Here is a 56,893-nt window from a genome sequence, read left to right on the forward strand (position 1 = left end):
GGACGAAGCGCCGCGCCCGCTCATGAGGCGCGGCGCTTCGCACGCTGCATCCGCCGGCGAAAACCCTGAAAACAGAAGGAGACCGACCATGACAGCGATGTCAAAGGAACGTGACCCGAAGGGCGAGCGACGACAGGATCCCTATCCAAGCAGGCTGCCGAAAGAGCATTGGCTGCCGCGCCAGGACAGAACCGTATGGAGCCAGTGGCGACCCGACGCGCCGCTCACCGCACAGCAGGCCGACCAGTTCGACCGTGACGGCTTTCTTGTTCTGAAGGACCTCTTCACGCCGCAGGAAGTGGAGGCGCTGAAAGCCGAATCCGCAGCCCTGCGCGGTGGCGAGCGCGCGCTGATGGATGACAGCGTCATTACCGAACCCGGCTCCAGCGAAGTGCGCACCATCTTCAAGCTTCCGGAGCAGAGCCCTCTTTTTCACCGTCTCGCCAGCGACCGCCGCATTGCCGGCACTGCGCGCTTTCTTCTCGGTGACGAGGTCTATATTCACCAGTCGCGCCTGAACTACAAACCGGGTTTCACCGGCAAGGAATTCTACTGGCATTCGGATTTCGAGACCTGGCACGCGGAAGACGGCATGCCGCGCATGCGCGCCGTGTCCGCCTCGCTTCTCCTGACCGACAACGACGCCCTCAACGGCCCGCTCATGCTGATGCCGGGCTCGCACAGACATTTCATCGCCTGCGCCGGCGAAACGCCCGAAGACAACCACAAATCCTCGCTGAAAAAGCAGGAAGTGGGCGTCCCTTCGCATGAGGCGCTGACCAGCCTCGCCAGGGAACATGGCGTAACCGCAGCCACCGGCAAGGCCGGCACGCTGGTTCTGTTCGATTGCAACACGATGCATGGCTCCAACGGCAACATCACGCCGTTTGCCCGCTCCAACGCGTTCTTCGTGTTCAACGCCATGTCGAACCGGCTGCAACGGCCCTTCGGAGCCGGCAAGGCGCGACCAGACTTCCTCGCCGACCGTGGCGAACCCAACCCCGTGGCCATTCAGACCGGGAAACTGGCGTAAGCCAAAGAAACATTGGACATCATGACTGACCGACAAAACGAGGGTGCGGCCGATAACGGCCGTACCAACCAGCAACCGCTTGGCGACCACACCGTAGAGAAGATCGGCGGCACCTCCATGAGCCGTGCCCGCGAACTGCTCGACACGATCCTTATCGGCAAACGCCGCGAGGACGCGCTCTACAACCGCGTGTTCGTGGTGTCCGCCTTCGGCGGCATCACCGACAAGCTGCTGGAGCACAAGAAGTCGGGCGAGCCCGGCGTCTACGCGCTGTTCTCCCACGCCGACAATGAGCATGGCTGGATGGAGGCGCTTAGCGCGGTGAGCCGCGCCATGTACGCCATCAACGAGAAGATGTTCGACGAGGCCGCCGACCGCCACGCATCCGACGACTTCGTGCGCGAGCGCATCGAGGGCGCACGCGGCTGCCTGATCGACCTGCAGCGCCTCTGCTCCTACGGGCACTTCCAGCTCGGCGAGCACATGCAGACGATCCGCGAGCTTCTGTCCGCCCTTGGCGAGGCGCACTCGGCCAACAATCTGGCCCTGCTTCTGCGCCGCGAAGGCGTCAATGCGCGCTTCATCGACCTGACCGGCTGGCGCGACGAAACACAGCCAAGCCTCAATGAGCGCATCGAGCAGGCTTTCGACGAAATCGACCTGACGCGCGAACTGCCCATCGTCACCGGCTACGCCCAGTGCCGCGAGGGCCTGATGCGCGAGTTCGACCGGGGCTATTCGGAAGTGACATTCGCCACAATCGCCGCGCTGACCAGCGCGCGTGAGGCGATCATTCACAAGGAATTCCACCTTTCGAGCGCCGACCCGCGCCTTGTCGGCACGGAGAATGTGCGCAAGATCGGCCGCACCAATTATGACGTCGCCGACCAGCTCTCCAATATGGGCATGGAAGCGATCCACCCGAAGGCCGCGAAGAAGCTGCGCCAGGCCGGCGTGCCGCTGCGCGTCGCAAACGCCTTCGAGCCGGAGGATCCCGGCACGCTGATCGACGCGGAACCGGCCACCGCCGCCGGCGTCGAGATGGTCACCGGCCTGCCCGTCACCTCGCTCGAACTGTTCGAGCAGGACATGGTGGGCGTGAAGGGATACGACGCGGCGATCCTCGAATCGCTGACGCGCCACAAGGTGCGCATCGTGTCGAAAAGCTCGAACGCCAATTCCATCGTGCACCATCTGGAAGCGACGCTGAAATCGGTTCGTCGCGTCGAGCGCGATCTTGCCGAGCGTTATCCGGCCGCCCGCATCACGGCGCGCCGCGCTGGCATGGTGTCCGTGATCGGCCGCGACCTGACCGGGCTTGGCGTTATGCTGGAGGGCCTCAAGGCGCTGGATGAAACGGGCGTCGAACCACTCGCCTCGCAGGAGACGGGACGCGGTGTGGATGTGCAGTTCCTCGTGCGCAGTGAAGACCTGGAAAAAGCCGTCAAGACGCTGCACCGGGCCTTCATCGAAGAGGGGGAGGAGACGTTGAAGGCAGCGGCCTGAGCGTCGCTTCCTTCAACGTCACCCAAGCCCGCCTGCCCCAACCACTTCAGCGGGCCAGAACGTCGCTCCATTCGGGATGCCGGCGAAACTGGGCCGCGGCAAAGGGGCAGAGCGGTCTCACCTTCACGCCATTGCGGCGCGCGTCCTCAACGGCGCGCGTCACCAGCGCGAGCCCCACACCCTGCCCGCGAAAAGCGTCGGGAACGCCGGTGTGATCGATGATGATCTGGCTCGTTCCGACCTTCGAAAAGGTCATCTCGGCCTCATGGCCTTCCGCACGATAGACATAGCGTCCCTTGCTGCCTTCTTCCTCCAGCATGATCGGCCCGATGTCGCTCATGCCTCATCCTTTCCACGCGCGAGGAACGGCGCAAGAAACCGACCTGCCGCCGTGACTTCGCCGGGCCGCAACTCGTGCCCGCCCGTGTGCCATTCGATCTGCGTGTCAGCGCCAGCCGCCTCCAGATAGCTCAACAGGCGCGCCGTGAGCTTTTCCGGGCAGATGGGATCATGCCGCCCGGCGGTAACGAGAAAACGCGTCATCACCGCGCCCTCGCCCCAGTCGGGCTCGAAGGGGATGAGCGGATGCATGAGCACCGCCGCATCGAAAAGCTGCGGTGCAGCGAAAGCGACCGACGCCAGAATGTTTGCGCCATTGGAATAACCGAGCCCCAGAACGGCGCTCGGCTTTTCGCGCTCCACATGGGCCGCCACGAAATCCCGCATGCGTCCGGTGGCGCGGGCGAGGTCGTCCATGTCGTAGACGCCCTCGCCGGTGCGGCGAAAGAAGCGCGCCGCGCCCTGTTCGTTCACATCGCCACGCGGCGACACCAGACCGGCGCCGGGCGCCAGCTCCGCACCCAGCTGCAGGAGCTGACGCTCGTCACCGCCTGTTCCATGAAACAGGAACAGGAGCGGCTTGCCCGGCCCCACAGAGGCCAGGTGATGCACGTAATTGTCGACTGCCATCGATCAGCCTCCGATTTCCGGCAATGCCTTTTCGAGCTGTGCGCGCAGATGCGCATGCTGTTTCGGCAGTTTCAGCGCCTCGCCCAGATGCGCCATGTCCTCATCATTGTCGAAGCCCGGCACATTGGTCGCGATCTCGAACAGGACGCCGCCCGGCGCACGGAAATAGATCGAATGAAAATAGTCGCGGTCGATCACCGGCGTGACCCGGAAGCCCTCGGCCTCCAGCGCCGCGCGCACGGCAAGCTCGGCCGGATCGTCTGCGACGGCAAAGGCAATGTGATGCACGGAGCCCGCGCCCTGTCGCGCCACCGGCGCATCGGGGCTGGTTTCCAGATCGATCAGATCCGCACCATTGCCGCCCTCGCGCTTCATGCGCAGGATGCCGCCATCTTCGGCAACCGGCGTGTAGCCCATCAGCGACAGAAGCGCCTTCGAGCCGCCGTTATCGCGCAGGACGAGCGATGCCGAGTGAAAACCGCGGATCGCGACATCCGCGTCAATGCCCGCACCGTCCCATGGCGCGCGCGCATCATCCTTCGTCTCCACCAGGGCGAAGCCATCGCCATCGATGCCGTCGAAGCGCAGGCGCGTTTCGCCGAAGCGGGTTTCGCGCGCAACGCCGGTGACATTGTGCTCATCGAAACGTTTCGTCCAGTAATCGAGACTGCCCTCGGGCACGGCGTAGACGGTTGTTCCCACCTCGCCAGCGCCGCGGCTGCCCGCCACGATGTTGGGGAACGGGAAATAGGTCATCACGGTGCCCGGCGCGCCAACGCCATTGGCGTAATAGAGATGATAGACATCCGGCGCGTCGAAATTGACCGTCTTCTTGACGCGGCGCAGGCCGAGCGTTCCGGTGATGAAGCGGTCGGTTTCTTGCGCAACCCGCGCCATGGATGTGATGTGGTGAATGCCTTCGATCTGGGTAAGCATGACAAATCCCTTTTTGAGTTTGCCGCAACGTCTCCACGGCTGAGTGTAGCACCAAGATGGCGATGCGTGAGTGTCCATGAAAGCGATGACGGGAAGACGCATTGTCAACGCTGCATAAACAAAGAGCCCCGCGCTTGGCGCGGGGCTCCTTTATCGATGCGGTACGCGCAGATTACTGAACCTGCATCCGCATATCGTCACGCTGCTCGCCATAGACCGCCTCGTCATAGGCCGGCTGCTGCTCGAGCTCTTCCTGCGTGAACTCGGTGTAGAGATAGAACGAGCCGCTGCCGTCGGTCATGAAGGCGAGATTGTCCATGCCAATGGCAACCTCTTTCTCGCCAATGCCCAGGAAGCCGCCGACATCGACGATGATGGCGTCGACCTGACCGTCCTGCGTGACGATCACGTCACCGATCTCGCCAATGTTCTCCTCATTCGCGCCGTAGACCGTGGTGCCGGTCAGCTGCTCCGTGCTGATCTGGTCGGTCGGCATCTCGTCAAGGCTCGAACGGTCGATGGCCGAGGTCATCGTGTCGTCGGTCATCGGCGCTTCAGCGTCCGGAGCCTGTGCGGTCTCGTCCATACCGGCGGCCGGGGCTTCCGTGCCTGCCATCTGGTCGTCAGAGCCGGAAGCATCCGGGGCGGGGGCAGCGGCCATGCCGTCGCCGCTCGCCGCATCGCCCATGGCATCTGTAGTCGTGTCGGACGCCGGAGCCATGGCGGTTTCGCCAGCGCCTTCCTCGCTCTCGACCGGCGCATTGGCCAGATCATCCTTGGAGGCAGGCTTGGTCATCGACACATCGGCGTCTGCCGGCATCGGACGATAGGCCGAACGGTCAAACTCTTCCTGCGCCTTCAGAGCGTCGGCGCTGGTTTCGATCACCAGCCAGCGGTCGCCATCCTGCTCGGCCCACTCGGCCATCTCATATTCGAGCGCAACTTCCTTCTGGCCAATGCCCAGGAAGCCGCCAACGCCGACAACCAGCGTAGTGACGTCGCCATTCTCATCGAGAACCAGATCGGTCACCTTGCCGATGTTCTCGGCATCTTCGCCGGCGCCGTTATAGACCGACTTGCCGATCAGATCGGTGGCCAGATGGCCATCGGCGCGCACCACCATTTCAGTGGGCTGCTCGGTGGGGGCCGCAGCCGGTGCGCCGGTTGCGGGGGCCGTGGATGTCTGAGCGACCGCACCGGTCGCGACAAGCGTTGCAATTGCAGTGGTCGCCAAAAGGTTGCGGAACATGATAAGCTCTCCGTGTGCAGTGTTTCTGTACAGGCCGCGCTCCGAACCGAACTTGCCAGGGAGGATCGGTGCGTGGCCGTTTGCACCCTTAAAACGCGCCGCCCTCATTCTTGTTCCGCGTTTTTCCGAACGCATTGCCAAACTTTGCCCGGGAACCTTTCGACCAGCCGCTCCTTAACGGTCGAGCACAACACAATCGCGCAGCAAAACCTCAGGGAACCCTCCAATGCATGTTCTGGCTGTCCTAAACTGCAATGGGGGAACCCTCCGCAGCCTTGATACCGAAGCGCTGGCGCGCGAGATGAAGGGCATCTTCGAGGCGGCTGGCCATACCATGGACATCAGCCTTTGCAGGGGCGACGAACTCGTCGCAACCATGGAAGATGCCGCGCGCGACGAGACGGCGGACATCATTCTGGCCGGCGGCGGTGATGGCACCATCTCGCTGGCGGCGGGCCTGCTTGCCCATTCCGACAAGGCGCTCGCCATTCTTCCCGCAGGCACGATGAACCTCTTTGCGCGCAGCCTCGCCATACCGCAGGATCTGCGCATGGCGATGGAAGCGCTCGCCCATGGCGACATCAAAAATGTCGACATCGCCGATGCCGACGGACACTATTTCGTGCATCAACTTTCCATCGGCATGCATCCGAAACTGATCCGGCTGCGCGAACGGATGACCTTTCGCTCGCGGATCGGCAAGATATTTGCCTCGGTGCGCGCCGCGATGGCGACGATGATCCGCCCGCCCAAACTGGACGTGGAGCTGGAGCTCTCGGAAACGAAAGTCCGCACCACCACGTCAAACCTGGCGATCACCAACAATCTCTATGCAGAAGGCCAGCGCCTTCCCTTCACCGACCAGCCCGATGGCGGGCAGCTGGGCGTCTACATCACCCATGCCCGCACCCGCAGCGAACTGATCCTCTGGCTTCTGAACATGGGGATCGGTCGCTGGCGGCAGAACGAACAGATGGAAATTCACGAGGCGACGGAAGTGACCGTGCGCATCTGCTCGCGAAGGCGACGCTTCAAATGCGCCATCGATGGCGAGTTGCGGCCTTTGCAGCGCGAGACCCGCATCAGGCTGCATCCGGGCGCGCTCCGCGTGGTGATGCCCCGGCCGGCCGACCAGAGCCTTTGGCCCTTCTAGGCGCAATTCCAGAAACATACAGGCGCAGAACGACAAAAGCCCCGGCTAATCTGGCCGGGGCTTTTTTTGATGCCGCGCGTTTCTCACACGTTAGTCGGCGATGATCGAGCGCAGCATCCACAGCGCCTTCTCGTGGAAGGTCAGGCGCTCGGTCAGCATGTCGGCGGTGACCATGTCACCCTTTTCATCTGCGGCAGCGCCGATGTCGCGCATCTTGCGAACGGCTTCCTCATGGTCCTCAACCAGATCCTGCACCATCTCAAGGGCCGAGCGGCCCGAGGCGCGAAGCTCGATGGACGTGTCGACACCCTTGCCCGCCAGAATGGGCGCGTGATGGCCCAGCGCACGAACCCGCTCGGCGATGATGTCCGTTGCTTCAAACAGGGCGTTGTACTGCTCCTCGGTCAGAACATGGATCGAATGGAACAGCGGGCCGACGACATTCCAGTGATAGATGTGGGTCTTGATCAGGAGCCTGTAGGTGTCGACGAGGATCTCCGAAAGCCCTGCGGCAATTTCCCTGCGGTCCGCATCGGAAATGCCAATGTCCATCTTGTCGGCATGGGTCTTGGGTTTGAGAACTTCAGCTGCATCGCTCATTGGTCTCTCCTTTGATTGAGTATCTTGAATACGGGAATCTCATGAAGCCGGTGAAACAAGCTGGTGAAACAATTGCGCGGTAAGCCGCTTCATCCAGTCGGCCCGTCTTCGGCGGCGGGCAACTCTATGGCCTGTTCTTCATCGAGCATCAGGCCATAGACCTCGACACCCCACCAGACGACAGCTGCCAGCAGAAGACCGAACACCAGAACCATGAGAACCGGGAAGCCGCGCCGTCCCTGGCGCGCCTCCTGAGAAGTCGTCTTGTTTTCAGGCATGATCACTGCTCCTGTCTTCTTCCCTCGACCAATGCCGTGGCCGAGGGAGAGTTCCATTGCAGTGCAAAAAAGTGAGCCGGATTGGCCGGCTCAAACCTGGCTGGAGCGGCTTATCGTTTCGTGGAAACGCTGCCCCACGCCAACCGCCTTTGGTCCGCATTCCTGCGGACGTCAGGTGTTCCCACCCGACTAACCGGCGTCGCCATCCGGATCGCCACCGCTGTTCTCGCGGTAGATTGCGTAGCCAACGGCCACGAGCACGGGAAGGGCGAGCGCACCGAACTTGCCGGTGCGCGAGAGGAGCGAGGGAAGCAGCGTCAGTGCCGCCGTTCCAGCCAGAACGCCCGCATCGGAAACGCGGCGCTCACGCGCGCGGCGCTGTTCGGCACGGGTCCAGATCCTGAGGCTGACAAGGACGACAAGCGCCATGGCCACGAAACCAAGGCCGAAGCCAAGCGCGGCCTCGAGCGTACCCCATTCGTCCGCAGCGGCAATGAACCCCGCCAGAACGAGAAAGCCAATGCCGAACAGACCCAGAAACGCGGCGAGCGCATAGAACATGGATGCGACCCGCGCGCGCTTGAGCGAGGCCGACACTTCTCCGGTCGCAACGGAGGCAAGCAGTCTTGCCAGCATCACAGCGGCCTAGCGGCGCGTGGCGAGAGCCAGCAGGAAGCCGGCTCCAACGGCCAGCGCCAGCGAGGTGAACGGGCGCTCGCGAACGGTGCGGGCCAGCTCTTTCTCCAGTTCCTGCGAGCTGTCCTTCACGCTGTTGAAGGCTGCCTCGCCCTGGCCGCGCAGCTGCTCGAAGCGCTCGCCGGCCGCCTTGCGCGCCGCTTCGCCCGACTGGCCACCCATGTCCTTGAGATGGCTAATCAGTTGAGCCATGTCGGAGCGCAGCTGCTGGATGTCCTTTTCCAGATCGCCGGTGGTCACTTCGTCGTTTTTCTCGGTGCGTGCGGATTTCGCTGCCGTGGTTGCCATCTCAGCATTCTCCAATGTTTCAGTTCCAAGCCAACGCCAAACAATATGTGAAGTTCCATTTAGCACGGAACCAATTACCCGGCGGTCTATTTTCTAATGAAACATTTCTGGAAAAGTTGCATGGATCAATCACAAAGCAGCCCGGGGGGCAAACGCTCCCACATTATGACACTGGAAACCGCACTCACCGCGAGCGCGCAGACTTCGGTCATCCTTCTGGGGCTCATCGCCTTTGTCGTGATGCTGCATTACGGGCGCTTTCTGCTTGCTCCCATGACCCTTGCCATCTTCATCGGCCTGATGCTCGGCCCCATCGCAACGCGGCTTGAGCGCATGGGCGTCTGGCCTTCGATTTCTGCTGTCGCGGTGGTGCTGATCTTCATTGCGCTGGTGGGGGGCTTTCTCGTCGCCATCGCCACCCCCCTGACCGCATGGGCCGACCGGCTGCCGCAGATCTGGAGCCAGTTGCAGCTTCAGCTCTCCAGCCTCCGGCAGCCGCTCGACACGATCAAGGGGCTGCAGGAGCAGATCCGTTCAGTGACCGGCGGTTCCAGCGTGACGGTGTCGGTGGAAGAAGGCTCCACGGTCGAAAGCGTTGCCGTGCTTGCGCCATCGCTTCTGGCGCAGCTGCTCATCTTCTTCGCCAGCCTCTATTTTTTCGTGGCGACGCGCCATGAAACCCGCGCGACGATCCTGCGCCTGTGCTTTGGCCGGCGTCTGCGCTGGCGCGTGGCGCACATCTTCCGCGACGTGGAGAATGCGGTGTCCGACTATCTCCTGTCGATCACCATCATCAATATCGGGCTGGGCGTCGCCGTCACCGTGGCGATGTGGCTTCTGGGCGTTCCCTCCCCCGCGCTCTGGGGCGCAATGGCGACCCTGCTCAACTTCGTGATCTATATCGGCCCGGCAGTGATGGCCATCATTCTGCTGGGCGTCGGACTTGCGACCTTCGACACGCTGACAGCAAGTTTCCTGCCGCCGCTCATCTATCTGGCCGTCAACGCCACGGAAGCCCAGTTCGTGACGCCGACCGTCATTGGCCGGCGAATGACGCTCAACCCGTTCATCGTGTTTCTGTCGATCGCATTCTGGCTTTGGATGTGGGGGCCGATCGGAGGCTTCATCGCCATTCCCGTACTCCTGACGATTTACGCCATGGCCGGCAACATCATCCCCGGCATCGAACCGCCGACACCCGCCAAGGCCCATCGCCACAGGGCGAAGGCGATACCGCCAACGCCTATAGAAAAGGCCGCTTCCCCCCTGAGCCGGGAGTCCAGCCCGCCAGTTCGGCCAAGGCCTCCTGATTGAGGATCTTGCAGCCGCCATCCTCCCATTTCAGGTGATTGCGGCTGGCAAGGCGGGCGATCGTCTTGTTGGTGTGCACCAGAGAAATGCCCAACGTGTCGGCCACGTGCTGCTGGGTCAGGGCAAGCGTCCCGTTCCTCGAGAGCCCGCTTTGCCGCGCGCGGTCCAGAATGAAGACAAGCAGATAGGCGACTTTCTCCAGCGCCGTTCGCCGGCCAACGGTCAGGAGATGGTCGTCGAGCATGCATTCCTCACGCGAAGCGATCCAGGTGATGTCGTAGGCGAGTTCGGGAAACTTCTTGTAGAGCGAAAACAGCTCGGCCTTCTCGAACACGCATAAGGACATCTGCGAGAGCGCCTCGACCGAGTGCTTCATCTCGCCCATCAGACTGCCCTGCAGCCCGACGAGATCGCCCGGCATCACATAATTGACGATCTGGCGACGTCCGTCTTCCAGGAGCTTGTAGCGAAAGCCCCAGCCGGAAAGTACCGTATAGAGATGCGGATTGTGCGCGCCTTCCACTAAAACGGTCGCCCCCTTCTTCACCGCCAGATCGCCCTTCTTGAAACGACCGACGAACTCCAGTTCATCCCCCTCGAAATCGCGAAAGACCTCGCGCTTTCTCAAGGGACATTGCTGGCAGGGCAGACTCTTGTGGGTGAATTCCTGTTCTTTTGTCACTGACTGGCCCCCGGTTCATTGCTGAATAGGAAAGCCGCATCCAGTGCGAGCGGTTCCCGCAAATCGTACAGACACGTCTTTTTTTAATGACAATCTACACGGGTAATGAGATGGCAAAGAGTAACGAATTCTCTGGCGTCGGAAGGATGTCTGCTTGAAGAAACCTCTGGAGGGCGCCCGCGTCCTGCTCGTCGAAGACGAAGCCATGATCGCAATGAGCCTCGAAGAACTGTGCAAGGAGCACGGCGCAACGGACGTGTTCACTGTCGGCACCTTCGATGACCTGGGACCCGACGTTCTGGAAAGCCGGGGAATTTCGACAGCGATCCTCGACATCAAGCTGTCCGACAACTGGACAGACGAGTTCGCCCGCCTGCTTCAGGCGCGGCGCATCCCCTTCATCTTCGCCACCGGCTACGCCTCAAGCCACCAGGTGTTCGAGGCGTTCGGTGGTATCAGGATCGTTGAAAAGCCTTACAGGGACAGCGACCTTATAGACGCGCTGTCCCAGGCGATTGTCGGCTCAAGCGCCGGGAAGGACTGAGAGCGGTCAGACCAGATTGCCCTATGTGCGCCCCAAGGGACGCACGGCAATCCTGGCTCAGGACCTAGGCGATGAAGGCCGTATTGGTGATCTGGGTCGAGATGGCATCTGGCCCGAAATCGCCCTCACCTGAAATCTCGAGGATTTCCTGCAGGCGCGTTCTGGCGCGGCTCACGCGGCTCTTGATCGTGCCGACCGCGCAATCGCAGATCTCCGCCGCTTCCTCATAGGAAAAGCCGGACGCGCCGATCAGGATGATCGCTTCACGCTGGTCTTCGGGCAATTGCTCGAGAGCGCGCCGGAAGTCCTTCAGATCGACCGAACCCTCCTGCGCCGGGTGCACCGACAGACGTCCGGTGATCGCACCGTCCGCGTCTTCGACCTCGCGCTTGCGCTTGCGCATCTGCGAGTAGAACTCGTTGCGAAGGATGGTGAAGAGCCAAGCTTTCAGATTGGTGCCCGGCTGATAGCTGTTCTGTTTGTCCCACGCCTTGACCAGCGATTCCTGCACGAGATCGTCCGCCCGGTCCGCACTTTTTGAAAGCGAAACGGCGAAGGCGCGCAGGCTTGGCACAGCGGCCAGTAGATCGTCACGAAAGCCCGGATAAACACTCATATATATCAGTCCTTGTTTCCGGCCGTTTCAGCGCCGCTTTTCTGCTCAAGCTGGTTGAGAAGGTCGCTGAACCGATCCGGAATATCTTCCGTTACCAGGTCGTCGTAATATTGCCTGAGCTTGCGTCCGATCTCTGAGTTTGCGCCGAGCGGGTCTTCATCCTTGCCGCGCCGGGTCAAGCTTCCTCGGGTGTTTGGTTTGCCGTAATTCATGCCCTGTCTTTTTCCATCAAATCTGGTCTCCCAATGACCCGAAACCGTCCGCATCGCCCGGGCCACAACTGTCTCGTCTGCTTTCAAACGCCATTGAGCGGAATTCGTTCCCTCCGACGGGAACATTTTCGCATATGGGGCGTTTCACCCGTCACAAATGCACTAATTCTCATTGCCATGTCTTGAGGGAGACTTGAAATCCATGACCCTGTCAGCGCGTATCGCTCCGCACCTTCCTTACCTGCGGCGCTTTTCCCGGGCCGTTTCCGGCTCCCAGTCCAGCGGTGACGCACTGGTGGCTGCGACGCTTGAAGCGTTGATCGCCGATACGAGCATCTTTCCCGAGGCATCGACCGACAAGATCGCCCTCTTCAGGCTCTTCACATCGCTGTTTGAAACGCTGGACGTTCCGGTCCCCGAAGGCACGCCGAGCTCGGCATGGGAAAAGCGGGCCATGAGCAACCTTTCTTCGCTCGCGCCCCGTCCGCGTCAGGCCTTCCTGCTGGTGGCCGTAGAGAATTTCCGGCCGGAAGAGGCTGCGGAAATTCTCGAGACGGATATGAAAGGCATCAACACGATGCTGCGCGAAGCCAGCGAGGAGATTTCCCGTCAGGTGGCGACAGACATCCTCATCATCGAGGACGAACCCCTGATCGCCATGGACATCGAGGAAATGGTCGAAAGCCTCGGGCATCGCGTGGTCGGCACGGCCCGCACCCACAAGCAGGCGGTCGAAATGTTTGCCAAGACGCAGCCGAAAATGGTGCTGGCCGACATTCAGCTTGCCGATGGCAGTTCAGGCCTTGATGCGGTGAACGAGATCCTCGACACGGCCACCGTGCCGGTCATCTTCATCACCGCCTTCCCCGAGCGGCTTCTGACGGGCGAGCGCCCGGAACCGACTTTCCTTGTGACCAAGCCGTTCAGCCCGGAAATGGTCAAGGCGCTCATCAGCCAGGCGCTCTTCTTCGATCAGCAGGCGCACGCGGCGGCCTGACAGGCCCCCGCTTCTTCACGCGTTTCTCAAAAAAGCCGCCTCCGGGCGGCTTTTCTTTTGCCCAAAATCTCTCCGGCGGAACCAAATCCGAATGCCAGACGTTTAACCGGCATAACTAAACGGAGAGACAGAATGCTATACTGGGCCCTGATATTCCTTGTCGTCGCGATCATCGCCGGCGCACTCGGTTTCGGCGGAATTGCCGGCGCTTCGGCAGGCATTGCGCAGATCCTCTTCTACATCTTCCTCGCCCTGCTCGCTATCTCGCTGATCATGGGCCTTCTGAAACGCGGTCGCTAAACGGCGACGCACACATAAACGAATGCGGCATAAGCGAACCGGACCATCCATGGCTTCCGTTTCGTGAAGACAATGAAAGGAGAAAGCCATGGAACACATCGCTGCACTTCTTTTGATTGTCGGCTGCTCAGGCAATGTGGGGGCCGGCGACACGCGCGAATGCCAGGAACTGCCCGCCCCCACCCCGGTCTACGAGACGTTTGAGGAGTGCGAGGCGGAGAAGCCGGTTGCAATGCGCGAGCTGGAAACCGAAGCGCCGCAGGTTCTCGCCACCTGCGTCTATGTGGATCCCGCACTTGTCTATGACGATGCGATCCTGGAGTGGGACATCACCAGCAATGGCGAGCTGACAGCTTCCATCGAGCCGGTGACGAGCTTTGCCGTGGCGCAGAACGAGCATGCCCGCCCCGGACACGCCGCCACGAAATAACGGGCCACGAAATAACGGGCGAAGAGCTTCAACGAAAAAGCCCCGGTCGAACCGGGGCTTTTTTAATGGCTGTATCGCGTCTGTCAGGCTTCGCGGATAGCATAGCCCGCGCCGCGAATGGTGCGGATCACATCGGGCAGACGCCCGTGGTTCACGGCCTTGCGCAAACGCCCCACATGCACGTCCACGGTGCGCTCATCGATATAGATCGTCTCGCCCCAGACATTGTCGAGCAGCTGGCTTCGCGAGAAGACGCGGCCGGGATGCTGCATCATGAATTCCAGGAGGCGGAACTCTGTCGGCCCAAGACGGATCTCGTTCTTGCGGCGATAGACACGGTGCGATTCACGGTCGAGCACGATGTCCCCGACCGAAAGAACCGTCGAGAGCACTTCCGGCTTCGCGCGCCGCAGAAGCGCGCGAACACGCGCCACGAATTCCGGCGTCGAGAAAGGCTTCACCAGATAGTCGTCCGCGCCGGTTGAAAGGCCGCGCACGCGGTCGCTTTCCTCGCCACGGGCGGTGAGCATGATGATCGGCAGGCGCTCCGTTTCGGGGCGCATGCGCAGCCGGCGGCACAGCTCGATGCCGGAAACGGCCGGAACCATCCAGTCCAGAACGAGCAGATCGGGTACGTTTTCCTGCAGGCGCACTTCGGCTTCATCGCCGCGAGAGATCATCTCGACCTGATAGCCTTCGGCTTCCAGATTGTACTTGAGCAAGACGCAAAGCGGTTCGTCGTCTTCAACGACCATGACCTTGGGGGCAATCATGGCAGGCATTCTCCTCGGGCAGTCTACGGCCGGTTAGACATCGGATTCGACCGTCATCTGTGTTTCGTCAAGCTTCGGCCGCTGGACCGGAAGCTGGGACCCCGTCACCACATAATAGGCATTTTCGGCGATATTGGTCACATGGTCGCCGATACGCTCAAGATTTTTCGCACAGAACAGGAGGTGCGTGCAGGCCGTGATGTTGCGCGGGTCTTCCATCATGTAGGTGAGGAGTTCGCGGAAAACCGACGTGTACTGAATGTCGATTTCCTCATCCTCGTCGCGCAGCCGGATTAACGCCTCGGCATTGCGCGCCACATAGTGCTCGACCACCGAATTGACCTGTTTCAGCACGAGGCCGGCCATCGCGTCGATGGAATGCGCAAGCGTGCGCGGCGTGGCGCTTTCGCCCACGGCGCCGACGCGCTTGGCGATGTTCTTGGCCAGATCGCCGATGCGCTCGAGATCAGCCGCCATGCGGATGGCGCCCACGACGCTGCGCAGATCCTGCGCCATCGGCTGGCGCTTTGCGATGAGCGTGATGGCGCGCTCATCAAGGTCACGCTGCTTGGCGTCCATGATCGTGTCATCGGAGATGATGCGCTGTGCAAGCGCCGTATCGGAGTGCAGTAGCGCCCTGGTGGAAGCGCGCGTCATCTCGCCGGAGAGATCGCCCATGTCGCGGATGAGGCGGTCGATTTCACCGAGTTCCTCATCGAAGGAGCTGACTGTGTGCTCGCCCATGGTCTGGTTCCTTATCTGTGCGTTTGCCGCGCCGTCAGCCGAAGCGTCCGGTGATGTAATCCTGGGTGCGCTTGTCATCCGGATTGGTGAACATCTTGTCCGTCGGGCCTTCCTCGACCAGATTGCCGAGATGGAACATGGCCGTGCGCTGCGAGACGCGGGCCGCCTGCTGCATGGAGTGCGTGACGATCACGATCGTGTAGTTCTCGCGCAGCTCGTCAATCAGCTCTTCCACCTTGGCGGTGGCGATGGGATCGAGCGCCGAGCAGGGCTCGTCCATCAGGATCACTTCCGGCGACACGGCAATGGCGCGCGCGATGCATAAGCGCTGCTGCTGACCACCGGAAAGACCGGTGCCGGGCTCATGCAGGCGGTCCTTCACCTCATTGAAGAGGCCAGCCTTCTGGAGACTCGCTTCCACGACCTCGTCGAACTCCGACTTCTTCGTCGCCAGACCGTGAATGCGCGGACCGTAGGCGATGTTCTCGTAGATCGACTTGGGGAACGGATTGGGCTTCTGGAAGACCATGCCGACCCGGGCGCGCAGCTCCACCACATCGATGCGGGGATCGTAGATATCCTCGCCATCGAGCGTGATCTTGCCGGTGATCCGGGCAATGTCGATCGTGTCGTTCATGCGGTTCAGGCAGCGCAGGAACGTGGATTTGCCACAGCCCGAGGGGCCGATCAGCGCGGTCACCTGGTTTTCGCGCACGTCGAGATTGACGCCGAACAGCGCCTGTTTCTCGCCGTAGAAGACGCAGACGTCTTCACCGCGCATCTTGAGGGTGTCCGAGTTCTGGCTCGCATCCAGTGCTTCTTCAACAGCAGCATCAGTGAGCATGTTCATGTCCTTCCACTCCGTTACCAGCGACGCTCGACGCGCCGCCGCAGAATAATGGCGGTAATGTTCATCACGGCGAGGAACAGCAACAACACCATGATAGCGCCCGAGGTGCGCTCGACAAACGCGCGTTCGGCCTCGTTCGCCCACATGTAGATCTGAACCGGCAGCGCCGTAGCGGGATCGAGCGGCGTGGTCGGGTAATCAGCCACGAAGGCCACCATGCCGATCAGAAGCAGCGGTGCGGTTTCGCCAAGCGCCTGCGCCAGACCGATGATCGTGCCCGTGAGAATGCCGGGCGCGGCCAGCGGCAGCACATGGTGAAACACCGTCTGGGTGCGCGAAGCGCCGAGGCCGAGAGCTGCCGCACGGATGGAGGGCGGCACGGCCCGCAGCGCTGCGCGCGTTGCGATGATGATCGTCGGCAGGGTCATCAGCGTCAGCACGAGGCCGCCCACCAGAGAGGCGGAGCGCGGCAGATGCATGAAGTTGATGAACACGGCCAGGCCCAGAAGACCGAAGACGATGGACGGCACGGCCGCCAGATTGTTGATGTTGACCTCGATAAGATCGGTCAGCTTGTTCTGTGGTGCGAACTCTTCAAGATAGATCGAAGCGGCAACGCCAATGGGCAGCGCCAGAAGCAGCACGATCATCATCATGTAGAGCGAACCGACGATGGCCACGCCCATGCCGGCCGTTTCAGGGCGGCTTGATGCGCCACGGGTGAAGAGACCGGTGTTGAAGCGCTGCTCCAGAACCCCGTCCGCTTCCATCGTGCGGATCCATGTGAGCTGCTGGTCGGAAACCTTTCGGCGGCTTTCATCCACCTCAAGATTGACCTGCCCCTTCACGGCGGAATCGACATCGCCGCTCGCCAGCACCCAAACATTCCGTGTCGTGCCGATGATCGCGGGATCGGACACCACCATGTCGCGCAGCTGCGTGCGCACGCCATTGGAGATGAGCCCGCCCACTTCGCGAACCAGCTTGCGGTCTTCGGGATCAACCCCGAGTTTCGCCACAAGCGCTTCGGTCGCAAGCTTGGGATAATTGGCCGTCAGAAGCTTGTTTGGATCGGTCGCGCGCTCGCCATTCGGGTCGATCACGCTCTCGGCGAAGGTGACGTCCAGATTGATCGAGGTCTGCCAGAAGGCGGTGTAGCCATTGGAAACCACCGACCACAGGAGCGCAGCCAGGAAGAAGAGGCCGACGGCGATGGCCGCCACGCCATACATCCTGAAGCGCTGCTCTGCCGCATAACGCTTCTTGATGCCGATGTCGCGCCGCGCGGCGGCTGCGCGGGGGGCGTTGCCCCCTTTGTAGACAGCGTCGCTCATTCGTATTGCTCCCGGTATTTGCGCACGATGTAGAGCGCGAAGACATTCATGCCGAGCGTGAGCACGAACAGGGTCATGCCCAGTGCGAAGGCCACCAGCGTCTGCGGAGAGGTGAACTCCAGGTCGCCGGTAAGCTGGTTGACGATCTTGACGGTGATCGTCGTCATCGCTTCGAACGGGTTGAGCGTGAGATTTGCGGCAACGCCGGCGGCCAGAACCACGATCATGGTCTCACCGATGGCGCGTGACGCCGTAAGCAGAAGCGCACCGACAATGCCCGGCAGAGCCGCCGGCAGGATGACGCGCTTGATCGTCTCGGACCGCGTTGCGCCAAGGCCGAGCGAACCGTCGCGCATGGCGCGCGGAACAGCGGTGATGATGTCATCGGACAGCGAGGACACGAACGGGATGAGCATGATGCCCATCACGAGGCCGGCCGTCAGAACGCTCTGCGCCTGAATGAAGCCCGGACCGCCGGCAATCGCCGCGCTGATGTCGCGCAGGAACGGGCCGACCGTGACCATGGCGAAGAAGCCGTAGACGATGGTCGGGATGCCGGCCAGAACCTCAAGCAGCGGCTTGACCACCGAACGCACCCGCTTGGACGCATATTCGGCCATGTAGATCGCCGCCATGAGACCGACGGGCACGGCAAACAGCATGGCCACGAAGGCGATGTAGACCGTGCCGGCAAGAAGCGGGATGAGGCCGAACTGGCCTTCCTGCGCCTCTGCGCCTGCGGCCGCAAAGCGCGGATCCCAGACCGTTCCGAGGAAGAAGTTGCTCAGCGAAACCGAGCGGAAGAAATGGATCGTCTCGAACAGCATCGAGAACACGATGCCCACCGTCGTCAGAATGGCGATGGTGGATGCGGCCAGAAGGCCCCAGGTGATGACGCGCTCGACATTGTTGCGGGCGCGGCTGCGCGGGCGAACGCTTCTCAGGCCAAGATAGGCGCCACCCAGTGCGATGAGGATCGCCAGCACGGTGCCGATCATCGCCGCATTGTCCTGCATCGCATTCAGATCGAGCGCGATGGGGATCATGTAGTCCTGCGTGTCGGAGGCAAGCGCCACGCCGCGTTCGGCAAGGATCGGACGCAGCTCTTCAAAGCTCTGCGGCACCTGGGCGAAAGCGGGGTCGCCTTCAATCCGGCGCAGGCCTTCGGCAAGATTGTGCACCATGCCCAGCGCCAGCGAACGGCTCGCAATCGCGCTGTCTTCGGTCTGCGCAGGCAGTTGTTCGCTTACCGCGCGATCCACATAGGCATAGCTGCCGGCCGACCAGGCCGCCATGAAGAACAGCGCCGGCAGAACCGCAAGAAGAAACACCCACCAGCCATGGTAGTGCGCCCGCGAATGCGGCTTTTCAGTCGCGGTTGCGATCTGGTTCTTCGCGCGCGCATTGCCGAGCACATAACCGACAACGCCAATGAACACGATGATCGTAAGGAGAAGTCCCCAGGACACAAAGCCTCCTCGCCGGCAGGAACCGGCAGCGTCATTCAGACCAATTTCGCAGAGACGAAAACGCAGGCGGCCAATGAGCCGCCTGCGTCGTCATGCGAAAACCGGATTACATGGTCTCGCCAGCGGAGAAAGCTTCGCGCTGTGCGTCGCGCTCTGCATCCGGAGCCGGAACCAGGCCGTAATCGGCAAGCGGGCTCTCCGGGCCGACCATCTGGTCGTCGAGGAAGAACTCAACATATTCCTTGAGGCCCGGAACAACGCCGATGTGCGCCTTCTTCACGTAGAACTGAAGCGGACGCGACACCGGATACTCACCGGTCGAGATGGTCTCGACGGTCGGCGTGACACCGTTGATCGTTGCGACCTTCAGCTTGTCGGCATTGTTCTCGTAGAAGGAGAGGCCGAACACGCCAACGCCGGTCTTGTTGGCGTCGATGCGAGCGAGGGTCTCGGTGTAGTCGCCGTCGATGTCGACCGCGCCGCCATCCTTGCGGACCGCGATGCAGGCGTCTTCAGCGGCGTCTTCGTCCAGGCCAGCCTCTTCAGCAGCCTTCAGACCGCCAGCAGCTTCACAGCCAGCAGCGAGAACCTTCTCTTCGAAGACTTCGCGGGTGCCGTGCTTCTCACCCGGGATGTAGGCAGCAATGTCCCACTCCGGCAGGTCCGGATTGACTTCGTTCCACTTCTTGTAGGGGTTGTCGACGAGCTTGCCGTCAACAGCAACCTTGGCAGCCAGCGCCTTGTAGACGTCGATCGGCTCGAGCGCCCAGTCCTGGCCCTGGATGTCGGTGGCGAAGACGATGCCGTCATAGCCGAACTGGACTTCCTGGATTTCCTTCACGCCGTTTTCGGCGCAGGCAGCAACTTCCTTTTCGCGGATTTTGCGCGAAGCGTTGGCGATGTCGATCGTGTCTTCACCGACGCCCTTGCAGAACTCCTTCAGGCCAGCGGAGGAACCGCCGGACTCGACGACAGGCGTCTTGAAGCTCGGGAAGGTCTCGCCGAAGTTCTCGGCAACGATCTTCGCGTAGGGGAGAACGGTCGACGAACCGGCAATCTGGACCTGATCGCGGGCCGCAGCCGCACCGACCGCACCGACAAGGGCGATCGTGGCCGCCGAAGCGGTGAGGAGGAATTTGTTCATTGGAGACAGCTCCCTGTTCGGAATTCGGTCAGACGCCCTCTCGGCGTCGGGGAGCGGAATAACAACTCTGTGTAACAGTTCCATGACACTTACATGTCAGCCCGATTACGTATGAGAAAACCGTTGTTTCTCAGACTATTCGCCCATCAGGACGACAGAAGGCGCAGATCGGACAAGACAGACGCCGTCGCATGGAAACTGTCATATGAAGGGAAGAAACAGGTTCTGGCCGAGGGGCAAGGAGCCTGGTCCAGACTTGGCCGAAAGCCTGTTGGACCCGCTTAAAAAGCCGGGCGGGGGAAAGCCTGAGAAAGGCAAATCACACTTGGCTGGGTTAAAAACCCGGATAGATCCTGTTGGGGCTCGTTTGGACCACCCATGGCCCTGTGGATCTCCGCCCGCCCGGAAGCCTGATAGGTCAACCAGCGACCAATCATTTCAACTTTAATGAGAGGTTTAAGTTTATTATATGGCGCGATCACGCCAGTCGGCGTCGCTTTCAGAAAATTTGAATAAAAATGTTGCCCTACAGGCAGTTAGCAATCAAAGCCGGCTCATTTCAAGATTGAATTTCTGCGCGGATGTTTCACCCAGGAGTTGATCTTATCCATCAGCGCGCGCGGACTGATCGGCTTGGAAAGATAATCGTCCATCCCGGATTCCAGGCACAGATCACGATCACCTTTCAGGGCGTGCGCAGTCACACCGATAATGGGAACGCGCGTTCGCGCGACCTTCTCAAGCCGGCGGATCTCCCGCGTTGCCTCCAGCCCGTTCATCTCCGGCATTGAGACATCCATCAAAACCAGGTGCGGCTGGCTGTGCTCCCACGCCTCAACCGCCAGCCGGCCATTGTCGACAATCTCGAAGGAAAGCCCCGCTTCGCTCAGGATCTGGCGGAAGACAAGCTGGTTCACCTCATTGTCTTCAGCAACGAGCACATCGATGCCGCCCATTGCGGTAACCGGCGGTTCCGGCTCGGAGATGAAGGTTGCAGGCTCCACTTCATCGGACCGGACTTCCGGCTCCGCAGCGACTTCCACGCCGTCACCCCCCTCGTCTTCTCGACCGCCATGAATGGCCTTGACCACGGCATCCAGAAGCGCCGAGGCGCGCGCCGGCTTGATGAGATGCGAGGCGATGGACAGGTCGCGCGCGCCAAAACCGGACAGAGACTGATCAACGGAGGTGAGCAGCACCACCGGCGTGTGCGCAATTTCGGGTTCGGCGCGGATGGCCTCCACCATGTCGAGCCCGTTCATGCCCGGCATCTGATAATCCACGACCACACAGTCGACCCGCAGCCCGAGCTCCGTGGACACTCTCAGAACGTTCAGCGCCTCCACTGCCCCTTCGGCAACGCAGGCATCGAAGCCCCAATGGGCCATCTGCTCGCCGAGGATCATACGGTTGACGGCATTGTCATCGACGACGAGAACTCGGGCGTGTGAAACGTCGCCGGGGGCCGAGGGCTGGGGCGCCGCATCCGTGGCCTTCGGCAGCGTCAGGGTGAACCAGAAGGTCGAGCCGCGCCCTTCGACGCTCTCGACGCCGATTTCGCCGCCCATGAGATCCACAAGCCGCGAGGTGATCGCGAGCCCCAGCCCCGTGCCTTCGTGACGGCGGGTGGAAGAGGCATCAACCTGGCTGAATTTCTCGAACACCAGTGCGAGCTTTTCCCTCGGAATGCCAATGCCCGTATCCGTCACCGAGAATTGCAGATCGACCCTGCCGTCCTCCGTCTCCTGGCCGCTGACATTGACGAGAACATGCCCCTTCTCGGTGAATTTCACGGCATTGCCGACGAGATTGGTCAGGATCTGCCGGATGCGACCGACATCGCCCACGACCGCGCGCGACAGCCCCGGCGCCACACGCACGATCAGCTCCAGATCCTTTTCCTTGGCCCGTGACGACATCAGGGTCACCACATCGCCGACGGCCTCCCCCAGATGAAACGGACCTGCATCCAGAACAATGTGCCCGGCATCGATCTTCGAGAAGTCGAGAATGTCATTGATGATGTTGAGCAGCGCATTGCCCGATTTCAGGATAATGTCGGCGAATGTCTTCTGCTTCGCCGAAAGGTCCGTCTTGGCAAGCAACTCTGCCATGCCGAGAACGCCATTCATGGGCGTGCGGATTTCATGGCTCATATTGGCCAGGAACTCAGACTTCGCCCGGTCCGCGATGATCGCTTCCTCACGGGCGCTGCGGAGTTCTTCCTCGCGCTGCTTGAGTTCGCTGATATCAACGCGCACGCCGACAAATGTGCCGTCTTCGGTCCGGGTATCGATCGCCTTGAACCAGCGGCCATTGGCATGGCTGCGCTCAAACACCCGGTGACGAACCTGATAGGACCGGAGATAGCCTTCGATCCAGGCTTCGGGATCGACATCATAAAGCGCATCGAGGTCCGGATCGCCGCTCTGGCGAAAATATCCCGCCTCATGTGCAAGCAGCACCGCATCGCGCAGGGTCTTGCCGGGCTGCATGGCCGGGATCATCGCCGGCAGGGCCTCGTGCAGCTTGCGATTGGCCAGCACATAATGATCATCACGGTCATAAATGACGACGCCTGCCGGCAGGGATTCAAGCACTTCTGCAAGCTGCCGCCGCGCGTCTTCGGCATCGTTCTCGCGCTTGCGGATGTCAGAGATGTCGAACAGCGCGCCGACCACATAGGGCTTGCCGCTCTGCGTTTCGACACGATGCTTCCGCACGATGCGGTAATTGCCGATGCCCGGCTGCTCGAAATCCTCTTCGATCTCGTAATCTTCGCTCGTGTCGAGAACGCGCTGCTCGCTTTCCTCGAACGCACTTGCCAGTTCCGGGGAGACGAAATCGATCGCCCGTTTGCCCAGAATGTCCGGCACATCATCGCCGAGCGTGCGCTTGAACGCGCGGTTCACCAGAACGAAACGCAGGTCCTGATCCTTGGCGAAAACCGGATTGGGCAACTCGTTGAGAATGGCCTCGGCGAGTTTCGCCTTCTCAAGGGCGTCGGCGAGGGCATCTTCATGCCGCTTGAGCCTTGTGATGTCTGTGCAGATGCCGATCCGGCCACCATCCACCAGCCGCTTCTCGCGGTGCATGATCCAGCGGCCGTCATGAAAGCGGAGCACGCTTTCGAAGGCCTCTTCGCTCTGCCGCAGGTCAAGAACCTGCCGTATCCAGGCATCCGCCCCCAGCCCTTCGGTTGACCAGATCTCCCGCGTGACGCCGGCCCACAAAAGCGCCTCGAACGAGGTTCCGGGCCGGATCACATCTTCCAGCCCGGCATACATCTCGATCATCGCCCGGTTGCTGAGCACCAGACAGTCATCGGCATCGTAATAGCAGAAGGCGTCATGAGTAACGTCAAGCGCCGCCATCAGCCGGGTCAGATGCCCATCCGCGCCGCTGAAGCGAAATGGCAGCGGCGCCCCGTCGCCCTCATCATCATTCGCCCCGTTTCGCAGGCAATCCATGGTCGACGTCACATTGTGCGCGACGCCCCGGTAACCCAGAAATTCTCCCCGCTCATCGAAGCGCGGAAAACCGGAAACGGAGATCCAGCGGCACTGCTCCGCGCCCCCCACGAGATCGTAGATGAACTGGCTGAAGGGTTTACGCGCGGCCAGCAGGGCTTCATGCGCCTCAACATCGCTGACCGGATGGAAGGCATTGCGGGCAAGCGTGATGCGCGAGCGGCCGAGAAAGCGCTCCGGTTTCAGCCCCGTGACGCTTTCGAATTCCCCGGAGATCCAGACAAGCCGGTGCTGCCGGTCGGTTTCCCAAACCCAGCCGGCAGCCGACCGAAGCAGTTCGGTCAGCTCATCACCGGAAAATCTCTGCGCGAAACCTGCGCCTTCGCCGGTCTCCAAACTCAGTTGCTCCCTTCAGAGGCACATAGCGATAGATATGCGCATGCACCACGTATGCTCAGCCTGACGGTCAAGCCCTGACGATATGCTAACCATAAAGTCGATTCGCACCAATATGACAGGCGGAGCTTGCCTCTCGCTGGAGTGTGCGCCCACCAGATCATGCCTTGAGCTGGATCTGAACCGGGAGTGAATAGCGATTACAGTACAGGTTCAGGTGAATTCGGCTTTTCTACCTGCAGGGGCATAAAACTTCTGGAGGACTTCATGAAAAGCGTAATGCAAAAACTCGCTATCGCGCTGGTCGCCATCGGCGCAATGGCCACCACCGCACAGGCTGCCACCGGCACCAAGCATTATGGAAAATGCTACGTGAAGGAAATGTACGGCGGCCGTGAAGTAACCAATGCCTATAGCTGTCAGGCTGCAAATGTCAGTTGCCCGAACCCCGAATGGGGCGGCGAATGTACCGTCGACGGCAAGCTGGGCACGTTCAGCGATGGCGAGCGCGCACGCCGCAACGACAAGGCACTATAGAGCTTGCACCGACGCAATACGTCTCCGCTTCCTGAGGAGCGGAGACGACACGCCAGATTGCCCCTGCGTTTCGCTCACCCAGCCGCGCCGCATTCGGCAGAGACAGCTTCCCTTCCGGGCCTTACGCCCAGATTGCAAGCAGCAGCGACACCGCTACACCAATGCCCAGATTGAAGATCCAGAACATCTTGCTGGAGACTGCCTCGCGAAAGGGCGTCCCCCTGGTCATTCGCCAGCCGATCCAGCCACCGGCCAGAAAAGCCTGCAGCATCAGATAAACGACCAGCACAAAGGCTCGAAGATCCAGCCAGCCTCTGGAAGGAACCAGTTCGGTCAACAGCGGAAAACTCACGAGCATGGTGGCGAACGACCAGCCCGCGCCCATCAACAGCACGATCAAAAGCGCCTTGACCCAGCCAAGCACCGCCACCCCGTATTGCCCCGCACTCATCCGCCCACCTGTTCAATGCTGCATGCTCGCCTGCAAACGCAATCGCGCATCCGCCGGCGATTCGCCCTGAGGGGCAAGATGTATTGATGGTTTTCAGGCAATTGTGCTGGAAATGCGGTGTGATGTTCTTCCGCCCGCAACACAAAATACGGACCGGAAAGGATCAAAGCCGACACGCGCGCCGGGAAACTCTGACGTTGCTTCGGTCAGCCCGGGATCTGCGCCCTCAGCGCCCGATCATAACCTCCGACTTCCTCAGCCCCGGGCGAAGCACCCGCATTTCCGGCACGGTTCTTTTCGCTGAGTTGCGCGGGCGATTGATCGTCTTTCACCGTCTGATCATCTCCGGACGCCACCTGATTGTGGGCACAGCCCGCAAGAAGAGCGAGAACAGGCAAGGCGACGCATAAGCGGATCATGGCAATGTCCTTCGGCTTCCACCCAATGACGCAGCGTAAGACGAACGCACGGTTTGGGTAAATGGCTGAAGCATCAGACGGACAACTGCCCGGCCGCACCGTTAATGAAAGGTTATGCTAAAGAGGAGAAGTGGCACTCCCAAGGGGACTCGAACCCCTGTTTCCGCCGTGAGAGGGCGGCGTCCTAGACCGCTAGACGATGGGAGCGCAGCGATTGCGGCGATATAGGCGCGTTCGCGGCCGAATGCAACAGCCGTTTTGCGATCTTTGTGAATTCGGCCAAGTTTTTTTGGCCGACCCCGATCATCAGGGCTGCAACGTAAACCGTGCGGCCATGATACCGTTCGAAAGATCGTAAAGACGAAGCTCTTCACCGCCATCGGCCAGGCGCACATGCAGGGAGATCCGCGCGCCGTCGAGCGACTGCGAAAGAACCCGTGCGCCCTCAGGCAGATCGATCACGCCTTCCATGGCGTCACCCGGCAGGGCAATCGCGGCCGCCGGCTCCTCCGGCTTCTCGCTCAGCGTCTTGTAGACAAAGGCGAGCACGACCGCCATAACCGCGGTGAACAGAATGGCCAGATTGATGCCCATGAAGCGGACCATCTTGCGGCGCACTCGCTCGGCTGCCGGATCGAGCGTCTCCTGCTCCGGGGTTTCCTGTTCTTCTGGCGTGGCCATGTCTCACCGTTTTGAAAGCAATCTCAATGCGCGATCCTGATACCGAAGACCACAACGAATGGGAAGACGCAGACGCAAGCAAAGCGTTCACCGTTGACCCCGAAGACGCCGGAGAGCGGCTTGATCGCTGGCTTTCGGGCCGGCTGGGCGCGGCGGTTTCACGCAGCCGCCTGCAGTCGCTCATTCGCGCAGGCGCCGTACGCTGCGACGAAGTCCCGGTCACCGAGACCAAGCACAAGGTCGCGGAAGGCGAGGTCTACGCCCTCATCGTGCCCGAGGCGGAGCCGGCGGAACCGGAACCCGAGCCCATCCCGCTCGATGTTCTCTATGAAGACGCCTCGCTGATCGTCATCAACAAACCGGCTGGCCTCGTGGTGCACCCCGCCCCCGGCAACTGGTCGGGCACTCTGGTCAATGCGCTGCTTCACCATTGCGGCGACAGCCTTGCCGGCATTGGCGGCGTGCGCCGCCCCGGCATTGTTCATCGCCTCGACCGCGACACGACAGGCGTGATGGTCGTCGCCAAGACCGACAATGCCCACCGCCTCCTGTCGGAAGCCTTTGCCGATCACGGTCGCAGCGGCGACCTGGAACGCGCCTATACCGCCCTTGTCTGGGGCGCGCCGGAGCGCATGGCAGGCACAATCGACGCACCGCTTGGCCGCCATGCACAGAGCCGCACGCTGCGCGCCGTGGTGCCCGCCGGCCGCAGCGACGCACGCCACGCCGTCACCCGCTACAGGGTGCAGAAGCGCTATGGAACCGACGGCGCGGGCAATGCATTTGCTGCACGTGTGGAATGCCGGCTGGAAACCGGACGCACGCACCAGATCCGCGTGCACATGGCGCATATCGGCCACCCGCTCATCGGCGACCGGGATTACGCCCGCGCCTTCCGCACCAAGGCCAACAGGTTACCCGAGGAGATACGCCCCACAGTCGCCGCTTTTCCGCGTCAGGCTCTGCATGCTCACCTCCTCGCCTTCCGGCATCCGGAAACCGAAGAACTGATGCGTTTCGAGGCCGATCTGCCCGCCGATCTGCTGGCATTGACAAAGGCACTTGATATTTTGTAATAGTCGGTACAATAATAGTGTCCACCATCTGGTGACACAATGTTGACAGCAGAGTGAGACTTTAACTGTCGGGAATCGTTCCTATATGGGATATGGTGCGGTGCATCAAAGATGATCGCGCTGTTTCCCATCCCAGCAAACGCCAAGACATAAGGCGTCCCCGCATGAGGGCGGATCCGGCAAAGGAGGGTGCTTAATGGCCCAGACATTACCCAGCGTCGCCACGGGCGAAGGCGGTCTGACCCGCTACCTGGAGGAAATTCGCCGTTTCCCCATGCTGCAGCCCGAAGAAGAGTACATGCTTGCGAAGCGCTATTCGGAGCATGACGACACGGCGGCTGCGCACAGGCTCGTGACAAGCCACCTGCGCCTCGTGGCCAAGATCGCCATGGGGTATCGCGGTTATGGCCTGCCGATCGGCGAAGTCATTTCCGAAGGCAATGTCGGCCTCATGCAGGCCGTCAAGAAATTCGAACCGGAGCGCGGCTTCCGCCTCGCCACCTATGCGATGTGGTGGATCAAGGCCTCGATCCAGGAATATATCCTGCGTTCGTGGAGCCTCGTGAAGATGGGCACCACGGCCAACCAGAAACGACTGTTCTTCAACCTGCGCAAGGTGAAGAGCAAGATTCAGGCGCTCGATGACGGCGACCTGAACCCCGAGCAGGTTTCCGAAATCGCCACCCGTCTCAAAGTGAGCGAGGAAGAAGTCGTGTCGATGAACCGTCGCCTGTCGGGCGATGCGTCCCTCAACGCGCCGATCCGCGCCACGGAAGGCGAGTCCGGCGAGTGGCAGGACTGGCTGGTGGATGACGGCGAGAGCCAGGAAGACATGCTGGCCGAACAGGATGAGCTGGAAACACGCCGCCAGATGCTTGGCGACGCCATGTCCGTGCTCAACGATCGCGAGAAGCGCATCTTCCAGGCACGGCGTCTTTCCGAAGACCCGCTGACGCTGGAAGAACTGTCGGGCGAGTTCGACATCAGCCGCGAGCGCGTTCGCCAGATCGAGGTCCGCGCCTTCGAGAAGGTGCAGGAAGCGGTGCAGAATTCGGCCCGCCAGCAGGCGCTGGCTGCGAAGACACTGGCCGCCGAGGCCCATCGGCAGGCAGGTGCCTGAACGCGCCTTCCGCAATTGAGAATGAAAAAAGCCGGCGGTGATCCCGCCGGCTTTTTTGTTTCATCGAATTTCACGCCAGCCGTCAGACAGGGCGCCTGACTGCAAGTGGCTCTAGCCGCTCGTCGCGTTCTGCCAGGCTGCCAGAACATCGTTGAAGACCTTCTCGCCTGGAATGCCCTTCTCAAGGGTGATGAGCGCACGCCGTCCGGACTTGTAGACGATGGGAATGTCGATCCAGCGCTGGCGACGCAGCAGCAGAAGATTGGTCTCGATATCGGCCGCGCTGTCGCTGAGCGCCACGAGGAAGAAGCCATCTGCAATCTTGGCCGGAATGCCAAGCAGCGGATTGCCCGTATCCTGCTCGGAGCGCTTCAGGGAAACGCGCAGGACATTGTCGATGCTGCCGCCCTCGAACTCGTCGGGCGTCAGGAAAATCACTTCCATGATGTGGCTTGCCGGCAGTGATTCATCCGCATTGCGGCGGATCGTCATTTTCAGCTGCAGGTTCTTCTGGGGAATGGTCGCCTCGGCGCGAATGGCCGGCTCCGGCGGAAGATCATTGCCCGGCGATTCCTGCACCACGGACCAGACCACGGCGCCGACATCGGCAGAGCCCTGCGAAACGCTGGTGCGCTCTTCATAGAAGATCGCCTTCTGGCCAACCGGAAGCGCCTGATCGGCACCCGCATCGCCATTCTGGGCAGGTGCGCCCTGCGAAGCCCCGTCACCAGTCTGGGTCGCCTGCGCGACCGAAGTCCCCTCACCCAGTCCCGGCTGCCCGCCAGCCGGCCCGTCATCCACCTCGCGGCCATCGGGCAGGAGGCGCTGCGTAAACTTGCGCGCCGGTTCGGGCGCTGCCGGCTCGGCAGTGGCGTCTTCGCCGCCTGCGGCCGCAGTGTTTGCGCCGTCGTCTCCGGAACTCTCACCAGCGGCAGGCGTGGCCGCCTCACCGCTGTCGGTCGCAACCTGCTCCCCGCCGCCACCGACGAGACCTGCAAGATCGTCCTTGTAGAACCATGCACCCGCGGCAATCGCCACGAGCAGCAGAAGCGCCGCGATCAGACCGCCGGAAACGCCCTTGCGCCCCTTGGCGCGCGGCGGCGGGGGCGGCGTTTCCAGCCCCGCTTCCGGTCCATCGACGCCACGATCCCTGTCGGACGCCTGCTCTTCCACACCGGCAACGACAGGGTCTTTCGCACCGTCATCCGCCTTTGCGGCATCGCCGGTTTCAACAGGGGCGGGAGCCTTCTCGTCAGGCCGTGCGGCGAAATTGCCGTAGAGCGGGTCGGCCGGTTTTACCGGGTCGACATCAAGCTCGGCAAAAATTTGGTCCAGCTCGTCCTGATCAGGCTCTTCGGGCGGTGGCGGTGGTGCGTATTCAGCCTCAACCTTGGCGATGGCGTCTTCGAGCAGCTTGCGCTGACGTTCCACCACCGCCGCAGAGGGCGCCGGCTTCACGCTGGCAAGCTTGTTCTCGATTGTCATTCGGGCTTTCTGATAAACGCGCTCACGCGCTTCCGGAGAATTCTCCGAAAGCGCATCGATCGTTTTCTTCAGAACCGCAGAAAAATCCGCCATGCCTTATCAAACCTGTTTTACTTTTTTGATCGCGCAGCCGCCCCACGGACACGCAAAGCAGTTCTGCCCGCGAAACTAGTCCTGAAAAGGATCGGTCACAAGTATGGCGTCTTCGCGTTCGGGGCTGGTGGAAAGAATAGCCACCGGCGCGCCGATCAGCTCCTCGACGTGACGCACATATTTGACAGCCTGCGCCGGCAGGTCCGTCCACTTGCGCGCGCCCTTGGTCGTGCCCTTCCAGCCTTCCAGCGTTTCATAGACCGGCTCGAGACGCGCCTGTGCGCCCTGGCCCGCCGGCAGATAATCGATCAGTTCGCCATCGAGCTTGTAGCCCGTGCAGATCTTGATCTCGTCCATGCCGTCCAGAACGTCGAGCTTGGTCAGCGCGATGCCGTTCATGCCGTTTGCGACAACGGCCTGGCGCACGAGAACCGCATCGAACCAGCCGCAGCGACGCTTGCGGCCCGTGACGGTGCCGAACTCATGACCGCGCGTTCCGAGGAACTCGCCGACTTCGTTGTCCTGCTCGGTCGGGAACGGACCTTCGCCAACACGGGTCGTGTAGGCCTTGGTGATGCCGAGCACATAATCGATGGAGCCCGGCCCGAGACCGGAGCCCGTGGCTGCCTGACCGGCAATCGTGTTGGAGGAGGTCACGAAGGGATAGGTGCCATGATCGATGTCGAGCATGGTGCCCTGCGCGCCCTCGAACAGGATGCGCTGGCCGGCGCGGCGCGCGTCCTCGAGTATCTTCCAGACACGATCCACATAGGGAAGAATCTTGTCGGCCACGGAGGTCAGCTCTTCCATGATCGCCTCATGCGTCACTTCTTCATGGCCGAGGCCACGGCGCAGCGCATTGTGGTGCGTGAGCAGACGGTCGATCTTCATCGGCAGCGTGTCGGTGTTGGCCAGATCCATGACCCGGATCGCACGACGGCCGACCTTGTCTTCATAAGCCGGGCCGATGCCGCGGCGGGTGGTGCCGATCTTCGTGCCGGAATTGGATGCGGCGTCCTCACGGAAACCGTCGAGTTCACGATGCAGCGAGAGAATGAGCGCCGTGTTCTCGGCGATCTTCAGGCGGTCGGGGGTGACATTCACGCCCTGCTCGGCCAGACGGCCCATCTCGGCGACAAATGCATGCGGGTCGAAGACCACGCCATTGCCGATGACCGAAAGCTTGCCGGGACGCACGACGCCGGAGGGCAGCAGCGAGAGCTTGTAGCTCACACCATCGATGACCAGCGTGTGGCCGGCATTGTGGCCGCCCTGAAAACGCGCAACCACATCGGCGCGCTCCGACAGCCAGTCAACGATCTTGCCCTTGCCTTCGTCGCCCCACTGCGAGCCGACAACCACCACATTTGCCATGAAAAAGTCCTTCCCGGCGCAACGTCCGGCGGGTCCCCCGCCTGGATGATTAAGAAAACGAATGGCCTCTATAGAGCCTCAAGGCTCCCATGGAAACCATGCTGGCATTGTCGCTGCATGTTTTAACGCCGCATCGGGCGATCATGCCGCACTTGACTGGAAAAACGGATCGGCGTAACTCCGTCCGTGGGCCACCTCTCCCCACCGAGAGGCGTGCTATCTGTAAGGATAGGATATATCATGAGCGCACTCCCCACGCCGGACAACCGTCCGGCCAATACCCATTTTTCTTCAGGTCCCTGCACCAAACGTCCCGGCTGGTCGCTTGACGCGCTTGCCGACGCTCCCCTTGGCCGGTCGCACCGTTCGTCCGTCGGCAAGGCGAAACTGGCAGAGGCCATCGACCTTACCCGTGAAATTCTGCAGGTGCCCGCGGATTACCGCATCGGCATCGTGCCCGCATCCGACACCGGCGCCGTCGAAATGGCGCTCTGGTCGCTTCTCGGCGAACGCGGCGTCGACATGGTTGCATGGGAATCCTTCGGCGCCGGCTGGGTGACGGATGTCGTCAAGCAGCTCAAGCTCGAAGACGTGCGCCGCATCGAAGCCGACTACGGCGACCTGCCCGATCTCGGCACAATCGATTTCGACCGCGATGTCGTCTTCACCTGGAACGGCACCACTTCGGGTGTCCGCGTTCCCGATGGCAATTTCATTCCCGCCGACCGTGCGGGCCTGACGATCTGCGACGCCACCTCGGCTGCATTCGCCCAGCGCCTGCCCTTCGACAAGCTCGATGTCGTCACCTTCTCCTGGCAGAAGGTTCTGGGCGGAGAAGGCGCGCATGGCGTCATCATCCTGTCCCCGCGCGCCGTCGAGCGCCTGGAAAACTACGCACCGGCATGGCCGCTGCCGAAAATCTTCCGCCTCACCAAGGGCGGCAAGCTGATTGAAGGCATCTTCCGCGGCGAGACCATCAACACGCCGTCCATGCTTTGCGTGGAAGACTATATCGACGCGCTGAACTGGGCGAAGTCCGTCGGCGGCCTCGACGGTCTTGTCGACCGCGCCAATGCGAACTTCGCCGTGATCGACGAGTTCGTGCGCAAGAGCGACTGGCTCGATCATCTGGCCAAAGTGCCTGCCACGCGCTCCAACACTTCGGTCTGCCTGTCGATCGTCGATCCCGAGATCGCCGCACTCGATGCGGCCGATCAGGCGGCCTTCGCCAAGGGCATGGTTTCGGCTCTCGCCAAGCAGGGTGTCGCCTACGATATCGGCCATTACCGCGATGCGCCTTCGGGTCTGCGGATCTGGGCCGGCGCGACTGTCGAGGCATCCGATCTGGAAGCCCTGATGCCGTGGCTCGACTGGGCATTCCAGTCGCAGAAGGCCGGCCTCAAGGCCGCAGCCTGACAGGCTCACGCTGAATTTGCGGCTCCGCGCGCGGAGCCGCCACCCCTGATTTCATTGCAAAGCAACAGGAGGCCCTGATGGCGCCCCGCGTACTCGTATCCGATAAACTTTCGCCCACCGCCGTTGAAATCTTCAAGGATCGCGGCATCGAGGTGGATTACCTGCCCGACCTCGGCAAGGACAAGGAAAAGCTCCTCTCCGTCATCGACCAGTATGATGGCCTCGCCATCCGCTCGGCGACCAAGGTCACCGAAAAGCTGATCAACAACGCCACCAATCTCAAGGTTGTCGGCCGCGCCGGCATCGGCGTCGACAATGTCGACATTCCGGCTGCCTCGCGCCGTGGTATTATCGTGATGAACACGCCTTTCGGCAACTCCATCACCACCGCCGAGCATGCCGTCGCCATGATCTTCGCCGTTGCGCGCCAGATCCCGGAGGCCAACACCTCGACCCACGAAGGCAAGTGGGAAAAGAACCGCTTCATGGGTGTCGAGATCACCGGCAAGACGCTGGGCGTGATCGGCTGCGGCAATATCGGTTCCGTGGTCGCCATGCGCGCCATCGGGCTCCGGATGCACGTCGTTGCCTTCGATCCGTTCCTTTCGGCAGAGCGCGCGGCAGAGCTGGGCGTCGAGAAGGTCGAGCTTGAAGACCTCTTCAAACGCGCCGATTTCATCACGCTGCACACGCCGCTCACCGACAAGACGCGCGGCATCATCGACAAGGACGCCATCGCCAAGATGAAGAAGGGCGTGCGCATCATCAACTGCGCGCGTGGCGGTCTGGTCAACGAAGCCGATCTGGTGGAAGCACTCAAATCGGGCAAGGTCGCAGGCGCCGGCATCGACGTGTTTGAGACGGAGCCGGCAACGGAAAACCCGCTCTTCAACATGCCCAACGTGGTCTGCACCCCGCATCTGGGCGCATCGACCAGCGAGGCTCAGGAGAACGTGGCCATCCAGGTGGCCGAACAGATGTCGGATTACCTGACGAAGGGCGCGGTCACCAACGCGATCAACATGCCCTCGATCAGCGCCGAAGAGGCGCCGCGCCTGAAACCCTTCATCAAGCTCGCTGAAGTGCTCGGTGCGTTTGTCGGCCAGGTGACCGACGAAGCCATCGAAGAAGTCGAGATCCTGTTCGACGGCTCCACCACGGAGATGAACCGCCGCGCGCTGATCAGCGCCGCCCTTGCCGGTCTGATCCGTCCGCAGGTGGCCGACGTCAACATGGTGTCCGCACCGGTGATGGCCAAGGAACGCGGCATCATCCTGTCGGAAGTCAAGCGCGACAAGTCGGGCGTGTTCGACGGCTACATCAAGCTGACCGTCAAGTCCTCGAAGAAGACGCGCACCATTGCCGGCACGGTGTTCTCCGACGGCAAGCCGCGCTTCATCCAGATCAAGGGCATCAACCTCGACGCCGAGGTCGGCCAGCACATGCTCTACACGACCAATTACGACGTGCCGGGCATCATTGGTCTGCTGGGCTCGATCTGCGCCAAGCATCAGGTCAACATCGCCAACTTCCAGCTGGGCCGCAACCGGCCGGGCGGCGATGCGATCGCTCTCCTCTATCTCGACGCGCCGTTCCCTGCGGATGTCCTGAAAGAGCTCCGCGCAACCGATGTCATCCTGTCCGCCAAGCCACTCTCGTTCGACGTGGCCGGATAAGCGACCGGTTTCAGAATCGGGAAGACAGAATGCCGGCGCTATGCGCCGGCATTTTTGCGTCCGCTGTGTTCTGCCAGCCAGATGCCGCCGAGCACCAGCGTCAGCGCAACGGCGTGATAGGCAAAGAAGTCCTCGCCAAGAATGACGATGGAAAGAAGCGTCCCGAAGATCGGCACGAGATTGATGAACAGCCCGGCACGGTTGCCGCCGATCAGTTCATTGCCGCGAATATAGAGGCTCTGGGCGAGGAGCGACGGGAACACGACCACATAGCCCACCACCATCCAGCCCTGTGCATCCGGCACGATCAACCGGTCCGTCGCCGCCTCCCAGGCGACCAGCGGGAACGAGGCGAGAAGGGCAAACAGCGACAGCACGAACATCAGGCTCAGCCAATGGATGTCGGGCTTGAGGCGCAGGCCGACCGTATAGGCCGCATAAAGCAGGACCGCGACAAGCATCAGCGCATCGCCGAAATTCACATCCAGATCGAGCAGACGCGCGAACTCGCCGTGGCTCGCAACAATCGCCACCCCCACGAGGGACAACATGAACCCGGCCACCTGCAGCGATGTCACGCGCAGCCGGAAGAGCAGGAAATTCACGACGAAAATCACCATCGGGATCGCGCCCTGCTCGATGGCGATGTTGATTGCCGAGGTGAATTGGGCGGAGCTGTAGAACAGCGCGTTGAACCCGGTGAAGCCCATCATGCCAAGAAACGCCAGCAGCGGAAGCTTGGCGCGAATGGCCGGCCAGTCACGCTTGAGATGCGGCCACGCGAAAAAAACCAGCAGTGAGGAGCTGAGGATCCAGCGCAGCGTTGTCAGCATCATGGGCGAAACATGGCCGACAGCAAGGCGACTGGCCACGGCATTGCCGCCCCAGAACAGGGTTGTCAGACACAGAAAAATATAGGCTTGGCGATACATGAGACGAAACAACCTGCTGAAACGCGGGCTTGATAGGACCTCAGTGGCCAAACGTAAATGCCAGTGTCACAATTTGACAGCCGCACCATTGCATAAGGGGACACGGCACACTTCAACAGCTAATGTACGGCGAATCGAAATTCGTCGCCACACCGCCCGCTCTGGTTGATTGCATATAGAACATAGCAAACTGAAGATTGCGGATACGATCAACATGTGGCAAAGCGCAATCGTATCAGCTCGTACACGCTGGGCAGGAAGAAGATTTGAACGACGCCTCCAAACCAACGGGAAAAAAGTCCGCTCCCGTAGAGGGCAAGGCCAGACGTGCTCTGAAGCGCAACCCGTCTTTGGAGGCAACGCCCGATCTTGAAGATGTTCTCGATCGCGGAGCATCCCTGCGCAAGCGCCGGCTGCTGCGCAATCTGCGCCCCATGCTGCCGGAAATCCTCGCTGCGGGCATTCTTCAATGCCTTGTCTATACGGCTTTCATACTGAATGCATCGCGCAGCGACTGGGGCAATCTCGCCATCGTTTGCGCCTTCCTGTTTGCGCTGCCCTTCATCGCAGCCCTGGCTCTGCTTGGATTTCGACGGCAGAAAAACACCTTCACGATAGCCATCTTTATCACATTCGTGTTTTTTACCGCTGTCGTGGCGCTCCTGTCGGGCCTGCGCATCCCAGTCAGCTATTCTGCGCTTCTGGTCACCTACCCCATCGCTACCGTGATGATGCTGATTGCCAATCTGCGTCTTCACCGCTCGCTGGAAGATCACATCGCACTGCTGGACTTTCCTGGCGCCCGTCAAGTGGCCAGCCGCCTTTCAGGCAAGGTCGCGGTCATCACCGACAAGAATGCCGATATCGGCGCTTACGACCGCATCCTGATCGACAGCAAGACCCATCACAATCCCGAATGGTCAGGCTTTCTGACCAAGGCCTACATGGTCGGCGTCGATGTCACGCCCTGGTTCAATTTCCTCGAACTGCGCGATGGCCGTGTCGATGTGGATGCATTCGACGTCTCGCATCTCGCATACACGCCCAGCCAGATCTATTATTCCAAGGCCAAGCGGGCTCTGGACCTCATCGCTGTCATCATTACAGCGCCAATTACGGTGCCCCTCGGCGTCCTGACTGGGCTCTACATCCGCATACTGGATGGCGGCCCCGCCATTTTCGTGCAGACCCGCCGGGGTTACGGCGGCCGCTCCTTCAACATGCTGAAGTTCCGCACCATGTATCATGGGCGTCAGGGCGGCTCGACGCAGGTTAATGACGATCGCATCATCAAGGGCTGCCGTTTCCTGCGGCGGACGCGGCTTGATGAACTCCCGCAGCTATTGAATGTCTGGCGCGGCGAGATGAGCCTTGTGGGCCCACGCCCCGTGGCCGAATACGTGGCGCAGGCGAGCGAGGCGGAAGAGCCCAAATTCATTCACCGCACCATGGTTCTTCCGGGCATCACCGGCTGGGCACAGGTGAATTCCGGCTATGCAAGCACGACCCGGGAAGAGATCACCAAGCTCTCCTACGACCTCTACTACATCAAACACCTGTCGTTTGATCTGGACATGCTGATCATTCTCTCGACGATCAGAACGGTCCTGTTCGGGCGCGGCGCACGCTGAAGCACCCCCGTACACGGCACAACATTCCACCCGCAATAAAAATGCTCTAAAGAGAAGCCCGCGCACGCTGCGACAACAGGAGGAGACTGCCGATATGAGCCATCCGAAGATCATCTGCATGGGCGAACCGCTGATCGAGTTCAACCAGGTGGACGACACGGGCCGTTACCTCTTCGGCCATGGCGGCGACACCTCCAACTGCGCCATCGCAGCCGCGCGCGCCGGTGCATCGGTCGGGTTCTTCACCGCGCTCGGCGCAGACGAGTTCGGCGACAGCCTGATGCAGCTCTGGGCAGACAATGGCGTAGACGCCCGCCATGTCCTGCGCAATCCGGATGCCCATACGGGTGTCTACTTCGTCAGCCATGGCGAGAGCGGCCACGTCTTCTCCTATCTGCGCAAGGGTTCGGCGGCGAGCCGCGTCGCCCCGCGCGACCTGCCCCGCAGCGCCATCGAGAATGCCGACATCCTGCATGTCTCGGGCATCTCCATGGCCATCAGCGCCGATGCGAGCGATGCGGTTCTCGAAGCGATCGACATTGCCCGTGCCGCCGGCGCCAAAGTCTCGTTCGACACCAATCTGCGCCTGAAGCTGTGGCCGCTCGAGCGCGCCCGTGCGCTGACCGAAGCCGCCATGCGCAAGGCCGACATCGCGCTTCCCGGTCTGGAAGACGCCGAACAGCTCGTCGGCATCAGCGACCCGGACGCCATCGCCGATCATTATCTGGGTCTTGGCGCAGGCATCGTCGCGCTCACGCTCGGCAAGGATGGCTGCCTCGTCGCCACGCCCGACGAGCGCCGCCGCGTGCCCGGCATCAGGGTCAGCGCCGTAGACGCCACGGGTGCGGGCGACACGTTCGATGGCAATTTCCTCGCCGAGCTCAATCGCCATGGCGACCCGTTCGAGGCAGCGCGCTACGCCAATGCGGCCGCTGCCCTTTCCACTCAGGGCTTTGGCGCAGTCGCTCCCATGCCCATGCGCGAAACGGTTTTGAAGGCGCTCGCGGAAGCCGCCTGATCTATTCCAGAAAAACATCGACGCTGGCGGAACGTCCGGCCGCGTCGATCACCGTCAGGGTCGATGCGCCGCCGCCATCGGGCACCCAGCTTGCCCTGCGCCGCCGATAGGCGTCCGGCAGCGGCTCGCCATTGGCCAGCCAGCGGAACGGCGCGCGCCCGCCATTGATCTTGAGCGCCAGCGGCATGACCCGCGCCCCACGCGCAAGCCCCACATCGATGCGCGCACCCTGCGGCGGGAACACGATTTCCGGCGCGGGCTCCACCGGTGCACCGGCGCGAAACCCGCCGCCCGAGACGGAGAATCGCCGCATGGGAAACGGAAGATTGGACGCGGCAAGCCGGATCGCGCCTGCCGGTGCAGGCGGGAACGGAACGATGCCCACGCCCGAGCGTGAAAACGCCTCGAACAGGATGGGAGCGGCAGCCAGATAGCCGGTCAGCCCCGGCACCGCGCCGCCATCGGGCCGTCCGGCCCACACGCCCAGCACATGCCGCCCGTCATAGCCCACCGACCACGCATCGCGGTAGCCATAGGACGTGCCCGTCTTGTATGCGATGCCGAGACGCGGCGCGTCGCTGGGCGGCGCGACACCGGACAGGATGTCCGCGACCTGCCATGTGGCCTGTGGCGTCAGCACGGAAGGGGGATGCGCGGCAATCTCTGCATCGTCCAGATAATGCAGCGGGCGCACCCGCCCCCGATTGGCGAGCCCGCCATAAAGCTGCACCAGCCCTTCCAGCGTCAGCCCCGCACCGCCAAGCCCGATGGCAAGGCCCGGCGTCTCGCCGGGCGGAAGCGCGGGCGGCACGCCAGCACGTCGCATGCGCGCCACCAGCCGCACCGGCCCCACTGCATCAAGCAGCCGGATCGTCGGCACGTTGAGCGACATCTGCAAGGCCGTGCGCACCGAAACGTCGCCCTGATAGGCCATGTCGAAATTGCGCGGGCGATAGCCCGAGAAATTGCCAGGCCGGTCTTCGATCATGGTTTCCTGCATCACCAGCCCCTCCTCGAAGGCAAGGCCATAGATGAAGGGTTTGAGCGTCGAGCCCGGCGAGCGCTCTGCCACGCTCATGTCGATCCAGCCCGCGCGTGCGGCGTTGAAATACCCTGCCGACCCGACCCGCGCGAGCACCGCGCCGGTCTGCGCATCCGCCAGAACCATCGCCACGGAAACGCGCGGCCCCAGCCCGCGCGCCGCTCTGGCGGCAACTTCCTCAAGGCCCGCCTGCGCGCGCCGGCTGATGGTCAGGTGATGCACACGCTCATCCGGCTCCGCCTGCACCACCGCATCGGCCAGATGCGCGGCATAGGCGGGCATGGGCAGACGACGCCCGGCAAGCTTCGCCTCAGACGCGCGCGCGACCTCGCTTTCGATGATGACGCCAGCCCCCGCCATGCGCGCAAGCACCCGGTCGCGCGCGGCTTTTGCCGTCTGCGGATGCCGGTCAGGCCGGCGCGCTTCCGGCGATTGCGGCAGGGCGACCAGAAGCGCAACCTCCTCCAGCCCCAGCTTGTGCGGCTCCTTGCCGAACCAGGCGAGGCTCGCCGCGCGCACCCCTTCAAGATTGCCGCCATAGGGCGCGAGCGTCAGGTAGCGCTCCAGGATCTCCCGCTTGGAAAGCCTGCGTTCGATCTGAAGCGCCCGCGCGATCTGCCGGAACTTGGCGCTGAAGCTGCGCGCCGCGCGTGGCTCGGTGAGGCGGGCAAGCTGCATCGACAGTGTTGACCCGCCCGAGACAATGCGCCCGTTCCGCAAGAGCTGCAATGCGGCGCGGCCAAGCGCGCGCATGTCGACACCCGGATGCGACCAGAAGCGCTTGTCCTCATAGGCGACCAGCATCTTGAGAAACTGCGGGTCGAGCGTGTCGATATCCGCCGGAAGACGCCAGCGCCCGTCAGACGCCGCATAGGCCCGCAGCAGCGCCCCGTCTCGGTCGAGCACCTCCACCGAAAGCGGGGCGGGATCAAGCGGCGGCGGATAGGCCGCGTCCAGCCGGTCGAGTGTCACCGCCCCGCCAATGGCGAGCAGGGCCACAAGGCCAGCGGCCATGGCAACCCGGCGCATATGTCGACGCGTTTTCATCGCCGCCGCCTACTGCCCCACGATCTCCATGAAGCCCGTGGCCGTGCGGGCGGAGAGCTGCGGACGGTACATGTCTTCCACGCTCGCCGCCGGATGCGTGTAGACGCCCGGAGTCACCGCACGCACCACATAGGCGAGCCGGAACTTGCCGCCGCCATTGCGGTCGAAGGCGGCGATGAAGCGGTCGTCACGGAACTCGGTGTGAACCGCATCCGTCTCGCCAAGCCACTCGAAATTCGCCAGTTCGGCGCTGCCCACCAGGCGCGGATTGTCGATCTCGAAGCCCGCCGGCAACAGGTCGGAGACCAGAACGCGTGAAGGCCAGGCGTTCTGTTCCATCATCTCCAGAACCACCACATAGCGCTCGTTCTGGCGCGCGTCGGAGACATTCGCCTCTTCACCGTCCAGCGTGTAGTAGCGCCGCTCGATGGTGAAGCCCTCGCCGCCCGCCGGCAGCGGCTGCTGCGGCGCGGCCACGGTGGTGATCACCGCATCGACCGGCTCGTTGCCCTGATTGGCCACCGTCAGTGGCGCGGCCTCGATCTCCAGTCCCGAAAGCCGCCGCGAGAACGCGCCCGCATGGGCGTTGCCGTCCACGGTCAGGCGCAAATCGTCGCTCGACTGGCTCAGCGCACGGGCGGCCAGAAGCATCCACGCCTCGTCCTGCGTGCTCATGTAACGCGTGTCACCGCGCACATCCGCCACCAGATCGATCATCTGCGGCACCAGCGCCGGTTCGGGCCGGCTTTCCGCCGCCAGCGCCAGCATCGCCGCACCGTCGCGCAGACGCGATCCGTAATCGGAGCGCGCCGTGTAACGCCCGCTCATGCCCTGAGCGAGACGGAAGGCGGAGGCAAAGCCCCGTTCCGCACGTTCCGCATCGCCGTAGAGCGCGAGACCCGCAGCAAGCTGCGCACGGGCCAGCGGCGTGGAGAACTCATCGAGCCGCGTGTCGAGATAGTAGCGCAGGTCACCGGCCGAAGCCTTGCGGTTGCGCGCCAGCACATAAAGCGCATAGGCGATCTCGCTGCCGCGCGAGGAGACATCCGTGTCATAGGCGAGCGTGTTCGAGAGGTTTTGCAGCGCTTGGCCCATCGCCGCCTCTGGCACGGCAAAGCCCTGCTCGCCGGCGCGGGTGAGGAAGTCCGTCACATAGGCGTCGAGCCACAGATCGCCCGATCCCGGTCCCCAGAGACCGAAGCCGCCAGACGAAGACTGTGCGGCAAGCACGCTTGTGATGGCGTCCTCAATGCGCCCCTTCAGCGCCGGATCCTCTTCCAGCCCCGCAGCCTTTGAAAGCTCGCTCACATAGAGCAGCGGCAGGGCGCGGCTCGTGGTCTGCTCCGTGCATCCATAAGGATAGCGGTCGAGCGACATCAAAAGTGCCGGAATGTCGAACCCGTCGGCCCGCGAGATGTTGAGGCTCACCGAAGCGTTCTCGGCAAAGCTGTCTTCCAGAAGCGCGCCGTCCAGCGTGACACTGCCGCCATTGGCTGCAAGCGTCACCACGCTGCGGCTGGCAACCGGCATCACGCCAGGCCGCACCGGCAGGGGCACGCTTTTCTCCACGGCAAGCCCGCTCTCATGCGCAAGCGCCACCGTCAGCGCGCCCTCGCCCGTCTGGTTCGTCGCCGAAACAGGCACGGAGAGCGTGGCCTTGCCGCCCGCCTCAAGCGTGACCGTATCGGAGAGAGACCGCAGATCGGCGTCCACCGGCCCTTCGGCCATCACCGTGAGGCGATAGTCACCGGCAGGACCATCCGTGTTGGCGATTTCAAGCAGAAGCCGCGCCTCGTCGCCCGGCGCCAGGAAGCGCGGGAGGCTGGTGGTCAGCACAACGGGATCGCGGATGATCACATCCTGCTGCGCGCTGCCCACGCCCTTCTTCGACCAGGCGACCGCCATGATGCGGGCCGTGCCGTTGAACTGCGGAATCTCGAAGGAGACCTCCGCTTTCCCGTCATCGTCCACCTTAACGATGCCGGAGAAAAAGGCGACCAGCTTCTGCGTCGGCGCGCTGCCGGTGGGCGCCATGCCCCCGCCATCGCCGCCGGTGCGCAGCCGGCCCATCGCGCCGAGCGAACCATCGATCAGCCGCCCGTAAATGTCGCGCATCTCGATGCCCAGCATGCGCTGGCCGAAATACCAGGCGTCCGGCTGTGGCGGCTCGTAGCGCGTCAGATTGAGAATGCCCACATCGACCGCCGCAACGGTCACATAGGCTTCTTCACCCGGTTCCAGCCCGCCAACGCTGACGGGAATTGAAAGGGCAGCATCGGGGCGCGCCTGTTCCTCCACGCCGAGTTCAACCGCAAGGTCACGCGCACCCGGATCAACCTTGAGCCAGCGCACGCCGATGGCGCGCATGGGCAGGCGGTTTTCGGCATCGTCGCCGGGGCGGAACAGCGTTGCGGTCACATAGGCCCCGGCCCCCAGCGCGTCGGTCACCGGAATGTCCACGGTCGCGCCGGCTTCCGGCACGTTTGCGGTAAAGGTTTCAAGCAGGCTCTCGGAACCCACCGTCACCAGAACCTCGCCGGCAAAGCGGGGCGAAATCTTCAGCTTCGCCGTCTCACCCACCGCATAGGCGTCGCGGTCGAGCGCCACTTCCAGCCCGTCCGGCGTCTCGGTGGAACCGGCCTCCACATACCAGCCGGAATCGAACGCCGCGCTGGTGATCGGCCCGCCCGCATCCGGGCTTTCCACCTCTAGGCGATAGCGCCCCCAGTCCACGGAAACGCCGATCTGCGGCTCGCTGTCGGCCTTTGCATCCACCGTTCCCTCGCGCACGAGGCTCGTCGTGCTGATCGGCTCATAGTTCCAGGAACCGCCATCGCGATACCACTGATAGTGCCGCTCCACCTTCAGCAGTTTCCATTCGAGGCCGTCCATGGCGATGCGCTCGCCCTTCGGATCGACCGCGATCACGCGGAAATTCGCCGTCGCTCCCTCGGCAACGCGACCGCCGGTGAATTCCGGCTTCAGGCCGATCATCGCGCTTTCCGGCTCGACACCGATCTCCAGCGCGCGCTCCACGGCGCGGCCGCCGGCCTCGCGCATGCGCACGCTGACATCCGCCTTCAGGAGACGCGTGGTGGATGGCGCGCCATCCAGCGCCACCGGGAACCGCGCCTGCCCTTCCGCATCGGTCTCGGGCAGACCGTGCAGCGAAACGCGCAGCGCCTCCACATCCTCCTCATCATCAAGGCCGAAGACATAGCCGGGGAAGGCTTTCCATTCGCGCGTCGGCGCGACCGTCAGTTCGCCTTCAAGCGCAAGCCCCGCCGCCGGTGCGCCATAGAGATAGCGGCCATCGACGGTCACATCCGTCACACCACCAACCGGCACGGTCTCATCGGCGCTTGCAAGCTCGAACTCGGTGCGGTCGGGCACGAAATCCTCGACCAGAAAATTCTTTTCGGCCAGCGCCGGCTTTTTCGGATCGGCATAAATGCCGAGCACCCAGGTGCCGCGCATCGCGCTTCCGGGCAGATCAAGCGCCACCGCATGACCGCCAAGCGCCGCGCCATCGGAAACGACGCGCCGATCCTCCACGCCGTCGGGGCGGCGGAAGATGAAGGTCAGCGGCAGATCCTCCACCGCATCCGAAGCGGGATTGCGCGTGAGCGCGCTCGCATGCACCGTCTCGCCGGCGCGATAGATGCCACGCTCCGTCCAGGCGAACACGTCGAGCGGTCCGGGCGAAGGACGCCCCGTCACGCCACGATCCGAAAGATCGAAGCCCGCGCGCGTCATGTCGAGGAAGACGAAATCCTCAGTCCCGTCTTCAGCGATGATCGCCGCCGGCGCGAGACCGGAAGAACCACGCGCCAGACCGGGATCGAAGCGCGCATGGCCATCGCCATCGGTCTCCGCCTCGCCAAGCACCTCATTGTTGCGCGCCACCAGCCTGAGCTTCAGACCGTCGAGCGGCTTCGCACTCGCAAGCGAACGCGCGAAAACCGAAAGCCCGTCCTCGCCGGCAAAGGTGGAAAGCCCGATATCGGAGACAAGGAACCACTGCGTGGCGCGGTTGTCCCAGTTCTGGCTCCGGTCGCCCTCCGGCACCGCCGTCATCATGTAGACGCCGGGTTTGCGCTCCGGCACCGCCTCATCGACGGGGATGCTGGTGACGACATCCTTGTTCAGTTCGGCGTCCACCTCGATCGTGCCTTCGAAGACGGGCGCGCCCATCTGGTCGGCCACCTCGTCCACCGCGTATTCGTTGAGCTGGCGCAGGAACTGCCCCTCGCTCAGAAGACGCGCCAGCGCGCGGTCACCGACGCGATACACGGACAGCGTCGCGCTGTCGGCATTCACGGAAACGAACGGGATGCCCCGGCGCGCCGAGGACGGCAGCACGAAATTGTCGCCGGTAAAGCGCAGCGAAGGCGCACGGTCCCGCACGTAGATTTCCAGCGGCACCGGCTCGGCAATCACCTCGCCAATGGCCGCCGGCAGGCCCTGCCGGATGACGATGCGGTACTGTTCGCCATGCTTCAGACCGCTGACGCAAAGCTCCTTGTCGCTGCGGTCAACGGCGAAGGAGCGCAGATTGTCGACGGTCACGAACTGGGCGTAGTCGACGCCGCTCTTCACCAGCTCCTCGGAAAACTGCACGCAGGCGCGCGGCGTGGCGCTGTCGGAATCGACCGAATGATCGATCACGCGGAACCCCTTGCGGCGCTTGAGATCGGCATAAGCCTCCTGCACATCGCGCGCGGTCCTGAGCGCAAGGCTCGCCTCATAGGCGCTGAGCGCGGGGCGGAAGAGGTTGCGCCGCTCAAGAGCCGGCGCAAGAACGGCCAGCGCTTCGGCGCGGTCATCGGTGCTGCGCGACAGATTGTAGGCGTTCACCGCTGCACCCGTGCCAGCGCGCTGCAGACGATAGAGGTTCATCTCGCCGGCTGGCTGCGCCACCGTCGCGGCGCGCGCAAGCCGAGACCACAGGCCCGCATTGTCAGGCTCCACCACAAGGGCTGCGGAATAGGCCCGGATCGCATTGAGCGGATCATTGTTCGCAAGCGCCTGCCCGCCTGCGGCGGTCAGGGCAGCGAAACCGGCATTGACGGCATTCTGCGTGCGCAGCACCTCGTCACGATATTGATCCGCCTCGCGCAGCACATGTTCGGGCACGAAGCGCAGCGCCGGCGGCGCGCCAAGATCGGCAGCAGCGCCGCTCACCACCACCTTGCCGGCCACCGCGCCCTCGAACGAATCGAGGCGGTTGAAATCCGACTTCAGGAAGCACCATTGCGCGCTGGTGTTGTAGGTAAAGGCCCGGCACTGCGGATCGGCAAGGCACACCGCCTTGCACTGGTCGAGCGTCACATCCTTTTCGGTGCGCAGGTCGAAACCGAAATAATCGGCATTCTCGCTGGTCACGATCCGGCGCGCATCCTGCGCGGCAGCCATTGCTGCAAACCCGAAAACAAAAATGAAAAACAGGGAGAGTCCGCGTGCCGCACGCATAGCAATCCTCCAGGCGCTGCCGATATCGTCCCCTTGATATTGGGACAGCTTTGCAAAAGCCAGTCAACAGGCCCGGAGAATTATTGCCCAAAGGCGCGAAGACGCCCTCTTATGCTTACAGACCCTTTTATGGTTACAGCCCCCTGGGATGGGTCATGAACTCTTCGATGATCTCTTCCGGCGGTTTGACGAAATCCGAGGTGCGGCTGACGCCAAGGCCGGTCAGCCCCTTCAGCTTCACGGCCATTTCCGCCAGCTTCACGACAATCGGAATGCCGTTGATCACCGGCGCGCCATCCACCCGGTGCGCCTGCAATTGCGAGAACAGAAGCATGGGAATGCCGCCGCCGGGAATGAGCACGTCCACGCCCTCATCCACCAGCGGCCGGGCCTGCTCCTCAAACAGGGCGCGCACGGTTTCAAGCCGCTCATCGGAACCGAAGGCGGCAAGGATCTGCCCCGGCTCGAAATCCATGGCGTGCACGCCGGTTACGCGTTCGCCGAGACCGTATTTGCCGATCTGGTGGTGAAACCAGGGAATGTAACGCCGGTTAATCGTGACGATGCCCGAGCGCTGGCCAAGCTGGCAGGCATGCAGCATGGACGCCTCCCCCATGCCCAGCACCGGAATGTCGACCACCGACCGCGCTTCATAGAGGCCGGCATCCTGAAAATGCCCGATGATGAAAGCGTCATAGCCCTCGCGCTCGGCCCGCACCGCATTGCAGATCACCTCACGCGCGCAGCGAAACTCCACGATGGCGTGGGCGTAGCTGTCATGCGGGGTGATGCCCTTGATGTCGATCTCAGTGCCGGGGTCCACAATGGCGTCGAGATGTTTCCTCAGTTCATCCCAGTAGCCCGCGCCATTCTCGTAATCGACATAGCTTTGATACCAGATCTTCATGACGTCAGCTCCTGATGAGGCCCGGCAACCAGAGGGCCAGCTGCGGGAAAAGCGCAAGCAGCACGACCAAAAGCAGCGTGCAGGCGATGTAGGGCAGCGCGGCCCGCGCCACCTGTCCGATGGTCGTCCCCCTCGGGCTCACGCCAACCATGACGAAGAGCAGGAGACCGAAGGGCGGGGTCGCAAGGCTGAGTTCCAGCGCCAGAAGCATCACCACGCCGAACCAGATCTGGTCGAACCCGTAGAGCCCGACCAGCGGCATGAAAATCGGCAGGGTCAGCATCATGATAGAAAGCTGATCCATGAACATGCCGAGAAGCAGAAGCACGAGGAACATGACCGCGAGCACCACATAGGCGTTGAGCTCGAAACTGGTGGCAAACGAGATCAGGCCCGAAGACGCGCCGGAGAAGGCGAGGATCTGCGAGAAGGTGGTCGAGCCGACGATGATCATCAGCATCATGGCCGACACTTTGAGCGTGCCGGTCAGCGAGCGCACCACGGCCTGCCAGCTCAGCGTGCGATAGCACGCCGCCAGCACGACGACGGACAGCGCACCGAAGGCTGCGGATTCGGTCGGCGTCGCCCAGCCGAGCAGGATCAGCCCGACCACCGCGAACACGACGATGCCCATGGGCATGACGTCCACCAGAACCGCCCGCATGATCTCGGAAAGGCTCGCCCGTTCCGCCGCATAGCCGGGGGCGGCTTCCGGATCGAGCGCGATCTGTATGCGGATCGTTGCGATGAACAGCGCCGCCAGAAGCAGCCCCGGCACCAGCCCCGCGATCAGCAGCGCACCCACATCGATGCGCGCCAGCGAACCAAGCAGCACGGCCAGCGAGGATGGCGGAATGATCATGGCCAGACCACCGGTCGCCAGGATCGGCCCCATGATCATGTGCGGCTTGTATCCGCGCTTGATCATGTCGGGCATCAGCGTCGTGCCGAGCATCGCCGTGTTGGCCATGGACGATCCCGACAGTGTGGCGAAGATCGTGCCGCCGCCCACGGTCAGATAGGAAAGCCGCCCCTTGATGCCGCCAAAACACTTGTCGAGCGCATCGAACACGCGAATAGCGAGCCCCGTGTGGAACAGAAGCTCGCCCATGATGAGAAACAGCGGCACCGGCACCAGTGCGAAACTGGTGACGGATGTGGAGGCATTGGCGACAAGCTGGTCGATGCCGATCATGCCGCCCATGAAGATGTAGACGCCGACAATGTTGATCGCCAGAAACGCGATGGCCACCGGCATGCCGAAGAACATCAGGAACAGGAGCCCCCCTATCATCAGGAGGGCGGATTCGTACCAGACCATCAGTGTGCTCCCCCGCTGCCGGTATAGGTTTCGCCGCGAAGCAGCATGCGCAGGAACTCCAGCGCCATCAGGCCGAAGCCCATGGACAGCATGGCGTAAAGAACCCAGGAGGGAATGTTGATGGAGCGCATGTCGACCGCGCGCGACTGCACCATTTCCAGCCCCACCGCCGCCGAGCGCCAGCACAGGAGGCCAAGCGTCAGGATGGCGAGAACCAGCACGACCCGCCCCGCCAGAAGGCGCGCGCCGTCAGGCATCGCCCCCACGAAGGAGGAGATCGCCACATGCCCGTTGTTGCGCACCAGCCAGGGCGCGGCCGCCATGGTGGAGAACAGCATCACATATTCGACGATGGCGCTGGTCGACTGGAACGGCCGGAAACCGGTGTTGCGCAGCACGACATCGACAATGATGGCGGCAGAAATGAAAACGAGACTGGCTGCGCCCAGCACAGCCAGTCCGTTGATGATCCAGTTGTAGATGCGTAGCAGAAACATGGCGCGCGGCTTTTCAAAAGTGGTGCGGGGGAATGCCCTGCGGGCAACCCCGGAGCGATGTGAAACGCCTCTCCGGGATCGCCCGTCAGGGGAAGCTCAAGGCTTCCGCCGGCACGGGATCAGCGGTCGTAATACGCTTCGCGCAGTGCGTCGTAATACTCCGACCCGGAATCCTTCATGCGCTTCCAGGCGCTGTCATAGGCAAGGTCCAGGAACGTCGCCTGCGCATCGCCCTCCAGCTCGATGACCTCCATGCCGTTCTCGCGAACCGCCTTGTCGGTCTCCTCAATCACCTTCTGGAAATTGTCGTAGGACGTCTGCTCATATTCGGCAGCGGCGTCGTTCAGGATCTTCTTTGCCTCATCGCTCAGGCCATCCCATTTGGCCGGGTTCACCACCACGGCCAGATCCGTCTGGAAGAAGCCCGGATCGATGCGATAGCGCAGGAACTTGTCCCAGGAGAGGTCCTGAATGCCGACAATGGGCCAGCCCGAACCATCGAACGTGCTGCGCTCAAGGCCGGTATAGACATCCGGCACCGGCACGGAGACGGGAATGGCCCCCAGCGCCTCGAAGAAGGCGTTGTAGATCGGCTGCGAGCGGATGCGCTGGCCATCGAGATCGATGCCGCCATCCTCGGTCCGCTTGGGCTCGTTGATCGTGTAGATGTAGAATTTGACGCCGGTGTCGAGATGGGCCAGCAGGTTCACGCCCAGCTTCTTGGTGAACGCCTCCTGCATGATGCCGAAGCCGCCATTCTCGCGCGCCTCGGCGGCCGTGACGGTGGACGCCACCCATGCATCCGCCTCGGGCATGGTGCCCAGATAATAGGAGGCCGGGCCATACTGCATGTCGACCACGCCACGGCGCACCGCGTCTACCTGCTGGTTCGGCGGAAACATCTCCGGCCCGCCCGCATAGTTGATCTGGATGACGCCCTTGCCGCGCTCGTTCACGAGATCGACAAAGCCCTTGAAGCTCTGCGAGAAGGCAAGCGATTGCGGGAAGGCGGAAATCGCCTTCAGCGTTTCTTCCGCACTGGCCTGCCCGGCAAAGGCAACGCTGGTCAGCGCCGTTGCAAGAAGGCCGCGTCTGATGGTCCTGGCGATCGATCTGGTCGTTGCTTGGTTCATGTCATCGTCCTCTCTGGTTTTCCGGACTTGTTCCGTCCGGTCTGGTTTCACGCCCTGTTTCAGGCACCGGGCCTAAAGCACGGGTGGCCGCACGAGCCCCGCATTGTCGAGCGCCTTCAGGAAAGCCGCCATGCGGCGCTGGCGGTAAGCGTCGACGTCCACATCGGCGTAATCGAAGAAGCCGGAACCCGTCTTCAGGCCGATACGCCCTTCCTCCATGTTGCGACTGATGATGCCGGGAGCCGCATAGCGCTCATCATCGAAAGCCCCGGCGAGATAGCGGCTCGCATAGTAGAGAATGTCGCCGCCGCCCCAGTCGATGAATTCCAGAAGGCCCAGCACGCCGAAGCGCAGGCCGAACCCATAGGTAACCGCCTTGTCGACATCCTCGGCGCTCGCAACGCCTTCCTCGACGATCCGCGCCGCTTCATTCATGGCGAGCGCCTGAATGCGCGGCACGATGTAGCCGGGCGAAGCCTTGCAGACGATCGGCACCTTGCCGATGCCTTCAAGATAGGCGCGCACGAAAGCGGTGGTTTCCGCATCCGTCTCATCGGCCGGGCTGAGTTCCACCAGCGGCATCAGAAAGGCCGGGTTCAGCCAGTGCGCATTGAGAAAGCGCTCGGGCGCAGAGGTGAAGCCCGCCAGCTCCGTCGACAGCATGGTCGAGGTGGTCGAGGCCAGAATGGCGTCGCCATCGGCATGGGCGTCGAACAGCGCAAACGCATCGCGCTTGGCGTCCGTCACCTCGGGCACACCCTCGAACACGATGCGCGCCCCGGCAAGACCTGCCGCCGCCTCGCCGCGCGGCACGATGCTCACCCGTTCCATGATCTGTGGAACGGCGTCCACCCTGAATGCGCCAAGCGCGGCGATGGAGGCCAGCGCCGTGCGGATCTCGTCCAGCGCCTCATCGCGCAGTTTTGCAAAGGCGTCGGCGTCACGCTCTTTCGCATCGATGAGCCGCACCGCGTGGCCGGCATAGGCGACGCATTGCGCAATGCCCCGCCCCATGCGACCGGCGCCGATGCAGGCGATGGTCACTTCGCCCGTCATCACAGGCCCTCACGCAGCATGGTCTGCACCGCCTCGCGGCTTTCACCGGCAAGACCGATCTGCTCCATTGTGCGGCCCTCGGCGCGGAAATCGCGCTCGGCCACCGCGCCGGCAATCGCCAGGAGACCGGTCGCCACCGGACAGGGCACGCCGGCCCAGTCGCCCACCGACACCATGAAGGCGAGGCCCATGCCCACATCCTCCAGCATGTAGCGGTGCGACTTCAGGTCCAGCTTCTCATGCCAGTCGCCGGAATCCACCAGCTTGTCATGCGCGAGATTGCCGTACATCCAGTCGCTGGTCTCGTAGTGATCGGCCAGCGGAAAGTGTGGCGCGCCATAGCCCAGCGCCTCGCGGATCGCCATGCGCTCATTGTCGAGCGCGGTGTGCGTGCGGCGGATGGAAGCCTGCGTGCCCTCATTGTGAATGTCCCAGCGGTCGAAATGCTCGATGGGACCGGCATTCATGAGGATCAGCGGCGGGTGAATGATCGGGCCGGCGTTCATCAGCGCGCCCGAAAGCGCATCCTCCACCGGCTCGATGGAGGCCGGGAACACCGCCGCAATGGCCTTGATCGCATGATCCGTGTGCCGCGCGGGCAGCACGCCGGTCGGCAGGCGCGAGGCCCGCGTCGTCACGCGCACTTCGAGCGGCCCCTGCTTGCGCGTCAGCCATGGCAGCGTGCCCGTTTCGGCAATCGCGATGTCGGCCTTCGAGCCCGCTTCACGAATGCGCTTCATCATCAGATAGGAACCGAACGTGCCCGGCGGCAGGTAGATCACCTGCCCGTCTTCCAGATGCGGCGCGAGGCGGGTGGCGATGTCCTCCTGCGCGAAGGCCGGCGTCGGCGCGACGATCAGCTGCGCGCCTTTCAGCGCCGCAGCGAGATCGTCGGTCGGCACGACCGCGATCTTCCGGCTGCCCTCGTGGTCGGTGAGGGTGATGCCGCCGGCCTCCTCGACATCGGCGAAACTGGCGCGGTCGCGCCGCCACCAGCGAACGTCATGGCCCGCCTCGGCGAAATCCGCCGCAGCCGCGTATGACCCGTTGCCTCCACCCAGAACAGCTACTTTCATGTCTGCACTCTCCTCCTCGCCCGCACACAGTCACGGGCATTTATGTCACTCACATTGGTTCAACCCCGGGGCAAAACCGCCGTCGCCTCGATTTCCACGACCGCCTCCGGCTCCACCAGACGCGTCACCTCCACCGTGGCCATGGCCGGGAAACAGCGGCCGAACACATCGCGATAGGCTCTCCCCAGCCCTTTCGGATCGGCCAGATAGTCCTCGACACTCGTCACGTACCAGGTGAGGCGCGTCAGATGTTCCGGCCCTGCGCCCGCCGCTTCGAGCACGTCGCGGATGTTGCGAAACGTCTGGTGCGCCTGGGCGACGAACCCTTCCGGGAAACGGCCCTCGCGATCCCAGCCGACCAGCCCGCCCGTGTAGATGATGCCGCCATCGGTCATCACGGCATTGGCGTAGCCCTTCGGCTGCGGCCAGCCCTGCGGGCACACCGCCTCGTGCAGGAGCCGCGGCTCGTCGGGTTTCGGGGTTTTCTCCAGATCGCTCATGTCGGTCTCGTCTCCAGTTTCACGGGCTCGCGAACCGGCGCAGGCGTGATGCCGCTGCCGGCGCGATAAAGCGCGTGAACATGCTTGAGGGCGTTCTTCAGAAGCGCTGCTTCGCCGGGGCGCAGCCGCGCGATGATCTCTTCTTCATGCGCCTGCGCTTCATCAACGAGGCGTGCGCCAAGCGCGCGGCCTGCAGCAGTCAGGAACACGCGCACACGACGCCGGTCGCGCTCGTCACTCCGGCGTTTCACCAGTCCTTTCGACGCCATGTGATCGATGATCTTGGTCAGATGCGACTGTTCCATCAGCGCAAGCTGGGCGAGCTGCGTCACCATCTGACCGTCCTCATCGCTCAGGCAGGCGAGGATGCGCCATTCCGGCACGCGCAGCCCCTGCTCGCGCACATGGGCATGAAAGTCCGTGCTGGCCGCATCGCTGGCGGCAGCGAGCAGATAGAGCAGGTAGTCGCCGACAAACCCGGCATTGCGGTCGATCTCGATCCTGTCTTCGTCTTTCGCCATCATCTCTTCCGGTCACATGGAATTGGGTATCAGAAGCGCCATCGCCGGCAGCGCGATCAGAAGCGCGAGCCGCAACACATCCATGGCCACGAAAGGCAGGATGCCGGCGAAGATGCGCTCCAGCGGAATGTCGGGGGCCACCGTGCGCATGACGAAAACATTCATGCCGATGGGCGGCGTGATGAAGCTCAGCTCGGTCGCGATCACCACGAAGATGCCGAACCAGATCGGATCAAAGCCAAGGCCCGTCACGATCGGGAACAGGATCGGCACGGTCAGCGTGATCATCGAGATGCTCTCGAGCAGGCAGCCCAGCACCAGATAGATCAGCACGATCATGAAGATGACCTGGTACGGGCCGGCACCAAGCGCATTGATCCAGGTGCGCAAGTCGCCCGTCAGGCCGGAGAAATTCACATAGTTCAGGAAATAGAGCGCCCCGAACAGAATGAAGAACATCACCGCCGTCGTCTTCGCCGTGTCGAACAGCGTGGACAGCGTGGCGCGCAGGGTCAGCCGACCGCGCATGAAGGTCAGAAGAAACGCACCGCCTGCGCCCATGCCAGCCGCCTCGGTGGCGGTGAAGACGCCCATATAAATGCCGCCCAGAACAAACACGAACAGCGCCAGCGCCCAGACCACGCCACGCAGCGCCCGCACACGGTCGATCAGCGGCAGCTTGGGCTGCGTCTCCAGATGTTCGCGATAGACGACGAGCGACAGGCGCACGGCGATGATGTAGCCGATCACGCCGATCAGCCCCGGCAGAAGGCCGGCCAGAAACAGCTTGCCGATGTTCTGCTGTGTCAGGATGCCATAGATGACGAGAATGACCGATGGTGGAATGAGAATGCCGAGCGTTCCGCCCGCCGCAATGGACGAAGCGGCCAGCCGGTCGGAATAGCCATATTTGCGCATGGCCGGCAGCGAGATGCGCGCCATGGTCGCCGTGGTGGCGAGCGACGAGCCGCATACCGACGAAAACCCGCCGCAGGCGACGATGGTGGCCATGGCGAGCCCGCCCTTGCGGTGACGCAGCCAGGCATTCGCCGCCGCATAAAGATCGCCGGCCACGCCGGATTGCACCACGAGATTGCCCATCAGCAGGAACAGCGGCACGACGGAAAGCGTATAGCTGCGGCCGCTGTCGAAAAAGACCTGCCCGAGCATGGCCAGCGCCGGGTGCCAGCCAACGATGGACACCACACCGACAAGCCCCACGGCCGTCATGGCGAAGGCGATGGGCACGCCGGCAAAGATCAGCGCCAGAAGCAGCGCCATTCCGATTGGCCAGGCCATTACACGCCCCCGCCATCGCTTTTGGGCAGTCTGAGCACCGCCATGACAAAGGTGATGATGGCGCTGATGCCGGCAATCACCGCCGTCGCCTTGGCGAACGGCCCGAGCGGCGTACGCAGGTAGACCGTCACCTCGTTATAGCTTTCAAGCTGGGCTCCGTGCTTCCACAGCTGCCAGGAAACGAGCCCCAGAACCACGGAAACCAGAAGCCGACCAAGGTTGAGCTGCACCTTCGCAGCCATGCCCTTGAGGCTCGCCGTAAGCAGATCGACGCTGATATGCCCGTCATCCAGACACACGGCCGGCAATCCCATGAACACAATCGCCATAAGCAGGATTTCGGTGTATTCGGCTGCGCCCGGAAGCGGCGACGAGAGGAGATAGCGGCCAATCACATCGGCCACCGTCACCAGTGTCAGCGCAACCAGAAACGCTCCGCAGAGCACGGCGGTCGCAAGTCGTAACCACCGCCGAGCCCGCATTGCGATCCGCTCGGAGGGGGCGGCCATTATTCAGCCGCCACCGCTTTGATTTCGTCCTTGAGCTTGCCCAGGACCACGTCGAAGTCGAGCGCCTTGGCCTCATAGGCCTTGGCGAGTTCGTCGAACATCGGCCCGGTCTTCTCACGCAGTTCGGTGAGTTCGTCCTCGGTGGCGTCATGGAACTCGACGGTCGACTGGATGACCTCCATGCCCGCCGCGTCGGCCGCGTCCCAGGCCTGACCGGCCATGCGCGAGAACGCCTCGCCGGAAACCTTCTCGATGGCCGCCTTGTCTTCATCCGACAGGCTGTCGAACTTCGCCTTGTTCATCACGAAGAAGAACGAAACGTTGTAAAGCCCGCCGGGAACCCTCAGCGCCTTGTCGACCAGCGATTCCAGCTTGAAGAAGGGCACGGATTCGACGGGGAAGAAGATGCCGTCGGCGATGCCGCCCGACAGGATTTCATAAGACTGTGGCGACGGGGCCTGGATCGACACCATGTCCATCGCTTCGGCAAGTTTGTTGGTGATGTTGCCCGCCACACGGATCTTCGCGCCCGACAGGTCCGACAGCGGCGAAACCGGCTTGCCCTTGGTGAACAGAAGCCCCGGCCCATGCCCGAACACGCCCAGCACCTTGGTGCCGCGATGCTCATCGGCCTGCGCCAGATCGCTTTCGTACACCCGCCAGAAGGCAACCGAGAGGCTCTCGGACGTATCGGCCAGGAACGGCATTTCGGCGATTTCCGTCAGGGTGAAGCGGCCCGGCGTATAACCATGCACGCCGAATGTCAGGTCCACCGCGCCATTGGCAGCCAGATCGAAATGCGCCGGCGGCGGCCCGAGCGGTGCGTCGAGGATCTGCACTTCGATCCGTCCGTCGCTCGCCTCTTTCAGCTGTTCCGCCCAGGGAACCATCATGTCCTTGACGATGGGGTGAGACGGCGGCAGCCAGTTGGACATGCGCAGAACCGTCTCCTGCGCCATGGCGCTCAGGCTCATGGCAGCCGAGAAAATAGATGCAGATACAAGCGTTTTAAAAATGCGCGTCATCGTTTTCCTCCCGTGACGGCCTCCTCCAACTACGAAGGCTTCCACAAGTTTTAACGCGCTTCAAGCTTAAAAAGATGAAATTTCACTTTTTGAGGCTTGAAGCTTGACAGGCAAAAATATGCGAATTCATATTATTCAGACACTGCGGATGACAGCTCGCCTGCCGATGAGCTGATGGAGGCGCCGCAGAGGGAGGAGATATCGGCGATGAGCGAACTGAAGCTCAGGGTGCGCGCCAGCGAGGCGCTGACCCCGAACATCCGCACACTCGAACTGGAGGCCGCGGACGGCTCGGCCCTGCCCGGCTTTTCCGCCGGCGCGCATATCCGCGTCGTCCTGCCCGATGGCAGCGACCGGCACTATTCGCTCGTCAACGCCGAAACCGATCCCGGCGCAACCGACGCGCCCGATCATTACCGTCTCGGCGTGCGCCTCGAAGAGGACAGCAAGGGCGGCTCCCGCTTCATGCATGGGCTGAAAGCAGGCGACATCATCGAAACGTCAGCCCCGCGCAACGACTTCGCGCTGGTCGACGCGCAAGCGCCGGTGCTTCTCATCGCCGGCGGCATCGGCGTCACGCCGCTCATCTCCATGGCCGCCGAACGCAAGGCGAAAGACCGCCCCTTCTCGTTTCACTATGCCGGCCGGTCGCGCACGCTCCTTGCCTTCGTCGACGCGCTTGAGGCCATCGAGACCACCGCGCTCACCATTCATTGCGACGACGAGCCTGAAACCTGCATCGACCTGAAGGCGTTGATCGGCAAGGCCCCGGCCGAAGGCCACATCTATGTGTGCGGCCCGCGCGGCATGATCGAGGCAGTGCGCGAGATCGCCCATGCCCGCGGCATGGCGAAAGACCATGTGCACTTCGAACTCTTCGAGGCCCATGAAGCCGAAGCGGGCGACAAATCCTTCGAGGTCGAGATCAGCTCCACGGGACAGGTCTTCACCATCCCGCCGGGCAAGTCCATCATCGAGGTGCTCGAAGAAGAAGGCGTCGACCTGATCTATGATTGCCAGCGCGGCGATTGCGGCATCTGCCAGACCACCGTCCTGTCCGGCATTCCCGACCACCGCGACGTCATCCTCACCGATGACGAACGCGCAGCAAACGACGTCATGCAGATCTGCGTGTCACGCGCAAAATCCGACCGGCTCGTCCTCGACCTGTAGGAGGCAGGGCGGCGGCCAGCAAGGGAGTAGCAAGCCATGAGCCGTTACGCGAACAACCCGCAAGCCATCAGCAAGCTGATCCGGCCAACGGAAGTCCACCGCGACGTTTACATCGATCAGGAAGTGTTCGAGCTGGAGATGAAACATCTCTTCGCCAACACCTGGGTCTTTGTCGGCCACGAAAGCCAGACGCCCAACAAGGGCGACTATTTCACCACCGAGATCGGCACCAAGCCGGTCATCATGGTGCGCCACTCCGACAACGAGATCTACGTCCTGCACAATCGCTGCCCGCACAAGGGCACGAAGATCGCCATCGACCGTTCGGGCAACACCGGCAAGTTCTTCCGCTGCCCCTATCATGCATGGTCGTTCAAGACGAATGGCTGCCTGCTCGCGATCCCGCTGCGCAAGGGCTACAAGGAT

53 protein-coding genes and 1 tRNA gene (1 of these 54 cut by a window edge) are annotated in these 56,893 nt (G+C 62.5%); 17 read left to right on the forward strand and 37 right to left on the reverse strand.

Going from position 1 to position 56,893, the window contains the following annotated elements:
- Nucleotides 1-88 precede the first annotated feature (88 nt).
- On the forward strand, nt 89-1,033 hold the full coding sequence (gene thpD, locus ACRTG1_RS19930) for an ectoine hydroxylase (RefSeq protein ID WP_432516947.1): 945 nt from the start codon (nt 89-91) through the stop codon (nt 1,031-1,033).
- A gap of 21 nt (nt 1,034-1,054) precedes the next feature.
- Nucleotides 1,055-2,539, forward strand: coding sequence for an aspartate kinase (locus ACRTG1_RS19935; RefSeq protein WP_206546063.1), 1,485 nt, complete (start codon nt 1,055-1,057; stop codon nt 2,537-2,539).
- A gap of 46 nt (nt 2,540-2,585) precedes the next feature.
- On the opposite strand, the gene ACRTG1_RS19940 is transcribed toward ACRTG1_RS19935, so the two are convergent.
- The 4 genes from ACRTG1_RS19940 to ACRTG1_RS19955 form a co-directional block, all read right to left on the reverse strand.
- Nucleotides 2,586-2,879, reverse strand: a complete 294-nt coding sequence (locus ACRTG1_RS19940) for a GNAT family N-acetyltransferase (protein ID WP_113153356.1) — start codon at nt 2,877-2,879, stop codon at nt 2,586-2,588.
- A complete protein-coding gene (locus tag ACRTG1_RS19945; protein ID WP_206548448.1) occupies nt 2,876-3,508 on the reverse strand; it encodes an alpha/beta hydrolase in 633 nt (210 codons plus the stop codon). Before ACRTG1_RS19945 ends, ACRTG1_RS19940 begins: the two co-directional genes overlap by 4 nt.
- Before the next feature lie 3 nt (nt 3,509-3,511).
- Nucleotides 3,512-4,444, reverse strand: coding sequence for a ring-cleaving dioxygenase (locus ACRTG1_RS19950; protein ID WP_432516949.1), 933 nt, complete (start codon nt 4,442-4,444; stop codon nt 3,512-3,514).
- Between the two features lie 172 nt (nt 4,445-4,616).
- The gene (locus tag ACRTG1_RS19955) at nt 4,617-5,693 is read right to left on the reverse strand and encodes a PRC-barrel domain-containing protein (protein ID WP_206548449.1); all 1,077 of its coding nucleotides are present in this window, start codon (nt 5,691-5,693) and stop codon (nt 4,617-4,619) included.
- Nucleotides 5,694-5,919: 226 nt separating this feature from the next.
- Here ACRTG1_RS19955 and ACRTG1_RS19960 point away from each other — a divergent pair, with 226 nt between their 5' ends.
- Entirely contained in the window at nt 5,920-6,846 is a 927-nt protein-coding gene (locus ACRTG1_RS19960; protein ID WP_206548450.1) for a diacylglycerol/lipid kinase family protein, read from the forward strand.
- A 90-nt stretch (nt 6,847-6,936) separates the two neighbouring features.
- Here the strand turns inward: ACRTG1_RS19960 and ACRTG1_RS19965 are convergent, their stop codons facing one another.
- The 4 genes from ACRTG1_RS19965 to ACRTG1_RS19980 all read right to left on the reverse strand — a co-directional run bounded on the left by ACRTG1_RS19965 (nt 6,937) and on the right by ACRTG1_RS19980 (nt 8,708).
- Nucleotides 6,937-7,446: a Dps family protein gene (locus ACRTG1_RS19965; protein ID WP_113153361.1), complete on the reverse strand. Its 510-nt coding sequence runs from the start codon at nt 7,444-7,446 to the stop codon at nt 6,937-6,939.
- A gap of 89 nt (nt 7,447-7,535) precedes the next feature.
- Complete coding sequence (locus ACRTG1_RS19970; protein WP_206546057.1) at nt 7,536-7,724, reverse strand: hypothetical protein; 189 nt, start codon at nt 7,722-7,724, stop codon at nt 7,536-7,538.
- A 189-nt stretch (nt 7,725-7,913) separates the two neighbouring features.
- A complete protein-coding gene (locus ACRTG1_RS19975) occupies nt 7,914-8,360 on the reverse strand; it encodes a hypothetical protein (protein WP_113153362.1) in 447 nt (148 codons plus the stop codon).
- 9 nt (nt 8,361-8,369) lie between these two features.
- Entirely contained in the window at nt 8,370-8,708 is a 339-nt protein-coding gene (locus ACRTG1_RS19980; protein ID WP_317090005.1) for a DUF883 family protein, read from the reverse strand.
- 165 nt (nt 8,709-8,873) lie between these two features.
- Here ACRTG1_RS19980 and ACRTG1_RS19985 point away from each other — a divergent pair, with 165 nt between their 5' ends.
- Complete coding sequence (locus tag ACRTG1_RS19985; protein ID WP_222474129.1) at nt 8,874-10,022, forward strand: AI-2E family transporter; 1,149 nt, start codon at nt 8,874-8,876, stop codon at nt 10,020-10,022.
- On the opposite strand, the gene ACRTG1_RS19990 is transcribed toward ACRTG1_RS19985, so the two are convergent.
- Nucleotides 9,952-10,701, reverse strand: coding sequence for a Crp/Fnr family transcriptional regulator (locus tag ACRTG1_RS19990; RefSeq protein ID WP_113153365.1), 750 nt, complete (start codon nt 10,699-10,701; stop codon nt 9,952-9,954). The genes ACRTG1_RS19985 and ACRTG1_RS19990 overlap by 71 nt on opposite strands.
- Before the next feature lie 154 nt (nt 10,702-10,855).
- Here ACRTG1_RS19990 and ACRTG1_RS19995 point away from each other — a divergent pair, with 154 nt between their 5' ends.
- Nucleotides 10,856-11,245: a response regulator gene (locus ACRTG1_RS19995; protein ID WP_224873412.1), complete on the forward strand. Its 390-nt coding sequence runs from the start codon at nt 10,856-10,858 to the stop codon at nt 11,243-11,245.
- A gap of 64 nt (nt 11,246-11,309) precedes the next feature.
- Here the strand turns inward: ACRTG1_RS19995 and ACRTG1_RS20000 are convergent, their stop codons facing one another.
- Complete coding sequence (locus ACRTG1_RS20000; protein WP_113153367.1) at nt 11,310-11,861, reverse strand: sigma-70 family RNA polymerase sigma factor; 552 nt, start codon at nt 11,859-11,861, stop codon at nt 11,310-11,312.
- A 5-nt stretch (nt 11,862-11,866) separates the two neighbouring features.
- A complete protein-coding gene (locus ACRTG1_RS20005) occupies nt 11,867-12,073 on the reverse strand; it encodes a NepR family anti-sigma factor (RefSeq protein ID WP_113153368.1) in 207 nt (68 codons plus the stop codon).
- Between the two features lie 202 nt (nt 12,074-12,275).
- On the opposite strand from ACRTG1_RS20005, the gene ACRTG1_RS20010 reads away from it, so the two are divergent.
- From ACRTG1_RS20010 to ACRTG1_RS20020, 3 genes are all read left to right on the forward strand, one after another.
- Entirely contained in the window at nt 12,276-13,070 is a 795-nt protein-coding gene (locus tag ACRTG1_RS20010; RefSeq protein WP_206994977.1) for a response regulator, read from the forward strand.
- Nucleotides 13,071-13,202: 132 nt separating this feature from the next.
- Nucleotides 13,203-13,370 carry a DUF1328 domain-containing protein gene (locus tag ACRTG1_RS20015; protein ID WP_113153370.1) on the forward strand — a complete coding sequence of 56 codons (168 nt, stop codon included), beginning with the start codon at nt 13,203-13,205 and terminating at the stop codon, nt 13,368-13,370.
- Nucleotides 13,371-13,458: 88 nt separating this feature from the next.
- Nucleotides 13,459-13,800, forward strand: coding sequence for a hypothetical protein (locus ACRTG1_RS20020; RefSeq protein ID WP_113153371.1), 342 nt, complete (start codon nt 13,459-13,461; stop codon nt 13,798-13,800).
- Between the two features lie 83 nt (nt 13,801-13,883).
- Here ACRTG1_RS20020 and phoB read toward each other — a convergent pair whose 3' ends face one another.
- The 7 genes from phoB to ACRTG1_RS20055 all read right to left on the reverse strand — a co-directional run bounded on the left by phoB (nt 13,884) and on the right by ACRTG1_RS20055 (nt 23,980).
- The gene (phoB, locus tag ACRTG1_RS20025) at nt 13,884-14,570 is read right to left on the reverse strand and encodes a phosphate regulon transcriptional regulator PhoB (RefSeq protein WP_204360881.1); all 687 of its coding nucleotides are present in this window, start codon (nt 14,568-14,570) and stop codon (nt 13,884-13,886) included.
- 36 nt (nt 14,571-14,606) lie between these two features.
- Nucleotides 14,607-15,317, reverse strand: coding sequence for a phosphate signaling complex protein PhoU (phoU, locus tag ACRTG1_RS20030; protein WP_113153373.1), 711 nt, complete (start codon nt 15,315-15,317; stop codon nt 14,607-14,609).
- 34 nt (nt 15,318-15,351) lie between these two features.
- Nucleotides 15,352-16,167 carry a phosphate ABC transporter ATP-binding protein PstB gene (pstB, locus tag ACRTG1_RS20035; protein ID WP_113153374.1) on the reverse strand — a complete coding sequence of 272 codons (816 nt, stop codon included), beginning with the start codon at nt 16,165-16,167 and terminating at the stop codon, nt 15,352-15,354.
- 14 nt (nt 16,168-16,181) lie between these two features.
- Nucleotides 16,182-17,501, reverse strand: coding sequence for a phosphate ABC transporter permease PstA (pstA, locus tag ACRTG1_RS20040; protein WP_432516956.1), 1,320 nt, complete (start codon nt 17,499-17,501; stop codon nt 16,182-16,184).
- Entirely contained in the window at nt 17,498-18,970 is a 1,473-nt protein-coding gene (gene pstC / locus ACRTG1_RS20045) for a phosphate ABC transporter permease subunit PstC (protein WP_206548452.1), read from the reverse strand. The genes pstA and pstC overlap by 4 nt, the downstream gene beginning before the upstream one ends.
- A 106-nt stretch (nt 18,971-19,076) precedes the next feature.
- A complete protein-coding gene (locus tag ACRTG1_RS20050) occupies nt 19,077-20,114 on the reverse strand; it encodes a substrate-binding domain-containing protein (RefSeq protein ID WP_113153377.1) in 1,038 nt (345 codons plus the stop codon).
- 554 nt (nt 20,115-20,668) lie between these two features.
- Nucleotides 20,669-23,980 (reverse strand): response regulator, encoded by a 3,312-nt coding sequence (locus ACRTG1_RS20055; RefSeq protein WP_432516958.1) that lies wholly within the window; start codon nt 23,978-23,980, stop codon nt 20,669-20,671.
- A gap of 267 nt (nt 23,981-24,247) precedes the next feature.
- Here ACRTG1_RS20055 and ACRTG1_RS20060 point away from each other — a divergent pair, with 267 nt between their 5' ends.
- On the forward strand, nt 24,248-24,517 hold the full coding sequence (locus ACRTG1_RS20060; protein WP_432516960.1) for a hypothetical protein: 270 nt from the start codon (nt 24,248-24,250) through the stop codon (nt 24,515-24,517).
- Between the two features lie 121 nt (nt 24,518-24,638).
- Here the strand turns inward: ACRTG1_RS20060 and ACRTG1_RS20065 are convergent, their stop codons facing one another.
- The 3 genes from ACRTG1_RS20065 to ACRTG1_RS20075 all read right to left on the reverse strand — a co-directional run bounded on the left by ACRTG1_RS20065 (nt 24,639) and on the right by ACRTG1_RS20075 (nt 26,068).
- Nucleotides 24,639-24,947, reverse strand: coding sequence for a hypothetical protein (locus tag ACRTG1_RS20065; RefSeq protein WP_113153380.1), 309 nt, complete (start codon nt 24,945-24,947; stop codon nt 24,639-24,641).
- A gap of 571 nt (nt 24,948-25,518) precedes the next feature.
- Nucleotides 25,519-25,594: transfer RNA gene (locus ACRTG1_RS20070), tRNA-Glu, on the reverse strand.
- Nucleotides 25,595-25,693: 99 nt separating this feature from the next.
- Complete coding sequence (locus ACRTG1_RS20075; protein ID WP_317088677.1) at nt 25,694-26,068, reverse strand: fimbrial protein; 375 nt, start codon at nt 26,066-26,068, stop codon at nt 25,694-25,696.
- A gap of 26 nt (nt 26,069-26,094) precedes the next feature.
- On the opposite strand from ACRTG1_RS20075, the gene ACRTG1_RS20080 reads away from it, so the two are divergent.
- Together ACRTG1_RS20080 and rpoH are read left to right on the forward strand one after the other, a co-directional pair.
- Nucleotides 26,095-27,144: an RluA family pseudouridine synthase gene (locus tag ACRTG1_RS20080; RefSeq protein WP_432516962.1), complete on the forward strand. Its 1,050-nt coding sequence runs from the start codon at nt 26,095-26,097 to the stop codon at nt 27,142-27,144.
- A gap of 196 nt (nt 27,145-27,340) precedes the next feature.
- Nucleotides 27,341-28,264, forward strand: coding sequence for an RNA polymerase sigma factor RpoH (gene rpoH / locus ACRTG1_RS20085; protein WP_113153384.1), 924 nt, complete (start codon nt 27,341-27,343; stop codon nt 28,262-28,264).
- Between the two features lie 111 nt (nt 28,265-28,375).
- Here rpoH and ACRTG1_RS20090 read toward each other — a convergent pair whose 3' ends face one another.
- Nucleotides 28,376-29,842, reverse strand: coding sequence for a hypothetical protein (locus ACRTG1_RS20090; protein WP_206545742.1), 1,467 nt, complete (start codon nt 29,840-29,842; stop codon nt 28,376-28,378).
- Between the two features lie 75 nt (nt 29,843-29,917).
- On the reverse strand, nt 29,918-31,216 hold the full coding sequence (locus ACRTG1_RS20095; RefSeq protein WP_206547968.1) for an adenylosuccinate synthase: 1,299 nt from the start codon (nt 31,214-31,216) through the stop codon (nt 29,918-29,920).
- Between the two features lie 240 nt (nt 31,217-31,456).
- On the opposite strand from ACRTG1_RS20095, the gene ACRTG1_RS20100 reads away from it, so the two are divergent.
- Nucleotides 31,457-32,632, forward strand: coding sequence for a phosphoserine transaminase (locus ACRTG1_RS20100; RefSeq protein WP_297565508.1), 1,176 nt, complete (start codon nt 31,457-31,459; stop codon nt 32,630-32,632).
- A gap of 77 nt (nt 32,633-32,709) precedes the next feature.
- A complete protein-coding gene (gene serA, locus ACRTG1_RS20105; RefSeq protein ID WP_206545739.1) occupies nt 32,710-34,308 on the forward strand; it encodes a phosphoglycerate dehydrogenase in 1,599 nt (532 codons plus the stop codon).
- Between the two features lie 38 nt (nt 34,309-34,346).
- On the opposite strand, the gene ACRTG1_RS20110 is transcribed toward serA, so the two are convergent.
- Entirely contained in the window at nt 34,347-35,240 is an 894-nt protein-coding gene (locus ACRTG1_RS20110; protein ID WP_432516965.1) for a DMT family transporter, read from the reverse strand.
- 266 nt (nt 35,241-35,506) lie between these two features.
- Here ACRTG1_RS20110 and ACRTG1_RS20115 point away from each other — a divergent pair, with 266 nt between their 5' ends.
- Both ACRTG1_RS20115 and ACRTG1_RS20120 read left to right on the forward strand, forming a co-directional pair.
- Nucleotides 35,507-36,871 (forward strand): sugar transferase, encoded by a 1,365-nt coding sequence (locus ACRTG1_RS20115; RefSeq protein WP_432516967.1) that lies wholly within the window; start codon nt 35,507-35,509, stop codon nt 36,869-36,871.
- 94 nt (nt 36,872-36,965) lie between these two features.
- The gene (locus ACRTG1_RS20120; RefSeq protein WP_299939072.1) at nt 36,966-37,889 is read left to right on the forward strand and encodes a sugar kinase; all 924 of its coding nucleotides are present in this window, start codon (nt 36,966-36,968) and stop codon (nt 37,887-37,889) included.
- A 1-nt stretch (nt 37,890) separates the two neighbouring features.
- On the opposite strand, the gene pbpC is transcribed toward ACRTG1_RS20120, so the two are convergent.
- The 13 genes from pbpC to ACRTG1_RS20185 all read right to left on the reverse strand — a co-directional run bounded on the left by pbpC (nt 37,891) and on the right by ACRTG1_RS20185 (nt 55,294).
- Nucleotides 37,891-39,960, reverse strand: a complete 2,070-nt coding sequence (pbpC, locus tag ACRTG1_RS20125) for a penicillin-binding protein 1C (RefSeq protein ID WP_432517062.1) — start codon at nt 39,958-39,960, stop codon at nt 37,891-37,893.
- A 27-nt stretch (nt 39,961-39,987) separates the two neighbouring features.
- Complete coding sequence (locus ACRTG1_RS20130; RefSeq protein ID WP_432516969.1) at nt 39,988-45,450, reverse strand: MG2 domain-containing protein; 5,463 nt, start codon at nt 45,448-45,450, stop codon at nt 39,988-39,990.
- Nucleotides 45,451-45,583: 133 nt separating this feature from the next.
- On the reverse strand, nt 45,584-46,357 hold the full coding sequence (locus tag ACRTG1_RS20135) for an aspartate/glutamate racemase family protein (RefSeq protein ID WP_113153393.1): 774 nt from the start codon (nt 46,355-46,357) through the stop codon (nt 45,584-45,586).
- A gap of 4 nt (nt 46,358-46,361) precedes the next feature.
- Nucleotides 46,362-47,678 carry a TRAP transporter large permease gene (locus ACRTG1_RS20140; protein ID WP_297565526.1) on the reverse strand — a complete coding sequence of 439 codons (1,317 nt, stop codon included), beginning with the start codon at nt 47,676-47,678 and terminating at the stop codon, nt 46,362-46,364.
- Complete coding sequence (locus ACRTG1_RS20145) at nt 47,678-48,175, reverse strand: TRAP transporter small permease (RefSeq protein WP_113153395.1); 498 nt, start codon at nt 48,173-48,175, stop codon at nt 47,678-47,680. The genes ACRTG1_RS20140 and ACRTG1_RS20145 overlap by 1 nt, the downstream gene beginning before the upstream one ends.
- Nucleotides 48,176-48,294: 119 nt before the next feature.
- Complete coding sequence (dctP, locus tag ACRTG1_RS20150) at nt 48,295-49,308, reverse strand: TRAP transporter substrate-binding protein DctP (RefSeq protein ID WP_113153396.1); 1,014 nt, start codon at nt 49,306-49,308, stop codon at nt 48,295-48,297.
- Between the two features lie 72 nt (nt 49,309-49,380).
- Nucleotides 49,381-50,364: a 3-hydroxybutyryl-CoA dehydrogenase gene (locus ACRTG1_RS20155; protein WP_432516972.1), complete on the reverse strand. Its 984-nt coding sequence runs from the start codon at nt 50,362-50,364 to the stop codon at nt 49,381-49,383.
- Nucleotides 50,364-51,440, reverse strand: coding sequence for an NAD/NADP octopine/nopaline dehydrogenase family protein (locus ACRTG1_RS20160; RefSeq protein ID WP_432516973.1), 1,077 nt, complete (start codon nt 51,438-51,440; stop codon nt 50,364-50,366). The genes ACRTG1_RS20155 and ACRTG1_RS20160 overlap by 1 nt, the downstream gene beginning before the upstream one ends.
- Before the next feature lie 59 nt (nt 51,441-51,499).
- A complete protein-coding gene (locus ACRTG1_RS20165) occupies nt 51,500-51,940 on the reverse strand; it encodes a RidA family protein (RefSeq protein ID WP_206995297.1) in 441 nt (146 codons plus the stop codon).
- Complete coding sequence (locus ACRTG1_RS20170; RefSeq protein WP_222474053.1) at nt 51,937-52,461, reverse strand: MarR family winged helix-turn-helix transcriptional regulator; 525 nt, start codon at nt 52,459-52,461, stop codon at nt 51,937-51,939. The genes ACRTG1_RS20165 and ACRTG1_RS20170 overlap by 4 nt, the downstream gene beginning before the upstream one ends.
- Nucleotides 52,462-52,473: 12 nt before the next feature.
- Entirely contained in the window at nt 52,474-53,760 is a 1,287-nt protein-coding gene (locus ACRTG1_RS20175; protein ID WP_113153401.1) for a TRAP transporter large permease, read from the reverse strand.
- Nucleotides 53,760-54,269, reverse strand: coding sequence for a TRAP transporter small permease (locus ACRTG1_RS20180; RefSeq protein WP_206545728.1), 510 nt, complete (start codon nt 54,267-54,269; stop codon nt 53,760-53,762). The genes ACRTG1_RS20175 and ACRTG1_RS20180 overlap by 1 nt, the downstream gene beginning before the upstream one ends.
- Nucleotides 54,269-55,294: a TRAP transporter substrate-binding protein gene (locus ACRTG1_RS20185; protein WP_206545727.1), complete on the reverse strand. Its 1,026-nt coding sequence runs from the start codon at nt 55,292-55,294 to the stop codon at nt 54,269-54,271. The genes ACRTG1_RS20180 and ACRTG1_RS20185 overlap by 1 nt, the downstream gene beginning before the upstream one ends.
- 207 nt (nt 55,295-55,501) lie before the next feature.
- Between ACRTG1_RS20185 and ACRTG1_RS20190 the strand changes: the two genes are divergently transcribed.
- Nucleotides 55,502-56,467 carry a PDR/VanB family oxidoreductase gene (locus ACRTG1_RS20190; RefSeq protein WP_432516976.1) on the forward strand — a complete coding sequence of 322 codons (966 nt, stop codon included), beginning with the start codon at nt 55,502-55,504 and terminating at the stop codon, nt 56,465-56,467.
- Nucleotides 56,468-56,503: 36 nt separating this feature from the next.
- Nucleotides 56,504-56,893, forward strand: partial view of an aromatic ring-hydroxylating dioxygenase subunit alpha gene (locus ACRTG1_RS20195; RefSeq protein WP_432516978.1) — the 5' end (the start) only. It continues 942 nt past the right edge of the window; 390 of the gene's 1,332 nt are visible here — the first part of the coding sequence; the start codon lies at nt 56,504-56,506; its stop codon lies beyond the right edge, outside the window.

The organism is Nitratireductor sp. PBL-C9 (genome assembly GCF_050877045.1).
GTDB lineage: Bacteria > Pseudomonadota > Alphaproteobacteria > Rhizobiales > Rhizobiaceae > Nitratireductor > Nitratireductor aquimarinus.

Coding starts and splice junctions, on each gene's coding strand:
- pbpC (WP_432517062.1), bottom strand. CDS start 39,960: ATGCGCCGGGTTGCCATGGCCGCTGGCCTTGTGGCCCTGCTCGCCATT.
- ACRTG1_RS20080 (WP_432516962.1), top strand. CDS start 26,095: ATGCGCGATCCTGATACCGAAGACCACAACGAATGGGAAGACGCAGAC.
- ACRTG1_RS19980 (WP_317090005.1), bottom strand. CDS start 8,708: ATGGCAACCACGGCAGCGAAATCCGCACGCACCGAGAAAAACGACGAA.
- ACRTG1_RS20110 (WP_432516965.1), bottom strand. CDS start 35,240: ATGTATCGCCAAGCCTATATTTTTCTGTGTCTGACAACCCTGTTCTGG.
- ACRTG1_RS20050 (WP_113153377.1), bottom strand. CDS start 20,114: ATGAACAAATTCCTCCTCACCGCTTCGGCGGCCACGATCGCCCTTGTC.
- pstB (WP_113153374.1), bottom strand. CDS start 16,167: ATGAACATGCTCACTGATGCTGCTGTTGAAGAAGCACTGGATGCGAGC.
- ACRTG1_RS20060 (WP_432516960.1), top strand. CDS start 24,248: ATGAAAAGCGTAATGCAAAAACTCGCTATCGCGCTGGTCGCCATCGGC.
- ACRTG1_RS19945 (WP_206548448.1), bottom strand. CDS start 3,508: ATGGCAGTCGACAATTACGTGCATCACCTGGCCTCTGTGGGGCCGGGC.
- thpD (WP_432516947.1), top strand. CDS start 89: ATGACAGCGATGTCAAAGGAACGTGACCCGAAGGGCGAGCGACGACAG.
- ACRTG1_RS19970 (WP_206546057.1), bottom strand. CDS start 7,724: ATGCCTGAAAACAAGACGACTTCTCAGGAGGCGCGCCAGGGACGGCGC.
- ACRTG1_RS20160 (WP_432516973.1), bottom strand. CDS start 51,440: ATGAAAGTAGCTGTTCTGGGTGGAGGCAACGGGTCATACGCGGCTGCG.
- ACRTG1_RS19935 (WP_206546063.1), top strand. CDS start 1,055: ATGACTGACCGACAAAACGAGGGTGCGGCCGATAACGGCCGTACCAAC.
- ACRTG1_RS20165 (WP_206995297.1), bottom strand. CDS start 51,940: ATGAGCGATCTGGAGAAAACCCCGAAACCCGACGAGCCGCGGCTCCTG.
- dctP (WP_113153396.1), bottom strand. CDS start 49,308: ATGAACCAAGCAACGACCAGATCGATCGCCAGGACCATCAGACGCGGC.
- ACRTG1_RS20130 (WP_432516969.1), bottom strand. CDS start 45,450: ATGCGTGCGGCACGCGGACTCTCCCTGTTTTTCATTTTTGTTTTCGGG.
- ACRTG1_RS20010 (WP_206994977.1), top strand. CDS start 12,276: ATGACCCTGTCAGCGCGTATCGCTCCGCACCTTCCTTACCTGCGGCGC.
- ACRTG1_RS20120 (WP_299939072.1), top strand. CDS start 36,966: ATGAGCCATCCGAAGATCATCTGCATGGGCGAACCGCTGATCGAGTTC.
- ACRTG1_RS20015 (WP_113153370.1), top strand. CDS start 13,203: ATGCTATACTGGGCCCTGATATTCCTTGTCGTCGCGATCATCGCCGGC.
- pstA (WP_432516956.1), bottom strand. CDS start 17,501: ATGAGCGACGCTGTCTACAAAGGGGGCAACGCCCCCCGCGCAGCCGCC.
- ACRTG1_RS19975 (WP_113153362.1), bottom strand. CDS start 8,360: ATGCTGGCAAGACTGCTTGCCTCCGTTGCGACCGGAGAAGTGTCGGCC.
- serA (WP_206545739.1), top strand. CDS start 32,710: ATGGCGCCCCGCGTACTCGTATCCGATAAACTTTCGCCCACCGCCGTT.
- ACRTG1_RS20095 (WP_206547968.1), bottom strand. CDS start 31,216: ATGGCAAATGTGGTGGTTGTCGGCTCGCAGTGGGGCGACGAAGGCAAG.
- ACRTG1_RS20020 (WP_113153371.1), top strand. CDS start 13,459: ATGGAACACATCGCTGCACTTCTTTTGATTGTCGGCTGCTCAGGCAAT.
- ACRTG1_RS20155 (WP_432516972.1), bottom strand. CDS start 50,364: ATGACGGGCGAAGTGACCATCGCCTGCATCGGCGCCGGTCGCATGGGG.
- ACRTG1_RS20140 (WP_297565526.1), bottom strand. CDS start 47,678: ATGGTCTGGTACGAATCCGCCCTCCTGATGATAGGGGGGCTCCTGTTC.
- ACRTG1_RS20170 (WP_222474053.1), bottom strand. CDS start 52,461: ATGGCGAAAGACGAAGACAGGATCGAGATCGACCGCAATGCCGGGTTT.
- ACRTG1_RS19955 (WP_206548449.1), bottom strand. CDS start 5,693: ATGTTCCGCAACCTTTTGGCGACCACTGCAATTGCAACGCTTGTCGCG.
- ACRTG1_RS20090 (WP_206545742.1), bottom strand. CDS start 29,842: ATGGCGGATTTTTCTGCGGTTCTGAAGAAAACGATCGATGCGCTTTCG.
- ACRTG1_RS20100 (WP_297565508.1), top strand. CDS start 31,457: ATGAGCGCACTCCCCACGCCGGACAACCGTCCGGCCAATACCCATTTT.
- ACRTG1_RS19965 (WP_113153361.1), bottom strand. CDS start 7,446: ATGAGCGATGCAGCTGAAGTTCTCAAACCCAAGACCCATGCCGACAAG.
- ACRTG1_RS20075 (WP_317088677.1), bottom strand. CDS start 26,068: ATGGCCACGCCAGAAGAACAGGAAACCCCGGAGCAGGAGACGCTCGAT.
- phoU (WP_113153373.1), bottom strand. CDS start 15,317: ATGGGCGAGCACACAGTCAGCTCCTTCGATGAGGAACTCGGTGAAATC.
- ACRTG1_RS20180 (WP_206545728.1), bottom strand. CDS start 54,269: ATGGCCGCCCCCTCCGAGCGGATCGCAATGCGGGCTCGGCGGTGGTTA.
- ACRTG1_RS19950 (WP_432516949.1), bottom strand. CDS start 4,444: ATGCTTACCCAGATCGAAGGCATTCACCACATCACATCCATGGCGCGG.
- ACRTG1_RS20185 (WP_206545727.1), bottom strand. CDS start 55,294: ATGACGCGCATTTTTAAAACGCTTGTATCTGCATCTATTTTCTCGGCT.
- ACRTG1_RS20000 (WP_113153367.1), bottom strand. CDS start 11,861: ATGAGTGTTTATCCGGGCTTTCGTGACGATCTACTGGCCGCTGTGCCA.
- ACRTG1_RS19940 (WP_113153356.1), bottom strand. CDS start 2,879: ATGAGCGACATCGGGCCGATCATGCTGGAGGAAGAAGGCAGCAAGGGA.
- ACRTG1_RS19960 (WP_206548450.1), top strand. CDS start 5,920: ATGCATGTTCTGGCTGTCCTAAACTGCAATGGGGGAACCCTCCGCAGC.
- ACRTG1_RS19985 (WP_222474129.1), top strand. CDS start 8,874: ATGACACTGGAAACCGCACTCACCGCGAGCGCGCAGACTTCGGTCATC.
- ACRTG1_RS20190 (WP_432516976.1), top strand. CDS start 55,502: ATGAGCGAACTGAAGCTCAGGGTGCGCGCCAGCGAGGCGCTGACCCCG.
- ACRTG1_RS20135 (WP_113153393.1), bottom strand. CDS start 46,357: ATGAAGATCTGGTATCAAAGCTATGTCGATTACGAGAATGGCGCGGGC.
- rpoH (WP_113153384.1), top strand. CDS start 27,341: ATGGCCCAGACATTACCCAGCGTCGCCACGGGCGAAGGCGGTCTGACC.
- ACRTG1_RS20005 (WP_113153368.1), bottom strand. CDS start 12,073: ATGAATTACGGCAAACCAAACACCCGAGGAAGCTTGACCCGGCGCGGC.
- ACRTG1_RS20145 (WP_113153395.1), bottom strand. CDS start 48,175: ATGTTTCTGCTACGCATCTACAACTGGATCATCAACGGACTGGCTGTG.
- ACRTG1_RS20175 (WP_113153401.1), bottom strand. CDS start 53,760: ATGGCCTGGCCAATCGGAATGGCGCTGCTTCTGGCGCTGATCTTTGCC.